The sequence below is a fragment of the Pirellulaceae bacterium genome, assembly GCA_029243025.1.
GTDB lineage: Bacteria > Planctomycetota > Planctomycetia > Pirellulales > Pirellulaceae.
This window is the reverse complement of record JAQWSU010000014.1, coordinates 1-57,671: the sequence shown is the minus strand read 5'-3', so window position 1 is coordinate 57,671 and position 57,671 is coordinate 1. Positions and strand designations below refer to the sequence as shown.

At 52.2% G+C, this 57,671-nt stretch carries 47 protein-coding genes (1 of these 47 running past the window's edge); 25 read left to right on the top strand and 22 right to left on the bottom strand.

Features of this window, described 5'->3' with window-relative positions; translation table 11 throughout:
• Positions 1-284, bottom strand: the beginning of a protein-coding gene (gene proS / locus P8N76_06005; GenBank protein ID MDG2381209.1) for a proline--tRNA ligase. Its footprint begins 1,237 nt before the window's first position; only the first 284 of its 1,521 coding nucleotides appear in the window; it begins with the start codon at positions 282-284; the stop codon falls past the left edge of the window.
• A 316-nt stretch (positions 285-600) separates the two neighbouring features.
• Between proS and P8N76_06000 the strand changes: the two genes are divergently transcribed.
• The 10 genes from P8N76_06000 to P8N76_05955 all read left to right on the top strand — a co-directional run bounded on the left by P8N76_06000 (position 601) and on the right by P8N76_05955 (position 12,198).
• A complete protein-coding gene (locus P8N76_06000) occupies positions 601-1,563 on the top strand; it encodes an HD domain-containing protein (protein MDG2381208.1) in 963 nt (320 codons plus the stop codon).
• A 155-nt stretch (positions 1,564-1,718) separates the two neighbouring features.
• Positions 1,719-4,007, top strand: a complete 2,289-nt coding sequence (gene rnr, locus P8N76_05995) for a ribonuclease R (GenBank protein MDG2381207.1) — start codon at positions 1,719-1,721, stop codon at positions 4,005-4,007.
• Positions 4,008-4,170: 163 nt separating this feature from the next.
• Positions 4,171-5,286 (top strand): glycine cleavage system aminomethyltransferase GcvT, encoded by a 1,116-nt coding sequence (gcvT, locus tag P8N76_05990; GenBank protein MDG2381206.1) that lies wholly within the window; start codon positions 4,171-4,173, stop codon positions 5,284-5,286.
• Positions 5,287-5,301: 15 nt separating this feature from the next.
• On the top strand, positions 5,302-5,697 hold the full coding sequence (gene gcvH / locus P8N76_05985) for a glycine cleavage system protein GcvH (GenBank protein MDG2381205.1): 396 nt from the start codon (positions 5,302-5,304) through the stop codon (positions 5,695-5,697).
• 109 nt (positions 5,698-5,806) lie between these two features.
• The gene (gcvPA, locus tag P8N76_05980) at positions 5,807-7,177 is read left to right on the top strand and encodes an aminomethyl-transferring glycine dehydrogenase subunit GcvPA (GenBank protein ID MDG2381204.1); all 1,371 of its coding nucleotides are present in this window, start codon (positions 5,807-5,809) and stop codon (positions 7,175-7,177) included.
• On the top strand, positions 7,170-8,642 hold the full coding sequence (gene gcvPB / locus P8N76_05975) for an aminomethyl-transferring glycine dehydrogenase subunit GcvPB (protein MDG2381203.1): 1,473 nt from the start codon (positions 7,170-7,172) through the stop codon (positions 8,640-8,642). The genes gcvPA and gcvPB overlap by 8 nt, the downstream gene beginning before the upstream one ends.
• A 10-nt stretch (positions 8,643-8,652) precedes the next feature.
• Positions 8,653-9,384 (top strand): hypothetical protein, encoded by a 732-nt coding sequence (locus P8N76_05970; protein ID MDG2381202.1) that lies wholly within the window; start codon positions 8,653-8,655, stop codon positions 9,382-9,384.
• 945 nt (positions 9,385-10,329) lie between these two features.
• Positions 10,330-10,968 carry an FHA domain-containing protein gene (locus P8N76_05965; GenBank protein ID MDG2381201.1) on the top strand — a complete coding sequence of 213 codons (639 nt, stop codon included), beginning with the start codon at positions 10,330-10,332 and terminating at the stop codon, positions 10,966-10,968.
• Between the two features lie 65 nt (positions 10,969-11,033).
• Positions 11,034-11,585 (top strand): RNA polymerase sigma factor, encoded by a 552-nt coding sequence (locus P8N76_05960; GenBank protein ID MDG2381200.1) that lies wholly within the window; start codon positions 11,034-11,036, stop codon positions 11,583-11,585.
• 4 nt (positions 11,586-11,589) lie between these two features.
• Positions 11,590-12,198 (top strand): hypothetical protein, encoded by a 609-nt coding sequence (locus P8N76_05955; protein ID MDG2381199.1) that lies wholly within the window; start codon positions 11,590-11,592, stop codon positions 12,196-12,198.
• 27 nt (positions 12,199-12,225) lie between these two features.
• Here the strand turns inward: P8N76_05955 and P8N76_05950 are convergent, their stop codons facing one another.
• Positions 12,226-12,378, bottom strand: coding sequence for a hypothetical protein (locus P8N76_05950; protein ID MDG2381198.1), 153 nt, complete (start codon positions 12,376-12,378; stop codon positions 12,226-12,228).
• A gap of 102 nt (positions 12,379-12,480) precedes the next feature.
• Between P8N76_05950 and P8N76_05945 the strand changes: the two genes are divergently transcribed.
• The 5 genes from P8N76_05945 (at position 12,481) to P8N76_05925 (ending at position 17,661) form a co-directional block, all read left to right on the top strand.
• The gene (locus P8N76_05945) at positions 12,481-12,987 is read left to right on the top strand and encodes a hypothetical protein (protein MDG2381197.1); all 507 of its coding nucleotides are present in this window, start codon (positions 12,481-12,483) and stop codon (positions 12,985-12,987) included.
• 366 nt (positions 12,988-13,353) lie between these two features.
• Positions 13,354-14,067 carry a tetratricopeptide repeat protein gene (locus P8N76_05940; GenBank protein MDG2381196.1) on the top strand — a complete coding sequence of 238 codons (714 nt, stop codon included), beginning with the start codon at positions 13,354-13,356 and terminating at the stop codon, positions 14,065-14,067.
• Positions 14,068-14,234: 167 nt separating this feature from the next.
• Positions 14,235-15,353 carry a 3-phosphoserine/phosphohydroxythreonine transaminase gene (gene serC, locus P8N76_05935; GenBank protein MDG2381195.1) on the top strand — a complete coding sequence of 373 codons (1,119 nt, stop codon included), beginning with the start codon at positions 14,235-14,237 and terminating at the stop codon, positions 15,351-15,353.
• 15 nt (positions 15,354-15,368) lie between these two features.
• Complete coding sequence (gene serA, locus P8N76_05930) at positions 15,369-16,985, top strand: phosphoglycerate dehydrogenase (protein ID MDG2381194.1); 1,617 nt, start codon at positions 15,369-15,371, stop codon at positions 16,983-16,985.
• 448 nt (positions 16,986-17,433) lie between these two features.
• Positions 17,434-17,661 (top strand): BON domain-containing protein, encoded by a 228-nt coding sequence (locus P8N76_05925; GenBank protein MDG2381193.1) that lies wholly within the window; start codon positions 17,434-17,436, stop codon positions 17,659-17,661.
• A 61-nt stretch (positions 17,662-17,722) separates the two neighbouring features.
• On the opposite strand, the gene P8N76_05920 is transcribed toward P8N76_05925, so the two are convergent.
• The 10 genes from P8N76_05920 to P8N76_05875 all read right to left on the bottom strand — a co-directional run bounded on the left by P8N76_05920 (position 17,723) and on the right by P8N76_05875 (position 39,580).
• Positions 17,723-19,276, bottom strand: coding sequence for a sulfatase (locus P8N76_05920; GenBank protein ID MDG2381192.1), 1,554 nt, complete (start codon positions 19,274-19,276; stop codon positions 17,723-17,725).
• A 17-nt stretch (positions 19,277-19,293) separates the two neighbouring features.
• Positions 19,294-19,818 carry a thiol peroxidase gene (tpx, locus tag P8N76_05915; GenBank protein MDG2381191.1) on the bottom strand — a complete coding sequence of 175 codons (525 nt, stop codon included), beginning with the start codon at positions 19,816-19,818 and terminating at the stop codon, positions 19,294-19,296.
• A 106-nt stretch (positions 19,819-19,924) separates the two neighbouring features.
• Positions 19,925-22,729 (bottom strand): alanine--tRNA ligase, encoded by a 2,805-nt coding sequence (gene alaS, locus P8N76_05910; GenBank protein MDG2381190.1) that lies wholly within the window; start codon positions 22,727-22,729, stop codon positions 19,925-19,927.
• Between the two features lie 533 nt (positions 22,730-23,262).
• Entirely contained in the window at positions 23,263-24,315 is a 1,053-nt protein-coding gene (gene recA, locus P8N76_05905; GenBank protein MDG2381189.1) for a recombinase RecA, read from the bottom strand.
• 531 nt (positions 24,316-24,846) lie between these two features.
• Positions 24,847-25,416 carry an RNA 2',3'-cyclic phosphodiesterase gene (gene thpR, locus P8N76_05900; protein MDG2381188.1) on the bottom strand — a complete coding sequence of 190 codons (570 nt, stop codon included), beginning with the start codon at positions 25,414-25,416 and terminating at the stop codon, positions 24,847-24,849.
• Positions 25,417-25,541: 125 nt separating this feature from the next.
• Positions 25,542-26,546, bottom strand: a complete 1,005-nt coding sequence (locus P8N76_05895) for an adenosine kinase (GenBank protein ID MDG2381187.1) — start codon at positions 26,544-26,546, stop codon at positions 25,542-25,544.
• A gap of 132 nt (positions 26,547-26,678) precedes the next feature.
• On the bottom strand, positions 26,679-32,867 hold the full coding sequence (locus P8N76_05890) for a lamin tail domain-containing protein (GenBank protein ID MDG2381186.1): 6,189 nt from the start codon (positions 32,865-32,867) through the stop codon (positions 26,679-26,681).
• 390 nt (positions 32,868-33,257) lie between these two features.
• Complete coding sequence (locus P8N76_05885; GenBank protein MDG2381185.1) at positions 33,258-35,699, bottom strand: PEP-CTERM sorting domain-containing protein; 2,442 nt, start codon at positions 35,697-35,699, stop codon at positions 33,258-33,260.
• 155 nt (positions 35,700-35,854) lie between these two features.
• On the bottom strand, positions 35,855-37,852 hold the full coding sequence (locus P8N76_05880) for a tetratricopeptide repeat protein (protein ID MDG2381184.1): 1,998 nt from the start codon (positions 37,850-37,852) through the stop codon (positions 35,855-35,857).
• Between the two features lie 21 nt (positions 37,853-37,873).
• The gene (locus P8N76_05875; protein MDG2381183.1) at positions 37,874-39,580 is read right to left on the bottom strand and encodes a VCBS repeat-containing protein; all 1,707 of its coding nucleotides are present in this window, start codon (positions 39,578-39,580) and stop codon (positions 37,874-37,876) included.
• Positions 39,581-39,879: 299 nt separating this feature from the next.
• On the opposite strand from P8N76_05875, the gene P8N76_05870 reads away from it, so the two are divergent.
• Positions 39,880-40,830, top strand: coding sequence for a hypothetical protein (locus P8N76_05870; GenBank protein MDG2381182.1), 951 nt, complete (start codon positions 39,880-39,882; stop codon positions 40,828-40,830).
• 160 nt (positions 40,831-40,990) lie between these two features.
• Here the strand turns inward: P8N76_05870 and P8N76_05865 are convergent, their stop codons facing one another.
• Both P8N76_05865 and P8N76_05860 read right to left on the bottom strand, forming a co-directional pair.
• Positions 40,991-41,773, bottom strand: coding sequence for an NIPSNAP family protein (locus tag P8N76_05865; GenBank protein ID MDG2381181.1), 783 nt, complete (start codon positions 41,771-41,773; stop codon positions 40,991-40,993).
• Between the two features lie 137 nt (positions 41,774-41,910).
• Positions 41,911-42,558 carry an HNH endonuclease gene (locus P8N76_05860; protein ID MDG2381180.1) on the bottom strand — a complete coding sequence of 216 codons (648 nt, stop codon included), beginning with the start codon at positions 42,556-42,558 and terminating at the stop codon, positions 41,911-41,913.
• A gap of 418 nt (positions 42,559-42,976) precedes the next feature.
• Between P8N76_05860 and P8N76_05855 the strand changes: the two genes are divergently transcribed.
• From P8N76_05855 to leuB, 3 genes are all read left to right on the top strand, one after another.
• A complete protein-coding gene (locus P8N76_05855; protein MDG2381179.1) occupies positions 42,977-43,288 on the top strand; it encodes a hypothetical protein in 312 nt (103 codons plus the stop codon).
• Positions 43,289-43,303: 15 nt separating this feature from the next.
• Positions 43,304-43,819: a thermonuclease family protein gene (locus P8N76_05850; protein ID MDG2381178.1), complete on the top strand. Its 516-nt coding sequence runs from the start codon at positions 43,304-43,306 to the stop codon at positions 43,817-43,819.
• Positions 43,820-43,926: 107 nt separating this feature from the next.
• Complete coding sequence (gene leuB / locus P8N76_05845; GenBank protein ID MDG2381177.1) at positions 43,927-45,003, top strand: 3-isopropylmalate dehydrogenase; 1,077 nt, start codon at positions 43,927-43,929, stop codon at positions 45,001-45,003.
• Positions 45,004-45,007: 4 nt separating this feature from the next.
• Here leuB and P8N76_05840 read toward each other — a convergent pair whose 3' ends face one another.
• The 8 genes from P8N76_05840 to P8N76_05805 all read right to left on the bottom strand — a co-directional run bounded on the left by P8N76_05840 (position 45,008) and on the right by P8N76_05805 (position 51,015).
• Positions 45,008-46,084, bottom strand: a complete 1,077-nt coding sequence (locus tag P8N76_05840) for a hypothetical protein (GenBank protein ID MDG2381176.1) — start codon at positions 46,082-46,084, stop codon at positions 45,008-45,010.
• Positions 46,085-46,253: 169 nt separating this feature from the next.
• Positions 46,254-46,979 carry an acireductone synthase gene (mtnC, locus tag P8N76_05835; protein ID MDG2381175.1) on the bottom strand — a complete coding sequence of 242 codons (726 nt, stop codon included), beginning with the start codon at positions 46,977-46,979 and terminating at the stop codon, positions 46,254-46,256.
• Between the two features lie 23 nt (positions 46,980-47,002).
• Positions 47,003-47,587: a cupin domain-containing protein gene (locus P8N76_05830; protein MDG2381174.1), complete on the bottom strand. Its 585-nt coding sequence runs from the start codon at positions 47,585-47,587 to the stop codon at positions 47,003-47,005.
• Between the two features lie 49 nt (positions 47,588-47,636).
• Positions 47,637-48,347 (bottom strand): methylthioribulose 1-phosphate dehydratase, encoded by a 711-nt coding sequence (gene mtnB, locus P8N76_05825; protein MDG2381173.1) that lies wholly within the window; start codon positions 48,345-48,347, stop codon positions 47,637-47,639.
• 128 nt (positions 48,348-48,475) lie between these two features.
• Complete coding sequence (locus P8N76_05820) at positions 48,476-49,051, bottom strand: tRNA-(ms[2]io[6]A)-hydroxylase (GenBank protein ID MDG2381172.1); 576 nt, start codon at positions 49,049-49,051, stop codon at positions 48,476-48,478.
• Between the two features lie 490 nt (positions 49,052-49,541).
• A complete protein-coding gene (locus P8N76_05815) occupies positions 49,542-49,913 on the bottom strand; it encodes a hypothetical protein (GenBank protein MDG2381171.1) in 372 nt (123 codons plus the stop codon).
• A gap of 378 nt (positions 49,914-50,291) precedes the next feature.
• Positions 50,292-50,747, bottom strand: a complete 456-nt coding sequence (locus P8N76_05810) for an Hsp20/alpha crystallin family protein (GenBank protein ID MDG2381170.1) — start codon at positions 50,745-50,747, stop codon at positions 50,292-50,294.
• Positions 50,748-50,778: 31 nt separating this feature from the next.
• Positions 50,779-51,015: a hypothetical protein gene (locus P8N76_05805; GenBank protein ID MDG2381169.1), complete on the bottom strand. Its 237-nt coding sequence runs from the start codon at positions 51,013-51,015 to the stop codon at positions 50,779-50,781.
• A 307-nt stretch (positions 51,016-51,322) separates the two neighbouring features.
• Here P8N76_05805 and P8N76_05800 point away from each other — a divergent pair, with 307 nt between their 5' ends.
• From P8N76_05800 to P8N76_05775, 6 genes are all read left to right on the top strand, one after another.
• Positions 51,323-51,952 (top strand): hypothetical protein, encoded by a 630-nt coding sequence (locus P8N76_05800; protein ID MDG2381168.1) that lies wholly within the window; start codon positions 51,323-51,325, stop codon positions 51,950-51,952.
• 116 nt (positions 51,953-52,068) lie between these two features.
• Positions 52,069-53,451, top strand: coding sequence for a sulfatase (locus P8N76_05795; protein ID MDG2381167.1), 1,383 nt, complete (start codon positions 52,069-52,071; stop codon positions 53,449-53,451).
• Positions 53,452-53,628: 177 nt separating this feature from the next.
• A complete protein-coding gene (gene eda / locus P8N76_05790) occupies positions 53,629-54,303 on the top strand; it encodes a bifunctional 4-hydroxy-2-oxoglutarate aldolase/2-dehydro-3-deoxy-phosphogluconate aldolase (GenBank protein MDG2381166.1) in 675 nt (224 codons plus the stop codon).
• Positions 54,304-54,336: 33 nt separating this feature from the next.
• Positions 54,337-55,440 (top strand): sugar kinase, encoded by a 1,104-nt coding sequence (locus P8N76_05785; GenBank protein MDG2381165.1) that lies wholly within the window; start codon positions 54,337-54,339, stop codon positions 55,438-55,440.
• A 22-nt stretch (positions 55,441-55,462) separates the two neighbouring features.
• Complete coding sequence (locus tag P8N76_05780) at positions 55,463-56,488, top strand: TauD/TfdA family dioxygenase (protein MDG2381164.1); 1,026 nt, start codon at positions 55,463-55,465, stop codon at positions 56,486-56,488.
• A gap of 40 nt (positions 56,489-56,528) precedes the next feature.
• Positions 56,529-57,521: a VanZ family protein gene (locus tag P8N76_05775; GenBank protein ID MDG2381163.1), complete on the top strand. Its 993-nt coding sequence runs from the start codon at positions 56,529-56,531 to the stop codon at positions 57,519-57,521.
• Positions 57,522-57,671: the final 150 nt, after the last annotated feature.

Below are 57,671 nucleotides of genomic sequence, written 5' to 3'. Positions count from 1 at the left end.
GCACATTCTTTGGCGAAACCCTCCACGTGTTCAGCTTCTTTTTCTAAAAACCGCATCGGGATAAACAAGGGGAAATAGGCATTTTCATGCCCCGTCTCTTTAAACATGCGGTCGAGCACCTGTTGCATATTCTCCCATAAGCTGTAGCCCCAGGGCTTGATGACCATGCAGCCACGCACATCGGAGGCCTCTGCCAAATCAGCCGCCTTGATGACCTCTTGATACCATTGGGGATAATCCGCTTGCCGACTGGGATTAATTGCGTTGGCAGGTTGCTTTGCCATGGATTCTCTCTTACTCCTCGATGCTGCCCATCAGCAGCTGTATCTGAGTTGGTTTTCACGACTGATGAAAGCCGCGATCAACTGGCGGCATTCTAGGTTAGGCGTAGTAAAATCGGCAAGCCGAGCCTTTGTTTAAGCGAAAAAGCGATGACAGGAAGTCGTTTATGGGGCGAATCCGCTCTCCGACCACCTTGTTGGCCCCCCCGACTGCCCTCTAAAATCGCAGCAGTCTGGTGTGGTCGTGCTCCTCTCGCGGCCATCGTGCCGAGCATGTTTCTGCAACTTCGACAAATCCAACAGACCCAAAGGGCAATTAATGGCACGGCGTTATCTCAAAGAACTGGGCGATCGCGAAGACATCGACGACGTCTTCATCGCATCCGAGAAGCAGTTACGACCCAACCGAAATGGGAATCTCTATTTGCAACTTCGCTTGTCTGATCGGAGCGGCAGCGTCAACGCGATGATGTGGAATGCCAGCAACAGCGTGTACCTTGCATTTGACAACGGTGACTATGTGCAGGTGCAAGGAAGCTCGCAAATCTACAACGGCAATCTACAAATCATCGTCAATCAGATCGAGGAAGCGGAACCGGGCAGTATCAACGAAGAAGACTTTGTTAATCTTTCATCCGCACAGCGAGAGGAATTGCAGCGGACCCTGGGCAAAGCACTCCGTGCCCTGGAAGACCTTCATCTCAAGAGCCTCGCGGAATGTTTCTTAATGGATGAAAGCTTCATGAAGAAGTTTTCACGTGCTCCAGCAGGTATCAAACACCACCATGCCTATCCGGGTGGCCTGCTGGAACATGTCGTGCATCTGATTCGAGTCGTGGAATCAGTATGTCCGCATTACCCTCAGGTTGACCATGACCTGTTGGTCATGGGAACGTTTCTTCACGACATTGGAAAGATCGACGAATTAACCTACGACAAAGCGCTCGGATATTCGGATGAGGGCCAAATGGTGGGGCACCTGGTCCAAGGCGTCACAATTCTCGATCGCAAGCTGCAAGAGGTGTCCGAATTGTCCGGTGAAGAATTCCCTGCCGGCTTGGCAATGCAGCTAAAGCATATGATCGTCAGCCATCATGGAAAATTAGAATACGGAAGCCCAAAAGTCCCCATGACAATGGAAGCTTTGGTCCTACACTATCTGGATGACCTTGATGCGAAAGTGCACAACTTCGACCAATTGATGCGAGACGATCCAAACGAAGGCAGTGCTTGGACCACCTATCATCCGCACCTTGGTCGCAAGCTGTTCAAGGCTCCATAAATACCTCCCCCAAGATGGTGACGATCGCCAGCAGTCATTAGGGGGGCCAGTCATCAGGGGGCCAGTCATCAGGGGGCCAGTCATCAGGGGGCCAGTCATCAGAGGGCCAGTCATCAGGGGGCCAGTCATCAGGGAACCCGTCACTAGGAGGCCAAATGAGCGCCCAGGATCTAGAACGTCTCGTCCTACGCCATATCAGTCGTCCCAACTACCGACCGGTAAAACCTCGCGTCATCGCGAAACAAATCGGCATCCACAAGTCGCAACATCAGGACTTGAAGCGAGCGATCAAAAAGTTGGCCAAGCGAGGTGAACTTCGCTACGGCAAGAACCATTTGGTCGAAGGCGCAGGCAGCCAACGCACTGATGAAGTGCTCGGGACCTTTCGACGCAACTATGCCGGTTACGGATTCGTCCGCCCCAAGGGCACGAAGCGTGCCATGGGCCGCGCCGACGACATCTTTATTCCGGCCGTAAAGACCAAAGATGCGGCCACGGGTGACCTTGTCCGTGTGCGCACCAGTCGCCGGCGAACAAGTCAAGGCGGCTCTAAAATCAGCGGCGAAATCCTGCAAGTCGTCGAACGGGGAGTCAAACAGTTCGTCGGCACTTATTTCGAACGTTCTGAGGTTGGGTTGGTGCAAATCGATGGCGGCGAATTCCCTGCACCAATTGCGGTCGGTGATCCGGGGGCCAAGAATGCCCAGCCAGACGATAAAGTGGTCATCGAGTTGATCCGCTACCCGTCCTCGACGCAGCCGGGCGAGGGAGTGATCACCGAGGTTTTGGGAAAACATGGCCAACCGGGGGTCGATACGTTGACCGTCCTCCGCCAGTTCTGCTTACCCGATGGCTTTCCAGAAGAGGTGCTCGAAGTTGCTCGAGGAGAAGCCGAAGCATTCGACCCTGAAACACTCGCAGATCGTACGGATCTCACCGCTACCACCGTGATCACCATCGACCCGGCAGACGCGAGAGACTTTGACGACGCAATCTCACTGGAAAAGCTGGAAAATGGACACTTTCGGCTTGGTGTTCATATCGCCGACGTCTCGCACTTTGTGAAACCCAATACGGCGCTCGACCGCGAAGCTCGCGATCGGGCCACGAGCGTCTACTTGCCCGATCGAGTGATTCCGATGATTCCGGAAATCATCTCGAATCATCTGGCAAGTTTGCAACCGGACCAGGTCCGGTTTACCAAAACCGCCTTCATCGAATTCACAGCCGACGGGGCACGGGTTGCCACCGACTTCTGCTCCGCGGCCATCAAAAGCAAACAAAGATTCAGCTATGAAGAGGTCGACGACTACCTCGAAAATCCGATTAACTGGCATCGCAAACTTGATTCCGATGTATTTAACTTGCTGAAAAACATGTATCAGCTGGCAATGATTTTACGAAAGCGACGGCACGAGCGTGGCAGTATCGAATTGTCACTCCCCGAGATAAAAATCAAGCTGGATAGTGAAGGCAAAGTTAAAGGTGCTCGTAAAATCGAACACACCGAAAGCCACCAGATCATCGAAGAGTTCATGTTGGCGGCCAATGAAGCCGTGGCCGAACGCTTGTCTGATGACCAGCTCCCGTTTCTTCGCCGTGTTCACGAAACGCCGGACCCCAAAAAACTGGCTACGTTGACGGAATTCGTGCGTGAACTGGGAATCCCTTGCGATGATTTACAAAATCGCTTTGAGATCCAACGGGTCCTTCAGGAACTGAATGGCGCCTCAATCGGACAGGCCGTTAATTACGCCGTGTTACGATCCATGCAAAAGGCTGTCTACAGCCCGCAGGATTCAGGGCACTATGCGTTGGCGGCCAAACACTACTGCCACTTCACGTCGCCAATCCGACGCTACCCGGATCTCACGATTCATCGCTTGATGGATTCGATTATCCGTAATAAGAGCCCCCACACCGATGCCGATCACTTGATGAATGAAGGCGAACACTGTTCGCAGCGTGAACAACGGGCGGAAGCTGCCGAGCGAGAATTGATCAAATTAAAGTTGCTCAATTATTTCTCGAAGCGAATTGGTGAAACGATGAAAGTCGTGATCACCGGCGTCGAAGACTTTGGCGTCTTCGCCCAAGGCGTTGAGATCCCGGCCGAAGGCCTGATTCATGTCGATTCGCTACCGCCGGACGACTACTACTTTGACGGATCGATACACGCTCTCATCGGCCACCGCGAGGAAAACAGTTTTCGACTTGGAGACCTCCTCAAGGTCCGCATTGCACGCGTTGATCTGGATCGGCGTGAATTGGACTTTGACGTCATCGAGAAAATAACGGCTTCGCAAACGGGCCCTCAACAAGCAACGAAACAACGGCAATCGGGAGGGTCGAACAGCTTGAAACGTGACAGCAAGAATCGCAAAGCCGCGTCAAAAAATGCCAGCCGGTCACGGGGAAAGGGAAAGCGAAAAAAACGGCGGTAATCGCCTTTCTGATATCGGATGCGGCCCATCGAGCCCCTAGCGATTCATCGCTAATCGGGTACAATCGGGGCCGTCAGGTGAGTCCCCGCAACAGGGCCTCGGCGACAAGCAAACTCACTATCGAACGATGGCCATTTCGGCACTCCGAGCGAACGGAATTGCAATGACTTGCTCTCTGGCTGAGACTCCGTTACACGCGTGGCACGTTGCGCACGGCGGCAAGATGGTTGATTTCGCCGGCTGGTCGATGCCTGTCCAATATGGGTCGATCACAACGGAACATCTGGCCACCCGCCAACACGCCTCCCTGTTTGACGTTTCCCATATGGGCCGATTGCGGTTCGACGGCAAAGACGCGGCAAAATTTCTCGACCGACTAACGACTCGCCGTGTTTCAGATCTCAGCCCCGGTCGAATCCGCTACAGCTTGATGACTCAGGACGATGGCGGAATTCTTGATGACGTACTGGTCTATCACTTGCAACAACCTGACCAAAGCTCGTTCTACGGGCTCGTCGTTAACGCCAGCAATCGCCAAAAAATCACGGATTGGATTCGCCAACATCAGCCACGCGACTTGGATGTGTCCTGGATCGATCAAACACTTCATTCGGCCATGATCGCGATTCAAGGACCACAAGCCTTGGCGATCGCCGAACAGGTGATCAAGACGGACTTGAGGGCGCTGAAATATTTCAGCGGCCAAATGATTTCCGTCAACGGCCAGGGCTGGGTGGTGAGTCGCACCGGCTACACAGGTGAAGACGGAGTTGAGTTGGTGGTGCCATCGGAGGCAGCCGTTGATTTGTGGAGCCAGTTGATGACCGCGGGCAAATCTCTCGGATTGGTCGCAGCCGGCCTGGGCGCTCGAGATACGCTGCGACTGGAAGCCGCCATGCCGTTGTACGGCCACGAATTGACAGACCAAATTAATCCGATCCAAGCGGGATTACCATTCGCAATCAATCTGAAAGGTCGACAATTTCCCGGCCATGATGCGATCCAACGAGAAACCAATGACCCGTCGCTTCCTGTCCGAATCGGTTTGAAATTGGCAGGCAAACGAGTTCCGCGGCAACACTATCCAGTCGTTGATAAATCCAATCATCCGATTGGAGAAGTCACCAGCGGAACTTTTTCCCCTACGCTTCAACACCCCATTGCGATGGCCTACGTCCAACCGGACCACGCGACCGTCGGAACCAAGTTGGCGATCGATATTCGCGGAAGACAAGAATCTGCCGAGGTCGTTGCCTTGCCATTTTACCAACGCTCTTAGGAAAGGTTTGATCACGTGAATCCCAAAGATCTGCTGTATAACAAGACGCACGAGTGGGTTCATCTTGAGGACGTCGAGGGTGGAAAACTGGCCACAATCGGCATCTCGTCGTTCGCAGTCGAACAACTGACCGACTTGGTCTATATCGAATTGCCGGCAGTGGGTCGCCAAGTGACCAGTGGCGAGTCGTTCGGTGAAATCGAGTCCGTGAAGGCTGTCAGCGACCTGTACAGCCCAGTTACGGGAGAGGTCGTTGAAGTCAACACAAGCCTGGCCGACAAGCTAGAAACTTTCAGTGAAGACCCCTACGGCAGCGGATGGGTCATCAAAGTCAAAGTCACCGATGAGTCGGCAGTCGGCCAATTGCTCGACGAGGCGGCCTACACCACGCAATGTGCGGAAGAGTCGTAGGCGCTATAATTCCAACTGTTGCCGGAGGCGCCGCCGAAAACCGAGAACGGCACCAAACGGACTTTATTGTTTGACCCAATTTCACGCCCTGTAAAGGGGATCAATCCCAATGGCATACATGTTCAACACACCAGAAGACCAGCGAGCCATGCTCGAGGCGATCGGTGTCGAATCTATCGAACAATTATTTGAAGCGATCCCCGCAGAAATTCGCTTTCAAGGTGATCTCGAGATTCCAGCCGCCATGGGAGAACTGGAGCTTACACAACACATGTCGGCTTTGGCCGAAAAGAACCTGCCTCCCGGCCAAGCCCCCTGCTTTCTTGGTGGCGGCAGCTACGATCACTTTATTCCTGCGGTTGTTGATGCGATCAGCTCACGCGGCGAAATATTCACCTCCTACACGCCCTACCAACCCGAGGTGAGCCAAGGCAACCTTCAAGCAATGTTTGAGTACCAAACATTGATCTGCCAACTCACAGGGATGGATGTATCGAATGCCAGTCTTTATGACGGTGGTAGCGCGGCCGCCGAAGCGGCCCTCATGAGCATCAGCGTCACGCGACGAGACCAGAAAGTTGTTGTCCCAGAAACGGTCCATCCCGAATACCGGGAAATCCTCTCAACCTACCTAACCAATCTGGGTACAAAGGTGGAAACGGTGCCCTGCCCCGGAGGAGTCGCTTCGATCGAGGCGATTGCAGCAGCCATTGACAGTGAAACGGCCTGCGTGCTCGTCCAGCACCCTAACTTCTTCGGACAACTCGAAGAGGTCGAACAATTGGCCGAGGCAGCACACGCCCAAGGTGCCTTGCTGGTGGTCGCAGTCGACCCGATTAGCCTGGGACTATTGCGTCGGCCTGGAGATCTAGGTGCCGACATCGTTGTGGCCGAAGGCCAGTCGCTCGGCAGTCCAATGTCGTTCGGCGGGCCCTACCTGGGCATTATGGCCTGCCGCGAAAAGTTTGTCCGACGGCTACCCGGACGAATCGCTGGCCAAACGGTCGACCGAAGGGGGAAACGCTGCTGGGTGTTGACGCTACAAACGCGTGAGCAACATATTCGTCGCGACAAGGCTACAAGCAACATCTGTACCAATCAGGGCCTGTTCGCGTTGAGAGCAAGCGTTTACCTGGCAGCGTTAGGACCACACGGACTGCGTGCCGTTTCCGACTTGAGCCTTCGAAAAGCCCACTATGCGGCGGATAAACTCACTGGAAACGATCGGTTTGAGTTGAAGTTTGCGGCCCCATTCTTCAAAGAATTTGTGGTTCGCGATCGACAGGGCCAGGTCGACCAATTGCTCGGAGATGCTGCCTCCGCCGGCCTGCTGGCCGGTATATCTCTGGGCCGATGGTATCCCGAATTGAGCGACTGCTTCCTCGTCGCCGTCACCGAACAACGAACTCGCGCCGAAATCGATTTGTGGTCACGGACGCTGACCAATGCAACCCAACTGGAAACCGCCAGCCATGCGTAACCGCCAAGCCACCCAATTGCTGTTCGAACTATCCAAGTCAGGTCGGGAAGGAGCGAATCTTCCGGTCTGTGATGTTCCGGGTGAAACGGCTGAACAGTTGCTGCCGAAATCCGCCTTGGCCACATCGATGCCAGACCTCCCTGAACTGGCCGAACCTGACGTCGTCAGGCACTTCACGAATCTTTCGACACTGAACATGTCAGTGGACACTCATTTTTATCCGCTCGGTTCGTGCACCATGAAGTACAACCCAAAACGCAACGAGCGGCTAGCCAGTCTGCACGGCTTGGTTGATCTCCACCCCTATCAATCCGATGAAACCGTCCAGGGCATGCTCGAGTTACTCTACGAACTGCAATTGGACCTCGCTGAGATTTCCGGACTGCCAGGCGTGTCACTGCAGCCAGCGGCCGGTGCTCAAGGGGAGTTGTGTGCTCTCATGGTCGCCGCGGCTTACTTCCGCGAACGGGGTCAAAAGAAAACCAAAGTCCTTTCACCCGACAGCGCCCATGGCACGAATCCGGCTAGCGCCCGCATGGCCGGTTTCGAGACGATCACTGTCCGGAGCAACGCCGAAGGCTACGTCGACGTGGAAGATCTCGCGGCAAAAGTTGACGATCAAGTCGCCGTCTTCATGATTACCAACCCCAGCACGCTCGGTTTGTTCGATCGCCAAGTGAAACAGATTGCTGAGAAGATTCACGCGGTCGGTGGATTGATCTATTTGGACGGTGCCAACATGAATGCGATCCTGGGCATCACACGTCCCGGTGATTTTGGTGCAGACATGATGCACTTCAACCCACACAAGACATTTAGCGGGCCACATGGCGGCGGCGGCCCTGGAGCCGGGCCGATCTGTGTCACCGAAAAGCTGGCACCGTTCCTTCCATCGCCGACAATCGAAAAAACGGCAGATGGTTACCATCTCAATCACGACCAACCTCAATCCATTGGCCGCATGCGAAGCTTTTTTGGTAACGTGGGTGTGTTGGTGCGGGCCTACGCCTACATTCGATCGCATGGTCCTGACGGCCTGCGAAATGTCTCGAAGAACGCCGTTTTGAACGCGAACTACCTTCGCAGTCGTGTAAAGCATATTTTGCCGGTACCGCATGGCGAATCCTGCATGCATGAATTTGTCGCCACCGCCTCCGAATTAAAAAAAGATCGCCAAGTCAGCGCCATGGATTTAGCCAAACGATTGCTCGACCATGGTTTTCATGCACCCACCGTTTATTTCCCACTCACTGTCCCTGAGTGCCTGATGATCGAGCCGACGGAAACGGAAAGCAAAGAATCGATGGATGCCTTCGCAGAAACACTGTTCCGAGTCACCGAGGAACCGACAGAGCTTCTCCACCAAGCTCCCCACACAACGGTTGTCAGTCGTCCCGACGAAGTTCGTGCCGCGAGACAACCGATCATGAAATGGTCCCCTGAGTTGACCGATCCCCAAAGCTAATCGGGTAAAAATGACCGACTGTCGATTGGTTCGTGAAGCTCCTGCTGACGGTGGATGGAACATGTCTGTCGACCAAACTTTACTCGAGCAGGCGGCGATCGGAAAAACGACCTTGAGATTTTATCAATGGTCGAAACCCACTCTTTCGCTCGGCTATTTTCAGCCCTTTCAACAACGGGTTGAACACCAGGAAAGCCAAACATGCCCTTGGTTGCGTCGAGCATCGGGGGGCGGAGCAATTCTACACGATCTCGAATTGACCTACAGTTTTGCCACACCCCAAGCCGGTCGTCCCGCGGAACAACAGCAACAGCTCTACGACGGATTTCACAATTCGCTCATCCAAGCACTCGCCACATTCGACATCACTGCCACCCGTTGTTCCACACCGATTCCGACGGGGACTTCCCCCTTCCTCTGTTTCCAACGACAAACTGTCGGAGACGTCTTGCTCAATGATCATAAGGTGATGGGCAGTGCCCAGAGAAAATATCAGCAGGCGATTCTGCAACACGGAAGCATCTTACTGCAGCAGTCCCAGTTTGCTCCCCAATTGCCTGGAATCAACGAACTGGCAAAGTCAGTTCAAGCCGAGGAGCTAATCGAGCAGTGGCAGGAAATGCTTGCAGAGCGGCTTGGCCTGCAGTTACAGTCGCAGCGCCTTTCAAAATCAGAGCATCAGCGAAGCCTCGAGATCGGCCAATCGAAATTCGGCACCCAACGCTGGAATCAGAAACGCTGATCGAACAGACCGATTGGCCGAGCCAAGCGGGCGGATCATCGAACATGGCTCCCTCAACAAATCCGGGGCATTAACGCTCAAGTCAAGGCGCGTCAAAAATCGTGCGCTGATCGACACTGAAGGCGTGCAAACGCTCAATGCGGTCGATCCAACGATCGGCGAAGCCCTCGGGAATTCATCGGGTATACCGAAAAGCATTCAGATCCAAATGCCTTCCCGGCGGGCACCCAACAAGAACGACAACTGACAGAAGAGATCAGTTTTCCTGCATTCTTGAAGAAGTGACTTGATCCTGGCAACCCAATCGGACACTGACTCGACCCAAGAATGAGTTGCGGAAACCGCCCATCTGACCGATCGAATCGGCGACCTAATGTGTGCAATTGTCAAAACGTCTGGTATAGTTACCAACAACGATGGAACGTACACCAGTGCCCAAGATCTTCGTTGCATGTTTCGGGCAAAGATTGGTCCATACTGGTGTTTCGTTGTTTGACGTTCAGATGCTTATGCGTCATGAATCCATACAGACCAACCAAGATCTCTATTTCGAGCTGAATGCTTAGGAGGTTGGCCAAAGCGAAAAGATCAGGCACAGCATGCCTCGAATGCTTTTAATATAGACTCCGCGGGGAAATCTGATATGTTCCCTCTCCTAGACGAAGTTCCTCAATCAAAGCATGGTGGTAGAACAAATAAGCAGGTTGTGATCGCAAACGTATTCGATTTGATTTGGGCGGATTCATATATCTTATCTCATCCCCCCGATTTAGTGTTTTTTTCTAGCGATCAATTGACCGGCCATCTAAGCTAAAGGGCAGTCTGCAAGGGTCAAATTTCCGGTTTGCTCGATGAATGCAGCTTAGCCCGCGCACCGTAGGGAAAGCACGCTATTGATTCGCCATGCGGCGTGATGGGTAGCTGGCTCCTAGAGGAATATCGAATATGAGCGTCAAGTTGAAGGTGCTGCGCGGAGCGAGTTCAGGCAAAGAGGTTGCCGTCCGAGGTCCTCGCTTTTTCATTGGCCGATCCGAAGAATGCAATCTTCGCGCCAACAGCGACGCGATCAGTCGCAAGCATTGCGCCATCACGGTCGAAGAAAATGGAGCGACAATTCGCGATTTGGGAAGTCGCAATGGCACCTTCGTCAACGGAACTCAAATTGAAGGCGTCCATCGGATCCAGATGGGCGATCAGCTACGAGTAGGTCCGCTCGAATTCCTAGTGACCCAAGTCGAGGGAGTTCGTTCAACGCAACCCGAGCCCACCAAAGCGGAAGCGGGTGATTCGACCGAAGATGAGATGGCCGGCATGGTTGGCGATTGGCTGGAAGAAGCCGAAGATGATAATTCATCCGCCAGTCTTGCTGCTCCGGAGACGCGTGAGTACAAGCTTGACGACACGGATTTGAACTTAGATGTAGCGAAAGCGGCGGAAAACGATGATCCGTCCGAAGAAAAGCCCAGCGACAAATCGAGTTCTTCAGACACCGGCAAACTGCCTCGCAAGCCAACAAAAAATGCCCCGAAAGACACGCAGGAAGCTGCCGCACAGATGTTGCGGAAGTTTTTTAATCGCGGCTAAAATGGGAGGCTGAGGCGAAGGATCAAAGCAGAGAAAATTGCGTTTCGATGTGAAGGAGAGGTTTGGTGTCAACAGAAATTCGTCAACTCGTAACTGACTGCTTGGCGGACGACGACCCACTCGCCATGATGCGTCTTGTGGGTCGTTTTCGCGGTCGTGTTTTCGCCTTGTGCTATCGGATGCTGGGGCAATGGCAGGATGCCGAAGATGTCGTCCAGGAAACCTTTGTGCGAGTCTCGCGGAATCTGGCGCGTTGGGATTCAACACGTGAATTTGAACCCTGGCTTCTGACCATCGCCGCCAATCGATGCCGAACTCACCTGGCAAAACGAAAGCTTCGTCCCTGCACTGAACCGATGTACGATGGTTGGGCGACCGATCAGCGAGACACCGAACAACAAAAAGCTGCCCAACTGAATGAAGAACTTGATCGAATCTTGACCAACCTTAGGCCCGATTGGCGAGAGGCTTTTGAATCATTTCATCAACGCCAGCTGAGTTACGAGCAGATTGCTTCGGAAATGAATCGGCCCGTTGGAACCATTAAGACCTGGGTCCACCGTGGTCGGCAAGAAATCATTCGTCAATTACAGCATCGTGACGCGATCCAGGGATAACCCGATGAACTGTGAGCAATTCGACCGACAGCTTAACAGACTGCTTGATGAGCGATGTCGACCAGAACAGGATCCGACCCTGAAAAAGCACGCCGACAAATGCCCCGATTGCGGCTCGTTACTGGAGACTCAGCAACTATTGTTTGGACAGTTGAAACTCCGATCCGATGTGATACAGCCGGCACAAGAATCAACAACTGGGATCCCTTCGTGGGGAATAACTGGAATCGCCGCCGCCCTCCTATTGCTGGCGGTTTTCATTCCACAACTGATAAAACAGGCGTCTACGGCAGCCGTTCCACCTGTTCAAGCCGAACGCCATACCACCCACTCTCCCACGCTTCGCCCTGCGGATCAGCGGGTCGTGAGCTCCCGAACGACGAGTTCGAACTTGGTGTCGGAAATCATGAAAGTCAGACAATATCTGCCGGACGAGCCGCGAATGAGAGAACTGCAGTGGCTGGAAGGGGTAAGCGGAGGCATCCAACCGCTTACTAACTCGATGTCCAGTACGCTCAATGTACTTAGACAGACTTGGCCCGGTAGCAGCCGTCCTCAAGCGAGTTCAGAGCCACAAGCTTCCAACATGTCCCGATCCGGCTTGCTCGGTTAGTCCAATTGGGACCATTGGCCCCCGCTCTCAGCGGTGCGGCTTGGCTGCCTCACGGAGCACCAAAAAGGTCATCCGGCTCCCATCTCGCAGCAGATTCCATGGAATCCCGCCCGGAATATCCGTCAATTCCGTCATCTTTCGCGAAACCACAAGATTTGTTGAACCATTCAGCTTTGTCATATCAGGACAGTCTTCGTAAATAGTGTATTTTTCCAATGGAGAAGACGATTTCCACCTTCACAGAGTTACTGATCCTCCACCTTTGCATGAGGGGTTCCAGCGGTGGCAAAAACCAAAACGACCACAAAGCGACAAACAAAGCCCAAATCAACCAAGAAAGCGACGCCAGATGACGAGGTAAAAGTCTGCCGACGTCGTTCGGCCCGTCGTGACACACCTGCCCAGGACGATACACCTGCCCAGGACGACACACCTGCCCAGGACGATACGGAAGCCATTGAAACCGTATTGGAGTCCGTTTCACTCGAAACAGAGTCCGAGCAACCCGAGAAAAACGAAAGGCGTAAAGTCCAACGAAGACGCCAAATTGATCCGACGACGTGCGAACGGGATTACACAAATGACGAAATCGAATTCATGCACGCACTTGACGAATACAAGCGTGCAAACGGTCGTATGTTTCCCACCTGCAGTGAGATCCTTGAGGTTGTTCGCGACCTTGGGTATCTCAAAATGGCAGACGGCATCCCCGTGATGCTTGAACCAGAAAGCAGCCCATCGGCCGAAGAAGCGGAACTCGTTGCGGCCGAAGAATTCGAAGCAGTGTAAGCAACTCATTGCCAGCATCGCTGGCTTACTTGAATTGGCTCGAGCGCGATGGATCGCGCCGAAACGCCATCTTGACCCCGCTGGTCTCATCGCTCGACTCAATCATTCCTTCTCGATCGTGATAGCTATTGAACTGGTCTGAGTTTCGCGTTATTCTTCCGCGCGACTCCCAATTATTTCAACGTTCGGTGTGCTTGATCTTTAATCGACAGAGAGTGGCAACACCCGCGTTCACAAGTCACAAACAGTTCACACAACGGCAAGAGCAAACCCACAGAAGATTGCTTTTGACGTTTTTCGCTTCATCGACCAGATAAAGGGATTGGATTCGTGAGGAATCAATCGCACCATCGCTTGAGCCATCGCTTGAGAATTACTGTTCTACAGTTTAGCTGGTTGGTTGGCGCATTAACTCTGGCAGGCTGCCACTCGGCAGGAACCAATCAGAACGTGCAGGGAGTTGAACAGTTTCAGCAAGGGCAACCACAAGCCGCCATTCAGAATTTCGAAAAAGCACTTTCAGACAATCCATCAAATCCTGATTCGTTTTACAACTTAGGCGCGGCCTACCACTACATGGGGAAACAAAAACAGGATCCCCGCATGCTGCAAGAATCCGAAGCACTTTACAATCGCTGCTTGGACCTTGATCCTAATCATGTGGCTTGCCATCGCGCACTGGCCGTTTTACTTGTTGACACAAATCGCCCCCAAAGCGCCTTCACACTGCTGGAGCGTTGGTCGGCTCGCAATCCGCAAATGGCCGATGCGCGGATAGAAATGGCTCGATTATCGGAAGAATTTGGTGAGACGGAGCGTGCCAAGCAGTATCTGACAGACGCGATTGACGTCGATCCCACCAATGCACGAGCCTGGTCAGCTCTGGCACGACTTCGTGAGCAGGATGGACAACTGGCCCAAGCCTTGAACAACTATCAACAGGCTTACCATCTCAATAATTACCAACCGGGCGTGGCACAGCGAATGGCATCCGTCCAACAGCAAATCAGCACCGGCGCGGTAACTCCGCCGGGTGGAACTCGAACCGTTCAGAACCAGCAAGGTTGGACGACGCGTTAGCGTAGAAATCGACCGATTCCAACCAGCCTCAGCCTGGACCAACAATCAGTTTGTCGGTCCTTCTATTCCTGTCGATCAGCGAATAGAATCAGCGGTTTTGCTGCAATGACTCGAGATCAAGCCCCGAGATCGCATCAGCCCTCCCCCCCTTCTCAGGTACTCGCCCTATGGCAACTGTCAGCGACCCGTCGAAAACACGTGTCTTCAACTTTTCCGCTGGCCCGGCAACTCTCCCGGTTCCGGTCCTCCAGCAGGCTCAGCAGGAAATGCTCTGTTTTCCGGGTGCTGGGGCTTCAGTGTTGGAGATCAGCCACCGTAGCCGAGAATTCGTGCAGATACTCGAGTCCACGACTCACCATCTCACAAAACTGCTCGACATTCCGAAAAATTATAAGGTGCTCTACCTCCAAGGTGGATCACGGCTGCAGTTTTCGATGGTCCCCATGAATTTCCTGCGTGGCTCAAAAACTCCAGCCGATTATGTTGTCACAGGCTCCTGGGGCAAAAAAGCATTGGCAGAGGCTCAAAAAGAAGGAACGGTCCACGTGGCATGGGATGGGAAAGCCGATGGCTATCAGCGTGTCCCTGACGAAAAAGAGTTGCAATTAACCGCAGGTTCTCCTTACACCTACATCACTTCCAATGAAACGATCGAGGGTGTCCAGTTTTCCTCTGAACCGACAACTGGCGACAGTCCACTGGTATGCGATGCATCTTCGGACTTCCTACATCGCCCTCTTCCGATCGACAAATACGGCTTGATTTATGCCTGTGCGCAAAAAAATGCGGGCCCCGCTGGTGTCACGATTGTTATTATTCGTGACGACTTATTAGATCGTGGAGCTGATTCTCTGCCCGGCTATTTGAACTATCGGCTGCACTCCGAAAATGACTCGATGTACAACACTCCGCCCACTTTTTCGATCTACCTCGTGAATCTGGTCGCTCGGTGGTTACTGGAGGAGATTGGCGGTTTGGCGATAATGCACGAATTAAATCAGAAAAAGGCAGCGATGCTTTACGAAGTGATTGACCAAAGTAATGGTTTTTACCAAGGCCATGCGGCTTCCGGCAGTCGTTCGCTGATGAATGTAACCTTTCGCTTGCCGTCGGATGAAATCCAGAATCAATTCATTGCAGAAGCCGCTCTTCGAAAGTTGGTCAGCCTCAAAGGACATCGGAGTGTTGGCGGTATTCGCGCTTCGATCTACAACGCGATGCCGTTGGATGGCATAATTGCATTGCGTGATTTCATGCAAGATTTCAGGACCCAAACCTCAAGCTAAGGTGAAATATTTCAGATGGCCAGTATCATCGTGCTCGACAATCTCGCGCAAGAAGGTTTGGACCTGCTTGCCGCTTCCGAAGGGATAGAACACGAAGTCCAAACAGGACTCAAGGGTGACGACCTGCGCGCTGCGCTAACGAAGCACGATGGAGCAATCTGTCGAAGTGGCGTCAAACTCACTGCCGATATACTCGATCACAATACGAATCTCAAAGCGATCGTTCGAGCTGGCGTAGGGACTGACAACATTGACAAGACGGCTGCCACGCGTCAGGGCATCATCGTCATGAACACCCCCACGGGAAATACCGTCAGCACGGCCGAACACGCGTTCGCTCTGATGCTTGGCATGTCTCGCAGTCTAGCACCGGCCAACCAAAGCTTGGTGGAAGGCAGATGGGATCGAAAAGCCTACATGGGAAGCCAACTTGCTGACAAAACACTCGGCATTGTTGGTCTCGGACGCATCGGCCAGGAAGTGGCTGCACGTGGCATTGCATTTGGCATGCGAGTGATCGGCTTTGACCCTTTCCTGTCAGCTGATCGCGCGACCGAACTTGGCATCGAACCGATTCCAACCGTTGATGAAATGCTACCGCGTATTGACTACCTCACCGTGCATACACCGTTGACACCCGAAACAGAAAACTTAATTGATGAAGCTCAGATCGAGATGATGAAGCCAACCGTACGTTTGGTGAATTGCGCTCGAGGCGGCATCTATAACGAAGAGGCATTGGCTTCGGCCATTAAGGCGGGCCGTATTGCGGGCGTCGCACTCGATGTGTATCGTAACGAGCCTTGCACCGATCATCCCCTCTTTGGACTTCCGGGCGTCCTTTGCACGCCCCACTTGGGAGCGAGCACGGAAGAGGCCCAGACACAAGTCGCGATCGAAGCCGTCGACTTGCTGGTAAATTTTTTAAAGAATGGCGAAATACGACATGCGGTCAACATGGCAGCCGTCGACCCGAAGACACTCGAGTCGCTCCGAGGTTTTCTCGACGTCAGCTACCGTCTGGGAAAATTCCTCTCGCAATCTCACGACGGAAAAATCCAAGCGTGTCGACTCAATTTTCGTGGTGAAGTGGCTACCAAGGACATTAATCTGTTGACGTCCGCTTTTTGTGCGGGTTTAGTCGAAACCGCCATGGACGAACCGGTCAATATTGTTAACGCCAAAGTGCTGCTTCAAGATCGCGGCATCGATATCGTCGCCGAATCTCGACCGGACCGAGGTGCATTCAATGCGTCGATCACCGCAGAAATTGAAACGGAGAATGCCACCTTTCAGGCCGGTGGCACCCTCTTCGGACACGATATGCCGCGCCTCATCCTCCTCGATGAATATCGTTTAGAAGCTTATCTGGATGGCGTGATGTTTGTCTTCAACCATCATGATGTACCGGGCATCATTGGCAAAGTTGGCAGCGTCTTTGGTGAACATGGCGTCAACATTGGCCAAATGGCGGTAGGCCGAGCCGGCCCGGGCGAAAACGCTGTAGGTATCCTGAATTTGGATAGCCCACCACCTCAAGCCGCCATCGACTCACTCCTTTCCGACCCACATATCGAGCGTTGCCGAGTCGTGGCACTACCCAAAGCAGGCACATCACCGTCCTGGCTTTAATTCAACCGCATCCACGTCTGCCAGGCTCAGAGCTCTTTTCGCAACGAACATGAAAGACTCGAAAGCCAATCGGTCGGCCTCTCTCCCTTTGTGACAACCTCTCGACACTCTGATTTCCTGATTCTTTTGCAGCGCCGCTCCATTTCAGAGTGTCAAATGATTACCGTGCGCAACCCGTACAAACGGCGTTTTAGTACGAATTGTCGTATCTAACAAGCCGTTCAACGAACCCAAATCGGTCAGACCATGAGCCATTTCACAAGCTCACTCCAGTACAAACACAGGAACAATCGTCACGACTCAATTCAGCCCATCGCTTTCGCAAGCTATCCGCGACTGAGTAGGAGTAAAGGTTTACCAGACACCTACGAAAGGTCGATATCGCGAGAGACAAGGTGGCTGCCACCTTTCTGACAAAACATCACCCTTAATGAGGCGAAGTGAGTCCATGACGATTCGAGAAGACAGAGTTGGTTTGGAGGACAAAGTCGAAAAAGCACTCCAACTAAATCCCTACCTGACTCGAAATGGACTTCGCTGCGAAACAAACCAAGGACGAGTGATACTTCGCGGGGAAGTCAACAGTTACTTCCAAAAACAAATGGCGACTGAAACCCTGAGGAAATTGCGTGGCATCGAGGAAATTGACAACCAACTGGAAGTCAATTCGGAATGATCGCAACCAGCCATCGAAACCCCGCCGGAAAAGAACTTCCGGTGGGTTTTTTTATGCGCTCTCACCGCACAGGGCGAGGAAGCGCTGCGTTGACAGAAGTTCGCCAAGTGGCGAGTTCACGTTGGAGCTGCTGAGCAAGCTCGGGCCGTGCAGTTGCCAGATTATTGGTCTCACCAAGGTCATCACTCAGGTCATACAACTCGCATGAACCGTCGTGAAAGTTTTCCACCAATTTGTACCGACCCTTCCTGATCGCCGATCCCAAGCGATTCGATCGATGAAAGGCGTAGTTTGGATAATGAAAATAAAGAGCTTCGCGCTCCAATTCCGATCCGCCTTTCAACAAACTCATGATACTTACACCATCCAGCGGCTGATTCTCGGTGAGCTCTTCCCCTGCCGCTTCTAATAAAGTCGGAAAAAAATCCATGCTGATCACGGGTGTATCGCATCGAGTATCAGCGGGAACCATCTTGGGCCAACGCACAATTAAGGGCACGCGAATGCCACCTTCGTATAAATGACCTTTGGCGGCGCGCAGGGGGCGATTGTCAGCCACACCATCAAAGCCTCCGTTGTCAGAGGTAAAGACAATCACCGTGTTGTCAGCGATTCCTGCTTGATCAATCGCCTGTAAGACCCGCCCCACCGCCAAATCCATAGCTTCTATCATCGCTCCGTAACGAGTGTCATTGAGTCCTGGCCCCTTCCGATTGGCATACTTCTCCAGTAAAGGCTGCGGAGCCTCCATCGGCCAGTGGACAGTATAATTCCAGAGGAACAACAGAAACGGACGCCCGTCTTCCGAACCGATGAAGTCGATCGCCTCGTCAGCTAAGCGGTGGGGCAGATACTCGCCCGGCTTTTGATCGGCAATCGTCGGGATGCGATAGGGATCAAAGAATGTTGGGGGGCCACCGTATCCACAACCGCCAACGTTCAAATCAAAACCTTGCTGTTCAGGCCCCCATTTCGCCTCGCCGCGCCCCGGTCCGGAAAGGTGCCATTTACCGAGAAACGCCGTACGGTACCCGCTCGCCTTTAACCGTTCGGCAAGTGTGGTGTGCGTTAACGGGAGATGGTCGAGCATCGTGGCCGGCAGTAACGTGGGATTGTCGGGGAGAAACCTTTTCTGATCAGGTATATGGTTGGTTATTCTCAACCGTGCGGGTGACTGTCCCGTGAGTACGGCAGCTCGCGTCGGCGAACAAACAGGGGCCGCTGCGTAGGCAGATGTAAAACGCATTCCTTGACTTGCGAGGCGATCAATATTCGGTGTCTCGACCAGTTTGTTGCCTTGGCAAGCCAAGTCCATCCAACCCAAATCGTCAATCATGACAAAAACGATGTTTGGTTTTTGCTGGGCAACAACTGGATTCCAACTACAGAGCAAGATCATAGCCACCCAGTTGACTCGCATCATCATCTCGTTACCTCGGTTAGGTGGAGGCTTACCCGGAGAGGCAGCCGTAGCATCTGCAAAGGAAGCATCATGACACTCGAAACGATATTCACCTTCTTGATTAGGTGAATATCGTCTGCTTCCGATTGTACTACGTTTGCAGCCTCGCGGGCGATGAATATCGAGGCGTTGTCGACTTGAGAGCCATCTCAAGAAGGGCTCTCTGAGTTCTACGCGACAAGCTCATTAACAACCTGCAGCGCAGCGTCATAGTTGGGCTCATCGGTCACTTCGCTAACCACTTCCGCGTAGGCGACATTTCCATCTGCATCGAGCACGTAGACGCCACGAGCCAGGATTTTCAGCTCCTCGATCAACATTCCCCAATTGTTACCAAATGTGCGGTCTTGATAATCACTCGCACTGCGAATACTGCTGATGCCTTCCGCACCGCAAAACCGATTTTGAGCAAAGGGCAGATCCAGGCTAATGGTCAATGCATTGACCTGATCGCCAAGAGTTCCTAAACGCTCATTGAAATTCTTCGTTTGCGTCTGACAAACAGGGGTATCCAACGACGGCACGACACTGATGATGGTGGGCTTACCGGCCACATCCGCTTTCGTGATCGTATTCATTTGACCATTTTCGAACGCATGCACGGTGAAGTCAGGCGCTGGTTGACCCGCTGCAACAGCTTCTCCAACCAGCGTCATCGGATTTCCCTTAAAAGTAATTGCTCCTTGGCGAGACATGCTCGACGTACCTCCTATAACAGGACTGGACTAATCAAATCAATTACGCAAATGAAACGGCAGTGTCGCCTGCCGTTTTAAATAGATTATAAAAGGCGTTGAATCTCTACGCCTCCCGGTTCAATCGATCCCGGATGTGCTTCTGGGCAGCTTCGAGCGCTTGGGGCAGGCTAGTTGGATCTTTTCCACCCGCTTGTGCCATGTCTGGTTTACCACCGCCGCCACCGCCAACGATTGGTGCCACCTGTTTGACTAAATTACCAGCGTGAAGTTGGTCAACCAAGTCTCGACTCACGCCGGCAACCAAAATAACCTTTGAATCACCATCCGATGTCGCGAGAAATACGACACATGGCGCTACCGCTTTTCTCAATTGATCAATCAATTGCCGTAACACATTCGAGTTAGCATGGAGCACCTCGGCGACCACGACGGTCACATCACCGACTTTCTCCGCACGATCGATCAAGTCGGCGGCCGAAATAATATCTTCTTCTTTTCGAGTCGACAACTGCTTCAACAAAGAATCTCGTTCAGCAATCGCAGCGTGAATCCGATCAACCACTTCTGACATTTTCACATTCAGCACTTTGGCCGCCTCTCGCAATGTGAGATGCACTTGAATTGGCTTTTCTTCCTGCTTGGAAGTGGATGTCGCTTGAAAAGCTTTTGGATCGACGCCTTTGCCCGAGCCGCTGAGCTCTTTCTTCAGGTCCCGCACCTGAAGAGCGAGATGCTTCACGGCCGCTGGCAAATCAACCGCAGATACATCTAACGCTGCGGAGGACTTTTGCACCGCCGCCTCTGTACTCTGAATGTACTCAGTGGCTTTTGCCCCCGTGAGGGCAACAATACGACGAGTACCAGCCGAAACCCCCTCCTCAGTGATAATCTCAAAGGCCCCCACATCAGCCGTGTTATCAAGATGGGTTCCACCGCATAGCTCACGACTAAAATCGCCCATCGAAACCATCCGCACTGGATCCGGATATTTCTCGCCGAAAAGCATCATAGCGCCGGCCTCACGTGCATCGGCTAAGGAAACGACTTCCCAAACGATAGGCTGCTTGCTTTGGATCTTACAACGCACATCGTCGATTACGGCTTCAAGCTCCGCCGTTGCAATGGGAGCCATATTCGTAAAATCAAATCGCAACCAATCATCCGTAACCTTTGAACCTTGCTGCTGCGCGTGACTGCCCAAGGTTTTCTGTAGCGCGTGATGCAGTATATGTGTCGCCGAATGGGCCCGTCGAATAGCATCCCGCCTTTCCAAATCGACCGTTGCGCCGACTTTTGCCCCAGGCGCTAACACGCCCTCCGACAACTCACAATAATGCAGGACGAGATCACCGTCTTTCTGAGTGTCGTTGACAATCAGCTTGCATGTTTCACCTGTGATCTCGCCGGCATCCCCAACCTGACCACCCGATTCACCGTAAAAAGGCGTCTGATCCAAGACAACAATCACCTGTTCTCCCAGCTTCGAAATCTGATCAGCGACTTGATCACCCTGAATGATGCCCTTCACCTCCGCATCCGCGGACGTCACTTCGTAGCCAAGAAACCGTGTCTCTTTCACGGCCTTCTTAATCGAATCGATCGGGCCCATCACACCCATCACCGTTTGAGCCAGCTTACCGGAAGCTTCTCCATGAGCCGCCATTGCTTGCTGAAAGCCTTTCCAATCAAAGGTGAATTCATGATCGGAAGCCAGCGATTCAAAAAGCTCTGCGGGAACCCCATAAGTTTGATAGAGGTCCGCCGCTTCCGCTCCGTCAATCACGGAACGGTCTGCTCGCTGCATGGAAGCAAAAATCCGCTCAATGCGCTGCAAACCATCGTCGATGGTACCGAAGAAAGCCTTCTCTTCTTGTTCAATAACATTTGCCACACGCTCGCGCGTCTCCGTTAATTCTGGATACGGAACCCTCATCATTTCAGCGACGATCGGGACCAACTCGTAAAGAAACGGGTCGCGTCGACCGATTTGATGGCCATCCAAAACGGCTCGTCTCAGTAGACGCCGAATGACATACTTCTCTTTGTGCGGCCCGGGATAAACATTTTCGTGAATCGAAAATGTACAGGCGCGAACATGATCGGTAATTCGCCGGAGTCTCCGTCCATTTTCGCTCTCTGGTTCGTAAGCAATTCCACAAACTTCCGCTGCCGCCTCAACGATCGGACGCAAAATATCAATGTGATAGTTTGTTTCCACTCCCTGCAATACGGCGGCCGTTCGCTCAAGCCCCATTCCAGTATCGATATTTTTGCTCGGTAATGGACGTAAGTTGTCAGGTGGACTGCCGACGCGATTAAATTGTGTGAAAACAAGATTCCAGATTTCAACCAGTTGTCCACGATCATTCTTATAGAAGATCTCACTACACGGCCCACAAACGCCATCCGGTCCCTGACTCGGCGAACTGGCAGGCCAGAAGTTGTCCTCCTCGTCCATTCGTTCAATACGGTCTCCGGACAAACCAATATCGTTTTGCCAGATTTTAGCCGCCTCATGATCATCCACATAGACGGTCACACTCAGTCGGCTGGAATCAATCGCCAACCAATCTTTGCTCGTCAGAAACTCCCAGGCCCAGTGGATCGCATCACGTTTGAAATAATCGCCAAAACTAAAGTTACCCAGCATCTCAAAAAAGGTGTGGTGATAGGCAGTGCGCCCTACATTGTCGATATCGCCGGTCCGGAGACATTTTTGGCAAGTGGTTGCACGGGTGAAGTCCAGCTTCACCTTCCCGAGGAAATGCGGTTTGAACTGATTCATCCCCGCGGGCGTGAACAATACCGATGGATCCCAAGCGGGAACGAGAACATCGCTTTGGCGTCGCGAATGTCCCTTGCTTTCGAAGAACTCTAAGTACTTCGAGCGGAGTTCATTAGTATGCATGGCGGCCTTGGATCCTCGCATCAACACCTGGGCAAAACCGAACATGATAGCCATTTCGCCCGGACTGTACTAGGGAATGGGGCTACTGATCAAAACGGCCAATGGTCATATGCCCTGGCCACCGAAAACGGCAAAAAAGAGGCTGGAAACGAACAAGGGCGCGAGTAGAACAGAGCGGAGATCACTCGATTCCTGGTGAGAAACCGATCCTCTCCCGTTAAAGACCGAAAATCAGGCAGGCGGCCCGCCTGATCCTTGTTCAGCCAAGCTAAAACAATCGGCTAATCGCCGTAAGCAAGCGGCGACGCAGCATGATAGATTCCCAATCGATTTGCCAAGGTCCACGACCGGCGCGTCGACCACCGCGTGACCAATGGCCGAGAAATTGACCTTGTCGAGCTCCGGAAACCGCGCGGAACATTTCCGTCGAGGACAACGCTTAAGATTCCGTAAGAGATGGTCGCTCGGTTTAGGCCGCTGGTCTGCACATTATGCTGCCATCCAGCGGCAAATCGCGGCCGATCAGGCTCCGATTACTTTTCCGAATTCGATTCGGCATCTCCAGCATCTCCAGCATCGTCTCCCACTTCATTCTCATCACTGAGAACTCCGTAAGCCTTCAGCACCTTGAGGCGGATTTCTTCGGTCAGTGCGATGTTTTCTTGTAAAAATTTTCGCGACTTTTCTTTTCCTTGCCCCAACTGAACATCGCCGTATCGGAACCAAGCTCCACTTCGCACAACAATCTTCTTTTCAGCTGCCAAATCGAGCACGTCACCTTCAAAGCTGATGCCGTTGGTGTGCATCATGTCAAATTCAGCTATTCGGAACGGGGGAGCAACTTTATTTTTGACGACCTTGGTTCTCACTCTTTGACCAACCACTTCTTCGCCATCCTTAAGTTGTCCGATTCTGCGAACATCGATTCGGCACGAACTGTAGAATTTGAGGGCACGTCCACCTGGCGTCGTCTCAGGACTGCCGAACATCACACCAATCTTCTCTCGAATCTGATTAATAAAGATGACGGATGTCTTCGACTTGGCAATCGCTCCTGTCAATTTCCGCATGGACTGACTCATCAAACGTGCTTGCAATCCGACGTGGGTATCACCAATATCGCCATCCAATTCTTGCTTGGGAATCAAGGCGGCCACGGAATCGATCACAATAACGTCGACCGCATTGGACTTGATCAACATCTCGGTGATGTGCATCGCTTCTTCACCGCTCGCCGGTTGACTCACCAAGAGCGTCTCAAGCTGCACTCCCAGCTTTTTGGCCCAACTGGGATCCAGAGCGTGTTCGGCATCGATAAAGGCAGCAATCCCACCTTCCTTTTGGGATTCAGCAATCACATGCAGTGCCAGCGTCGTCTTACCACTCGATTCCGGACCATAGATTTCAATAATGCGTCCCTCGGGAATCCCCTGCCCCCCGAGCGCCATATCGAGCGACAAACTTCCCGTGGGAATGCCCTTAATGCGTTGCAGCTTTTCTTTGCCCAACGGCATGATGGCTCCTTCGCCAAACTGCCGTTCAATTTGCTGCAAAGTCGTTTTCAAAACGGTGTTTTGCTCAGCCATGGCTTTATTTGCTGACGAGCTCTTCTTGCTAGCTGATGCCCTCTTTTTGCCGCCCTTCGCCGTGGTTTCAGAGGTGGCAGCCTTCGACTTTAAACCACTTTTCGCATCTGCATCCTGGGCAATTCGGGGAGCTTTTACTGCCGCTGCGGTGCTCTTCTTGGCCATCCGATTATTTACCTTTTCAGCCGTTACCATCGTGTTAACTCCTTTGTTATCTTCCGGATAGGTGGCGGTTGCAAGCGGACTCACGAGGCACAAATCGCCGCATACTGAACATTTGAACATCTTATCGTCATCATCGGCAGGCGACAACCGCTTCTTTGATGCCTCTGATCATTATTCGCGACACGCCGGACACGTTCGGTCATCGGGACTAAAAGAATTTCCTCACCGGCAATCCGAGCAGCCGGTGACCGACGACGAATCGAGGCCCGAGTCGCGAAGTTCTCCGCATGCATCGCAGGCACTTCACGTCGTTTCTTGTTCGAGAGCGAATCAGACAGACGCGACGAGCATTGGCAGATGCTCCCGTCATTCGCACAACGGCGCGCGTCCCAGAACGGTGTAATTTGGTCCGTTGGAACCGAGTTCACTCGCATAGATGACGAGTTGATCGATATCAACAGGTCCGGCCTCAACCTCGAAGGTGCTCAACCGATCCTCAAGCTCTTGCATATCCCGTCGACCATACCGGGCTCTTCCGAGTGTGACATGCGGTTGAAAGCGACGTTGCTCCCGCGGAAAGCCAAGAGATAAGAGTCCTTGCTCGATTCGTTGGTGCAGTTCAACCAGGCAATCCGTTGGATCATCGATTCCTAACCAAATGGTGCGTGGTCGCTCAATCGACGGAAAGGCACCGATACCGCGGCAATTAACCTGGGTAGAGGGAACGTCACGCACCGCATCCGCGGTCAGGCGACAGACCTGATAGATATCAGTTTCGTTAACATCTCCGAGGAACTTCATCGTGATGTGCACATTCTTTGCCGAAACCCAACGGATCGATTCCGTCGTCGGCTCCAGCTCAGAAATTGTGGCCGCAGCCGCACGTCGAACCCGTTCGGAAACATCAATTGCGACAAAAGTACGAATACGTGCCAAAGGATTGTGTCCTTGTTGAGCCTTGCCGGCAACAAAACGAAGCCATCCCCGTGCGTGTCAGGTCATGGGGACTCGTGATGCCATCGAAATCGATGAAACGACTGCTGAAACGACTGCTGAAACGACTAAGAATCCAAAATCTTGGAGATTTGATTTGCCAGTGATTCTGGATAGCGGGCGCCGTGAATGGTTACCACTCGCGAGGCAAGATAATTACCCCAGCGGGCTGCTCGCTGCGGCTCATAGCCATTCGCCAAACCAAATAAAGCTCCTCCGGCGAAAGCGTCTCCAGCACCAACGGTATCAATCGCATCAACCTTAAAGCCGTCGACCCGTTTTACTTCCCCTTGATAACTCACCAGGCAACCGTTAGCCCCATCGGTGACAAACACCAATTCGGCTCGATGCCCGAGAAGCTCCGTCGCTTTTTCTACGGATTCAATTTCCATCAGCTGTTTTGCTTCATCCGCATTGCAAAAGAGGATGTCACAGTACTCATGGACGACGCGCCGAAAATCTTCAGGAAACCGATCGACAAGAAACGGGTCGGAAAAAGTAAAAGCTGTTTTCACTCCAAGACGATTGGCCTGTTCCATCGCTTTAATACAAGCCTGCCTCGGGCCAGGCGCATCCCACAAATAGCCTTCGACATAAGCTAATTTGCAACGGCCCAATTGTTCTAAATCAATGTCGCTATCCGCCAATTCGATTGAGACGCCCAAATGCGTGCACATGGTACGCTCGGCATCCGGCGTCGTCAGCACGAGACAAGATCCGGTAGGCCGACTTTCTTCGGGAGCCGGACTCACATCGAAATGAATTCCGGCAGCGATCATATCTTGCCGATAGAATTCGCCGTTCGGATCTCGAGCCACCTTGCCCGTATAAAATCCCGTTCCTCCGCTGAGTGCCACCGAGATAATTGTATTGGCCGCCGAGCCTCCCGACTGCATTTCGAGGGACGCTTGCTCCAATTCTCGCAGCAGTCGACTCTGCTTTTCCGAGTCGACAAGTAACATTCCGCCACGGGGCAAATCATGCTCGCGAATGAAATCATCGTCGACCATCGCCAAAATGTCGACCATCGCATTCCCAACCCCAAAGACATCTAGCTCAGCTGACTGATTCATACTGTTCCTTCTTTTTCATCCCAACCGTCTGACAGAATAGAGACCAGCTTACGTTGGCCGCTTGGGATGCATTATGGAGCTTCGCCCGAAGCTTTCAAGGACAGGAATTTGTGCTTTTCCGCAAGAGAGCCCTTAGTCTCCAAGCGAATCAACAAGCTTCTCGTCAGCAAACAGCTGATCATGTGCCTGGATTGCGGAGGCAAGATCCGCCAATCCGCCTGAATCGAGATCAACCGGCTTGGAGTCGGAGGCATACCCACCGGCCGCGAAGGCAACAACTAAATCGGACGAATCAAAATCGCCATCAAGATTCCAATCCCCTTCGCTCCAAGTCGAGTTACCCTCAATTCCATCTTCATACTCACCCACGGAAAAAATTTGTACTAAATCCGACGAGTTGAACAACCGGTTTAAATCCGCGTCGCCGTAAGTTGTCTCAAGCAGGTCACCGATCAAATAATCTCGATCAGCATCATTGACCCGTTGATCTCCCGTCAGGTCGAGCGTCAAATCGGGAGGCGTCAGCCGAAATCGCAGCGAAAACAGGTCAATGTCCGCCACACCGAGCGTACCGTCCGCATTGAAATCACCGGGAATAGCTCCCCAGTCAACGCTCGCCGGGGTTGGCGACGCGGCACGCCATGAGGCGACAATCAGCCCCAACGCATTCGCTGGCGTTCGATGCAACGAATCCCCTTGACCATCGGCGGAGGGAGACCAGGGTGCTACATCATCAAAACGCACTTCGTCCACCCACAAGCGAGGAACCGTCTCGGGATCCTGCAACGATGGCGTACCCGGACGTTGGAGAGTAATGCGATGCCCATCATTGTCTAAATTCCCCTGAAATCCACCCAATAACCGAGTGGAGTTGGGGAGTCCGTAGTGAGCCAAGAAAGCAGCCTTGCGAGATTCATTTCCTTCCCGATCCGGGTTAAATGGCACTAATAAAATCGTCTCGCCGATATCGAGGGCTGTGCCCTGGGCAAAATCGAAATCCACATCGCCGCGAATACGCCAACCCGTCAAACCGTTTGCCGCGACTCCCGCGTTGTGAATTTCGATAAATTCCAAGTCTTTCGAACTGAGCTGGGGATCCAATTTCAACGCGGCAGCAGAGGGTTGCGTCGGATGGTATTGAAACTCGCTAATCAGAATCGGGCCGACTCGATAGCCTGAATTGGCACGGCCCAAGCTGATCGATTGCAGCGGACCGAGCGGCCCCATTTCGACGCGACCGAACGATTCACCCAGGTCGGCTGCGGGAAATTGAACGCTGTCCACGAAATGCGTGGGACCCTCGCTCGTGCCCACCGACAAATGCAACTCATCTCCGCGGGAACCATTCAAGGCAAATCCACGAGGATCATTCAATGGATTGAATTCATTTTCGCCAAAAACCAGAAATTCGCCAGCTCCGAGTTGTCCGTCCGGAAGAGCAAATCGACCGAACGAGTCGCTATTCGTCGGTGTGTCGCTGAGGTAATAATGCGAAACATGGATGCTTTGATCACTCACATTACGTAACTCGATGTGGTCGACTTCAGGCAAATCCGAACGCGATACGATTTCGTTGATTTGCAAATCCAAAGCAACATCTTCGGGATGACTCCCCGGCGTGCCATGGATGCGGTTACTCGGCTTCCAATTTCCGGCTTGACCGTTGTCAGACGCCCCATCTAGCTTGACCAAAGAGCTTCCCTTACCGTCCGCACGAACTGGCCAACCTCGATCCTGATCATCACTGTATTCGAACTCAAAAATGGTGGAACTTGTTTCATCTTCCAATTTGATCGTCTCCCCACCGTCTCGCAAGCCACTCGCAAGCGAAAACTCACCTGCCACTCGATCTAACGCCCCGGTCCCATATCGTGCTTTAAAAGCGGCCAGGTTTGACACCACAACCACCCGTTTTTGAGGACCTAATTTCGTCATCTGACCATTCGCAAAGTCAAATTCGACACCATTCGTAAAACGCACACCGGTCAAGTCAAGTTCCAGCTCAGTGGAGGAATTTTTCAATTCAATAAATTCAAAATCACTCTCGGTCCAAGACGAGTCTCGCGCGAGTTCTGCCGACGACGGCGCGAGCGGATGATACATCAATTCAGAAACATGGAGGTGTGCCTGCCATCCGGTCGGCTCTCCCTTGTACTGAAAAGAACTCACAAGCTCACCATCTGCACCGAGCAAGCTGATCGATTCTCCGAAGTTTGACAAATGCCCTTGATAATTGCCTTGTACAAACAGCTGTTGACCACCGGAAGGGCCTGATTCTCGAGCCCGAAATGCAAACGCATTCGGCGTGGCATAGAGAGACCAACCAGCCGGCAGTACAGTTCCCGGCTTGAATGTCAATTCGACCCCGTCGGTCAACTCCCAGCCCGATAGATCAACAGCGAAATCATTATTATTTGTCAGCTGCAAATACTCTTCATCCTGATTACCGCTCACGGGATTGAAATCAACCGCGGTGACATCAATGCGAGGATTGCCAATTTGAGCAGCAGGAATTTCACCATTCGAGGCTACAATTTTCCCCTCGACTAGCTCGGGTACCATCAACATATCGCTACTGTTTGTTGAAGAATTCACAGCCTGAATAGCCAAGACGTTTTCACCCACGCGCAACTGATTCACAAAGGCGCTAATCTCAATGTTTTCAAATTCTACGGCTTGAGAATCCGCATGACCTTGCGAGGTCATATCGTATCTAGCAGCTCCGTTACCGACGCCTTTCCGGGTGACCTCCGTACCATTTAGGTAAGCGATGAAACCATCGTCATATTTCATTCGCAAAGTCAGGTCGTTGAGGTCTTCCAGCGACTCCAACTGGAAAGGGATCCTCACAAAAACCGAGGTTCGGTCGCTCATTTCATCAACGATGTCAGTCGCAATCAGCGGATCGTAAGTTCCGCTAGCCGATTTTTCAAAACCAATTCCCGTTGGCCCTTGCTGCCAACTTGAGTCATTAAACTCCAATCGAGTCCAATTATTGCCAAGCGAGTTGTTTCTCGGCACCCAGTAACGCAAATTGGTTTCTTGACGATTGCTGGAGACGATCACACGCACCTTAGCGTCATCGGCCATGACTTGCGTTTGATAGAGAAATTCACGACGAGGCTGAGCGTAATCCATCTTGAGAATATCAGTCGCCTCCTCGAACGACTGGAAGTCAGTCTGTCCCCAAGTCGCCCGATGGTTTTGATTATCAAGTACCGCATCGGCTCCAAGATACTGCACCAACTCGTCAACACGCGTCTCTAATGGGAGCTGATCAGCAGGGGTTCCCAGTGGTTTGACATAAGCGTCGATGACACTTCTCACGCGTCGCAAATACATCTCGCGAAATCCGGGCGTGGCATAGAGCGCACTGATCAAACGATTGTTTTGCCCCATAAACAAATCATTGTCAGGATACATCGTGTCGTCAAAATACGATCGACCAAAACCGCCCCAATTGCGACCTTGGCTAAGGTCCACATCCCAAGGCATATAGCGCCATTCGCCCGTATTATTCGTGTCACGATACGCATAATAATTCTTGTGACAGCAATCTCGGTTTGACGTCAGTACAAACCCGGCCAAATAATTCGCCATCGAAGCCAAGTCGATATTGTCAAAAACAAACCGATGCCGTGCCTGCCCGTTTAACGCAACTCCATTGACGAGATCTCGCAAGTCGCTGCTCCCTTCGTCCTTGCGAGTTTTCTTTTCACCAGAGGCCGAATCCATGCGATTGTACATTTTGTACAACGCACCCTCGGGATCGAAGCCAAGCCTTTCCAGCCAACGATTGTCCCCATCTTCGACAAAATCATAGACTGCAAAGAATTCACCGTTATGTTGAACTCGCACCGGAAACGCTAGATGATAAGCATCACCAATGAAAGCTCGTTGCTCGTATCCAAGCGTGTTGCGCAACTTTGATTTATCGGCGAAATTCGTCAAGAAGTTGAAATCCTTCATTTTTGGAATATCGTCGTTGAGCCGAAAGCGATGATCCGCCGGTAAATCAACATTCATGCTTTTCTTAGTCGTGGGAAATCCAGACGAAGATTGACCATGCAGGTCAAATCCCACATTGTCGTAAAACTCACCGTCGTAGTAGAGTGAACCTTGCGTGCCGTTCCCGCGAAAGACGCGACTACGGGACGAGACAAACCAATGAAAGATTGGCAGGTTACTGGATAATGTCGGATCGATGATCACCGTGCCATAATATTCTTCTGAGTCTCGAGCGAGCTCAAAACGCGGAGAACGTGACGCGTGCTGCCGACTGTCGTTTGCCGTCACAAACCAGCGGACCATCTCGCCAGGCTCGGCAATGCCGCCGGGGATCGTCGCGGTGTAAATTCCATCCCCCGCTGCGACATCGTTTCCAATACCATTGTCACGCATCGCAATTTCCCGCGATCCACCGTACATCACCCGGTAAGTCAAATTCACGGTTGATACGGCATGAAAAGAGTCGGCCACCCTTGCAGTGATCACAATTGGATCCGCAGCAGTGGGACTTTCAGGTGAAAAGCTCGGACGAACAATCACGGGGCCCGCGTTGACATCACCGAATCCATTACCCGCACCCGGTGTTGGCGAGACAAAATATCGACGTTCCAGTGGATTGATTTCCAAAGTTGTCCCGACCAATTTCGGCACCATCAATAAATCTTTGTTATCGATCGCCCGATTAATTGCATGAATCATCAACACGTTTTCCTTACCAACGCTCAAATGATCAATTGCGTTCGAGACATTAAAGCTGGTGGAATGCAATGCTTCCTCAACCGTCCGATCGCTGGTTGCCGTCGAATCCCAGGCTGCCTGCCACGCTGCGGGGCCACCCGCCGATGCGATCGGCTGTCCATTCAAATAGGCGACCAAGGCATCGTCGTACTGGACATGAAGGGTTAATGAATCAAAGTCCGCCGTCGATGGCACAAAAGGAATACGAATGTAGGCCGTACTGCCAACCCCTTCCATGACCGAACCGATGTCGCTGGCAATGTGATCTGCGAGAGTCGGCGCACCGCCAGCCTCTCCAACTAACTCGGTCACATCTTCAATCATCGCCGTGAAAATTGTTTGATCACCCACATCGTCTTTCAAGCTCCCTGGATCAATCACAAAATCCACTCGATCACCATCGCTGACTGGCACAACGAATCGATAGTCGATTCCAAATCCGTTGACTTGTCGCGAATAAACTTCGCTCCCATCGACAAAAACTCGAGCGACGACACCATCCCCATCGGGCGTCGGGTTCTCCAATCGACCATGAATTAGGATTGACCCCGCTACTTCGCTGGTCCATCGCCGCACCGCATATTGCAATCCGTCCGAATTCTCTCCGCTCGGATGCCCTCCCTCAGAACTCAATTCAATCTGAGACGCATTCGGTGTAGTCGCCAGATCCCACTTGGTACCATCCCAATGATTCCGTGTTGTGATGGTGGTCAGTCCTGACCAAACAAAGCTGCGAAATTCGTCGTCGTGATACAAACCATCTTCGTCAGTTGCACCGTCCCAATAGCCGTATCGCCAACCGTCACGGTTTTGAAAAGAACTAAATTGTGATTTTGAAGATGCAACCTCAAGACCTTCACCAGGTTGGGGAGTTGAGTCGTCGGCTGCGTCATGAAACCCAATGCCTGTTGTCGCTAAAAACCAAGGATCCGTCGTAGTCTCCAACTGCGGATCGAGCCAACTTCCCTGAAATTGACCATTCGCTAAATCGACCGGATCCCAGCGATCGTCAACTGGAATTAGGACCTGTGCCGCCGCCCCTTCATTCACCAACATGGTTTGTGAAATTTGATTTGGTATGCCATAGGACACATCTTCGACTTGCGCCGGATAATCCGGTGCAAATTCAAATTCAATCGTTTCGTCCGGACGAGTCAGAGCAAGATACTCGCCATCCCCCTCGAGTTTAAAATCCGCATGGAGCGGACGGAAAGGATTGTCTCGATCTTTTCCCGAGGCAAAAACGATCAAGTGCTCCCCCGGATTCAGCCGCATGGGCGGGAACTGCCAGTTGTTGAGATCCTCGACATCATCGGTCAAATGCCAACCATGGAGGTCAACCGTTTCACGACCCATATTCAGCAGTTCAATCCAATCAGGACGATCCCCATCTTCATCCTGTAATCCCTCATCGTTTCGCGCCATCACCTCGCTGATGATCACCGTCGCATCCAACATTGCACGTGGTTCCAAGCATTCGAGAGCCCGAACCGACATTGGGCTCCGTTGTCGCGTCCCAACAACTCGCTGTCGAGTCGCAATTTCCCGCCATTGTTTTCGTAAAGAATTCAGCATGTCTGCTCCAGCAAATCCCAAGCTAGATGGACCCCAACGATACCTGTTCGCACTCGCACATCACTCCCATTAATGAGCGATCACACCGGATTCCATACTATCCCAAAACCAACAAAAAAGGGTCGATAAAGGGAGAAGGGGCTCGAAGCTTCCAAAGAACACAGTCGTTCCCTCCCCTTCCCATAGGTCGATACCGTCAAAATATGTTTCAAACCTCATTCGCCTCGACTGCAAAGTTGCATATGGACATCCCAATCCCTGTGCGCGGCGGCCCCTGTGCGCGGCGGCCCCTGTCAAAAACTTAAAACGATCGGCGTTCAGGCACGACCAATAAAAAAAGCCTTCCGAACAGAAAAGTTCAGGAAGGCTTTTGAGTTTTGTAAATCCGACCTATTTGTTTCGACGACGCAGGGCGCCGGCAATTCCAAATAGGCTAATCACCGCGAGCACGAGGCTGGATGGCTCCGGCACGGCGGCGGTCGCTGGATTGGGACCACCAGGTCGGATGCCAGCATCGTAACCGGCATTACTAAAGGCGGCCACTAGGTCACTCGAGCTGAAGGTCGAGTTGCCGTCCCAGTCTCCCTGTGCCCAACTGGCAGCTTCACCCGTTTCGTACTTGGCGGCAGCAAAAACGGCAACCAGATCAGAACTGTCGAAGGCGCCGTTCAAATCAGCGTCGCCCATCCAGGTATTCTTCAGATCGTTGACCCAAAGAACTCGATCCGCAACATTCACAACACCGTCTTTGTTTTCATCATATCTCAGATCCTGATTGGCAATGCCTTCAGAAGTCTGCAAATCAAGGTCACCCGCATCCAACAGACCGTTGCCGTTGTAATCACCTTGAGTTCCCCCAGGGGTAAACAGGAATCGCTGACCGATCGTAACCGAAAAGGTCGTTCCATCGCTTCCGTCGTTGACATCAGCAATTGTAAAGGGATCATCGGAATCAAAATTGCCGGCCCCATCCGAATCGATCACAAAGTCCAAAATCGATCCTTCCGACAGCGCGACGGTGAGGTCCACATCGACGATGTCACCGTCGGTGACTTCTGCCCAGATTTCTTCACCATCCAACAGAATACGGCCGACGGTTCCATCACCGTTCGCACTGGTATTGTTGAGCATGCCGAGAATGCTGTATTCGCCTTCCACATCGCTCACCCATCGACGGATGGCCCAGTGAACTTCTGGATCTTCTTGAGCGTTGGCTGCGGGATGTCCATTGGCGGCACCAATCTGAGTCCAAGGTCCGGTTGCAATCACACCTTGATCAACAACATCCCAGATATTTCCGTTCCACTGATTTTCACTTTCGCGCCAAGTTTCAGGATCGTCCCAGATAAACTCAGATCCATCATTCAAGAACGCCTCGAATTCATCAACGCTGTACTCGCCGTCACCTTCTTCGACATCGAGACGTTGGTCGTAAAGACCATAGAACCATCCATCCTGTCCTTGCTCACCCGAGAAATCGGCAATGGAATCAGCAACCGTATCACCGGGATTATAGAGCGGTCCATCCGGCAGTTCTGTATTGATTATCAACTGGTTACTCGAACCGTCAGAACCATCAACCTCACTCGTCAGCCCAATGGGCGTCAAAGCTAGGTCAATCACATCACCAGGATTTGCATTCACATAGAACTTACGGTCGACGCCTGCTCCATCGCCACCGGCGATCGTCACAGCATCCACTTTTTCACCATTGACGAACAAAGCACCGGTAACCCCATCACCATTGAGATTCGTTTTTGCCATCTTCCAATTCAACTCAACTGGCGTGGTGCCCGCCAAATCGGAGGCGACAAAGCGACGAATCGTCCAGTGCTCTGCATCCGGGGCACTGTTGGTCCCATTGGGGTGAGTTCCCGTTGCACCTAAGTAAGTCCACGGACCAGGAGCACCTTGGGAATCGAGATCCCAACTCGTTCCCGTCCAATGATTTCCATCGGGCTCCACATCACCGCCATCCGGTCCCTCTGAATTGGTAAAGGGCATGAAGTCCTCTTGCTGGTAATTTCCATCTGCGTCATCCGTGTGATTGTAGTAGCCGTTGAACCAGTTGTTCTCGCCTTGCGTTCCGGTGGCCGACCAATCCCGCGCTGAATCCGCAAAGGCGGGAGCGGGAGGTTCGGGACCGGGTTCGTTAGTCACGGCCAAGTTAAAAGCGGAACCGTCACAACCATCAGCTCCCAAACCGTCAATCCCGACGGGTGAGAGGGCAAAGTCGATCACATCACCAATAGCCAGATTAACGCCTATTATTTCACTCACTGGAGTCGGACCGGCAGTGGCCAACGAGGAGCCGATTGCCACTCCATTTTGGAACAAATGAACCGAAGTTCCATTTCCACAATTCGTATTGGTTGCTGCCAACGTCGCGATCAGTGAGCCCTCGCCTTCGTAGCTGGAAACCCAGCGACGCACCGACCAGTGCTCTTCCTGCATCGAGTCATCCACCGACGGAGGGGCAGCGCTGTTCAATCCGTTTGGATGACCGCCATTTTGATTAATCGAAGTCCAAGGCCCCGTATTGGGATCGGTGTCTCGGAAGAGTCGCCACGAATTACCATTCCAATGATTCTCACCATCTTCGTAGATCTCACCCGAATCATCATTTAAAAATGCGGTGAAGTCCGACGCCTGATAGATTCCATCGCCGTCATCTTGATCGAGGGTGAGATTGTAATAACCATTAAACCAATTATTTTCGCCTTGTATCCCTTCAAACGACCAATCCTCGACAGAATCAGCAATGATTTCTGCACGGATTGAGGTACCTACAAGGAGTAAACAACAGCCGATCAAAACTCCCATTTTCGCCATGGAATTCCCTCCAAACGATGTCCGAAAAATGCCCACACGGACGCTTATCTTAACCAGTGCCACTACTCTGTACACCTAGTAAATCCTGTTTGTTGCTTTCGGGCTGACGAATTGATATCCGCTTGCCGATTCTTCCAGACGGGACGAGCTTGCAATCACGGGTCCCGATAAACTTGGCCGCTGCGATAAAGCTGCAGCCGGCTTTCAATCCGTTGGGCCAGTTCCTGACGTTTCATTTTCTTAGCGAGTCCGAGAGCGCGTGCGGCCGTCTCAATCGCCTGTTCGAAGTCACCGTTAGCCGCATAGGCTGCGGCCAACGTGTCCAGAACGTCGGGACGTTCCCCATTGTGCCGCACTGATTGCTCCGCCACGTCCACGGCCCGACCAGCATCTCGATGCTGTTCGTCCGGGTGGGTCGCCCACAGCCACGCCAGATTATTCGCGGCTGGCAACCATTTCGGATCCAAGCTAAGTGCTTTTTCAAAGCTTGCCACCGCGGCCGGGATATCACCGGCCCCAAGCAGTGCCAATCCCAACTGATTTTGCGAGTTGGGATCATCCCGACGAATCTTCACCGCTCGTTTCAGCGCTTTCACGGCCAAATCGGATCGCTGAGCTCGCATCATCGCCTGGCCTAAGTCGACGTGAGCATCGAAATGGAAGGGATCCAATCGCAGCGCCTGCTTCAATGCATCGAGAGCCGCTTGGGTTGATTGCTGATCCAATGCGATACGCCCTAACAAACGATGGACGTCGGCCAGCCTGCGTCGGGTTTGTCGGGCAGAGACCGTCTGATCGGTCTCATCGGGTACCTTTTCTTTTGCCAAATATTGTTGCAAGTAGGCAACCGCATCTTCCAACTGACGCTCTTCACGATAGATCGTAGCGATGGCAATCGGATTCGTGACAAATAAAGCATCCGACCAACGTCCTGCAAAGGGAATCGCCCGATCTCGCGATTCCTGTTTATCAACCTGAAGATGTTGAAGGTCGTCAAGCAGCGATTCGAGCTCTACGACACCGGTGTAGACAACACGGAGACGTCCCTGTTCATCAAGCAAGAACCCGGTCGGGAGCGGCATCGGCTCGTCACGATATATCGTTTGCTTTCGCAGCGAATCGAGTTGCTGAAGCAGATCGACATTGGCAAGACCGTTAAAAAAAGGATATTCCATTTCCTTGAGCACTTGCGAGATCTGGTGCTTGCTTTTCGAGCTGGACGTCTGTTCCAGCAGCTCAACATTCAACGCCAGAACGGTCGCACCATGCTCGACAATCGATGTTTGATGCTTCGTCAATACCTTCAATTCTTCCACACAGGGAAGACACCAGGTCGCCCAGAGAGTGATGAACAACGGTCCGCGATGAAGTGTCGAAACTTCGCAAGATTCTCCCGTCAACGACTCATAGCGAAGTGACGGCACGGGCAGAGGACTTGATCGCCAAACCCGTGTCTTGCCTGATGCGGGCGGCGTGGCGGAATCAATCGAATAAGTACGCGTATCGGTAAATTCAGCAAGCTTACCTCGAGCCGACAGTCGTGCGGCGATGCCGGTTCCTTGTTCAAGACAAAAATGCTGATTGAGCGACAGACCATCAAAACGCTCAACCTCATTACTCCCTGGCCAGCGCACCACCACCTGCTCGGGCTTAGCTCCCTTTTCAATACCGAAAAACAAACGTTTCGACGATTGACTCAAGAAGCCGTCACCGGCTGCCAATGTCTGAATCCGTTCGCTCAAATTGCCGTCAGCATCGCGAACGGTGAGAATCACACGTGCCCCGATGGCATCACGAGGGCACCGAGCTCGCGGATCTCCGATCAAACGAAACGAAACCGAATGATTTTCGTTTTTGACATCGTTGCGCAGAAAACGTATTCGCGGCGCGGTACGACTGGCCACCCACAAATCCAAGTCACCATCTTGATCCCAATCGGTGACCGCGACGGCACGGCTATCGTCCAAGTAATCTAGCCCCATCACGGCTGAGACATCTGCAAATCGGGGACCACGCGTATTCAGAAAAACACAGTTACGTTCACGTCCACTAAACGACTGTCCCTGTGAAATCCGCTTTGCCAAGTCCTGCCAGGCGGAAAGATAGGCCTGCTGAGGATCTTGTTGCTGATTCCCGGTGGGTGAACGCGACACGACCTGCCGCCAATAAAAGCTTCACAAATCGCCTGAATCTTCTTGCGTAATAAATCCGTTGGTCACAATCAAATCTTGCCAACCATCGTGATTCAAGTCGGCAAATTTTGACCCCCAGGCCCAACGCCCTAAAACCACTCCGGCAGGCACGGCAACATCTTCGAATCGACCATCTCCCAAATTGGAAAACAACGAGTTGCCCCGTGCATGTCGACGAAAGGCCGACCGAGTTGCAGCATCGGCCTGCTGCTGAAACTGCTGTTGCTGGGTGATGCGATTCCCAGCCGAAGAAAACATATTGCTCACATATAGATCAACGAAGCCGTCATTATTGTAGTCTCCCCAACAAGTCGACATGCCGGGCCCAATATCCTCCACACCCGCATCTGCGGCCACATCTTGAAAGTGACCGGCTTGATTTTGATAGAGATTATTTCGGCCAAAGTCATTGGCTACGTAAAGATCCAGATCACCATCATTATCGTAATCCTCCCAGGCCGCCGCATAGCTGAACTTTCGATTGTTCTCGTCAAGCCCCAAGCGGCCTGTTCCATAGCCGAACCTCCAGGCACCGGTCACCGGGGTGGCCAAATTGAGCAGTAAAACATTGCGTCCCCCATTGTCAGCATCATGGTAGGGAACCGGTCGCGCGAACAACAAATGACGGTTAATACCTTGCCGCCGATTGTAACAGCACACGTAAGCGTCCAAATCTCCGTCAACGTCAACGTCAGCCGCGGCCAGTGAATAAGGAAGCGCAGCGGGCAAGACCATCGATGTTCGCGGCTTAAAGTTGCCACGACCATCATTACTGAGGATCAAGACCCCACTTTCGACACCTACCAACAAATCCTGATCCGAATCGTTATCCAAGTCGACAAACAGAGCCGCGTGGGAAGACTCGATCCAATCCACTCCCGCAACCTGCGACACTTCGGTGGCGGTACCGTCTGCATTCTGAACATACAATCGATTCGGCAAACCACCTGGTTGACAAACATAAAGATCGTCGAGACCATCTTGGTTCACATCCGCAATGGCTAGCCCTTGCCATCCCCCAATATCGATGCCACGCGCTAATTCAACTCGGTCCAACCAATGGTCTACCCCGTACTGCAATTGTTGCTGAAACACGGGACCATCAAGCACCGCATAGGTACGATCGGCAAAGAGCGGGCTCGCGTCTCCCGATGTGACGACTTCTTCGTAGGCCAAAGGTTCAATCGACTGTAACTCCAACTGCTTACCGGTCGACCAAACACAGCGCCAAGTCGTATTCACTTGCAGCTTGCCAGAGGCATGCTCGCCAAACAATTGAAAGTACAGATCGGTGGAAGCTTCTCCTTGTTGCAGCTCAACCCCAAAAACTTTCGTCTTCGTACGTACATTCTGAAGATCACCCACATGTGCGACCAGCTTGCGCAGGGCAGGCAGAAATGCTTCCGATCGTTCCGCCTCGACGCGACCGTCGTCGGCAGGATGCCATCGTCTTACGGAAATTGCGTCGGTTTCAAACACCGTCTCCAAACTTTTCGGCCGTAACAGTGGACTGGTAAAGGAATCGGAAACAAATTCGGGCAGGGACTTGGGAGAAGTTTCAATCAACTCACTGAGTTGCTTTAGCTGTTTGTCGACCTGACTGCTGACTACCTCGGTTTCCCACCCCTGCTGAGCCGGATCGTCAACCGGGCTGACGGCTTCGACAACGACCAACGAATCTTTTGCCACCAGCTTGTCCGCTTGAGACGAAGTCTCAGAACTTACCGGCTCATTTGCCGACGACGACAGCGATGACCGATCGGCTCCACAACCCAACCCTCCTGCAAGCATCCCTGCGATCCAGACGAGGCAAGTAATACGAAGACAATCCACAGACGACCTGTGAGACATATAGCAAAATCCTGTCGAGAAAGGAGTCGACGCCAGCGGCGCCCAAGTCTCTATGATACTATGCTAGGCGAATCGAGATGCAGGCTCATTCTAGAATTGTCGACGCTTACAAGCCAAGACGAAAGGGAGGACATTCAATGAAGTCGATAACATTTCTTTTCCTCGTAATTTTGACACTCACGACCAACCTTTCCGTCGGGGATGAGCCGCCAAACACACGCCGCCCTTCGACCGACGCCGAGCTCGAAAGCTGGCTCCAAAACATGGTTTGGTACCATCGTTTCAGCCCCGATGAAATCCGGGCCGCAACAGGCCTTTCGAATGAGGAAATCAAAGCGGCTTTGAAAAGATTTCAGATTAGATCAGCAACCCGCCCCAAGCGTTCGGCAACAGCGCCCTTGTTGATGTTGCCCTATCCGGGCGGGCGGCACCCACGAATCGGATTTTTGGATGGCGCGATAAACCCGCAACGAGAAACCAAGCTGAGTGTCTTCACTCCGTGGGATGAATCAAGTTATGTCGTTCTCGATGTCCCCGAAGCCATTTGGTCAAATCTCGGCCTGACTTATTTGGCCCACACCCATATCCCAACCGTTTGGGACCAACGTGGCGAAAAGCTTGAGAAGCTTGAATGGCAAGTGAACGACGATGGCGCGATGTCAGGGACTCGTAGCCTTCCCAACGGAATCAAATTTCGCACCCGAGTCTGGCCCGACAGTGGGGCGATCCGCATGAAAATGTGGTTAACCAACGGCAGCAAACAAGCGTTGTCAGATTTACGAGTTCAAAACTGTGTCATGCTGAAAGCTGCTGCCGGATTCGAACAACAAACCAACGACAACAAGTTTTTCCGTAACGAATACGCCGTCTGCCATTCGAAAAACGAGAGACAATGGATTATTACAGCCTGGTCGCCTCTCCATCGAACATGGGCCAACGCACCCTGCCCTTGCCTTCATTCAGACCCCCGCTTCCCCGATTGCAAACCGGGCGAAACCCAACAGCTTTCCGGTTGGCTGTCATTTTATGAAGGTGACGATATCGAAGCGGAATTAAAACGCATCGACCAACTTAACTGGCAAGACTAGCGAATTAGTTACGCGTTCAACCGCCCATCATCATGGTCAACGGGATCCGCAAGGAAGCCAAGACTACCACAAGAGACGAGTTTTAACCGAAAACAATCGTCGACGTCGGCTTCCTGGAACATTCCACGTTGGAAGTCCGGACTTCCCCGTCCAACAGAGCTCAAATTTGCGAAAAGTCGGTAGGTCGCAAGAATCGATTGCGAATTTTGGAAACGGTATCCTTGTAGCGTTCGTTTGCTTTCAAAACTTTCCAATCGGGATGATCTAAGAAAGCCTTCCAAGCTGCACCATGCTCCTCCATGTCCTTGTAGCCCAACATGTAAGTCAAATTCGGGAGATCAGGACCAAAAAGCGACTGTCCAAAGAAGACCGCATCCAACCCCACCTTGCGAAAAATATCTAACTCGGCTTCGTTAAACATTTCGACCTTGAGCGCCGCCTTCAGTTCGTTATGGCTTTCATAGATTCGCAACTCAAAAATCCGCTCACCCGTTCTAGGAATTTCGACGCGGGGCATTCCGGAAAACGAAATCATCAAACTGCTTTCGATGCGTTCGTACGCGGGGCTTGATTTTTCGGTGGTCAAATAGGGTTGTGCTGCTTGAGCGAAGCTCGAGCGAGCCATCAACTGTTCGGGAAGCTCCAGGTACTGCTGCAGCGAATCAAAAGGCATCAGCGTGTAAATCGCCAAATCTTTCGACGCATCAACGTCAACAAAGGCACCAACAGGTTTCGCTGCACTTTTTTCCAAGGCAGGAAAGAGAGCCTTCGACAAAAAGCTCAACACAAGATCATGCTGCCGTTGGTCTTTGCAAACGTAACGCCGCCACTCGAGAAACTGTCGCGGTTCACGATCGCCTTCCGCGGCGAGCAACGGGCTTCTCGTGAGGAAAGGTAAACAGCCGGCGGTCAACGTCGATTGCAGAAATGTTCGTCGCTTCATCAAATTCGTTCCTTTGTCAATCCACGAGCGGGCAGCAAAGACCCTACGATATCGACTGCGCCGACGGACTGCAATCAAGCTAAACAATCTCCGTCTATCTGACGGGATGTTTCCCCGCGAGCCAGGGAACTGTCGAACTAAGCAACTTCTGCAGATTCACCCAGGTTGCCGAGAAAAGCACGCCAAGTTGAATACTTGGGATTCTTGAGCTTATGAAGCAACATCGGACTATGATTCGGCTTGCGAGGTTTTCGCAAGAGTTTCATGTGGGCTTCCTGAGGGGTCCGACCGCCCTTTCGCGTGTTGCAACGAACGCAGCAACAAACAATGTTTTCCCAAGTTGTCTTCCCCCCGCGGCTGCGTGGCACCACATGATCAAGACTCAACTGCTGAGAAGGCGGAGTCCGTCCGCAATACTGGCACCGATTCCCATCGCGGGCGAATAGATTACGACGATTGAAGCGTAGAGTATGCTTTGGAACCCGATCGTAACTCAGCAGGCGAATGACACGAGGCACCTGCACCTCATAATTCACACTACGAATCCAATCGTCTTCAGGGGTTCGTTCTTCGGACTTCAACTCGCTAATTTCGAGCCAAGTTGGAAAATCATAGTTGGCATACTGCCCATCTTCGATGTCCAACACTTCGGCAAGATCTCGATAAAGAAGTCCGAAGGCACGCCGCACATTAACGATGTGTACGGCGAGGTAAACACGATTCAGAACGAGCACACTCGCCGTGAGTGCGGTCGATGTTTCTTGCTGTGTGTCGTACGCTATCATCGCTCAAAGTCTCGAAATCAGGGGGTGACCTCGGTCGTTTGGGGCGTCAGGCATCAGATATCCCGTGGGCGGCAAAGCTTGCATGGCAACCTTGATCTGAATGGCGCTCGTGACCTTGAACATTGTAGTCAGAAAAGTCGGAACAGAAAACCAAAAAGGTAAATCTTCACAGGAAAGCCAAATTCGCTACGACTTGACTCCTATCCCCAACGTTTCGTATCGGCAACACCTTCAAGGACCTCTTGATGCGCGAATGCGAACGAATCCAAGGATGATTCTGCAACTATCTTCCACTTAGGACTCACGTCGACTTGCTTAGGAGGTAGATCAGCGATTACGATGGAGTGTTGATGTGACGAAAAGGGTGAGACGGAGCGATCAGAATTTTTCCTCAGTCAGTCCAAAGGAAAGGACAATCATGATTCACTACTCCTGTGATCGATGTGGTCGGCCTGTCGACCCCAATGACGAACTTAGATACGTCGTACGAGTCGAAATCGAAGCGGTGATGGAACCGATCGACGGTGAAGTTATCGAAGATGACGATCGTGATCATCTGATGGAGTTACACGAAATCATGGAGCACGCGGAAGACGCGGAAAATCCGTTGATTGGCGAGGGCGTCTATCAACGAAAGCGATATGATCTTTGCAGTGACTGCCACCGACAATTCCTCAGGAACCCTGTAGGGCGTGAAACGGCAAAACTGATGGACTTTAGCGAGAACTAACGAGTCACTCTGACCGTGCCTCGAATAGCGTTCCCGACACAAATCCGCAGGCGATCGATGATTGCCTGGGCGTCTGTGCTGTTCGCACTCCTCATCTTTCGCTGGACGTGTTGGGCTCGGACGCCCTTGTGGCCGGAGTTGGTCGCCCCCTTGCCTCCAGGCGTCTATCGAGTTGTCAGCATCGACGCCGATCGCATTCGTCTTAGCAATCGCGAGCTAACTGGTTCTATAAAACTGCTCGGTATCGAGTTTGTCCGAACCGACATGGAAATCTATCTTCAGCGACGCCTACTCGGCCAAATTGTCCGGATCAGGTTCGATCGACGTCGCGTCGATCCGCAGCAGATCCAATTGGCTTACGTTTATCTGGATCACACGTTGATCAACGGCGAACTGGTTCGACAGGGCTATGCTCGAGCGGCGACTCGGCGGGAAGATTACCCACCTATTCGGCGCGAAATCGAAGCTTCAGAACGCCATGTCCGATCGAGAAGCCAGGGAATCGAGCGGTCAGAATTGGAAAAACGATAGCTCAACGCGATAGTTCGCACCTTGAATCCACTCGCCGTTCGCCCTATCTTCACAAGACATCGTTCCAAATTTTGCTTCATTTCATTGAGATAGAAAGAGAAGAATTCGTGCAAGCCAAAATCGTTTTGCTACCCGGCGACGGCATCGGCCCGGAAATCGTCCAACAATCGAAACTCGCTCTCGATGCGATTGCCTCACGGTTTGGTCATGAATTTGACTTCGAATCGCATTTGATTGGAGGTTGCGCCATCGATCAATGCGGGGACCCGCTGCCAACCGAATCCCTCGAGGCTTGTCGCGGAGCTGACGCTGTATTGCTTGGAGCAGTTGGCGGCCCCAAATGGGACGATCCTCGTGCTGCGACCCGTCCCGAGGTTGGCTTGCTGAAAATCCGTAAGGAACTGGGACTCTTCGCAAACTTGCGACCGATCTGCCCCCACGCGGACCTACTCGATGCATCTCCTCTTAAACGCGAGATTATCGACGGTGTCGACATTCTATTTGTACGTGAACTGACCGGCGGCATTTATTTTGGCGACTCGGGTCGTCGGACCGTCGAGAACGAGGAGTCCGCGTTCAACGAAATGACGTACCGTGTCTCGGAGGTGGAGCGCGTTGTACGACTCGCTGGCGAATCAGCCATGCAACGTAGTCAACGAGTCACTTCCGTTGACAAAGCCAACGTACTTGAGGTTTCTCGTTTATGGCGTGAAGTCGCGGAGCGTGTTATTCGGGAGGAGTTTCCCGAAATCAAATATGAAGTCGTACTCGTCGATGCCATGGCGATGCACTTGATCTCACGTCCTGCCGACTTTGATGTGGTAGTCACAGGCAACATGTTTGGTGACATTCTTACCGACGAGGCATCGATGTTACCCGGATCACTCGGCCTACTACCATCCGCTTCTCTGGGTGAACCGGGTCCCGGCCTGTACGAACCGATCCACGGATCGGCACCTGACCTTGCTGGTAAAGGAATTGCAAACCCGCTCGCCACGCTCTTAGCCTGCGGCATGCTTTTGCGCCACTCTCTTGGGCTAGAACTCGAAGCAAAAGCGATCGAATCAGCGGTTGCCACTGTGCTTGACGCCGGGCACCGCACGGCAGATATTGCCGCTGGACGCGAGTCGATTAGCACCGAAGCGATGGGCCGATTGGTGATCCAAGCGATTGAAAACGCCTAACAAATCACGAGGCGAGAGCAGTCAAATCATCGACCGAATCATCGACATCGACCGGCTTGCTTAAGGTGCGAACCCGCACACGAGCTTTGCGATATCGACGCACGGACTCCCGTAACTCGTCGGGCAAATGCCGCTCGAAAGATTGCATTCGCCCCGCATCACTTCGGATCACTCGACGAAACCAATCCTCTGGAATCTTGGGCTCAGAGACATTGAACAGCGAGCCCAATTTGTCCGTCATCGAGGGAAATCGTTGCCGATCGATCAAGTCACGACTCTGCTGAGCCAAGCCGCGTAATTCCAGGTCTGACTTTGTCAATTCAATGACCGTTGCCTTGGCCACATCATCACCGACAAGGTACAAGCCCACCAGAAATTCGGATGATCCACAAATCGGTTGCTGTTTGCCTGATCCGGATCGCTGGTAGGCGGCACATCGCAACCGAACATAGTCGCCTCGCCAGCAGCTAGGAACACGGAACACAACACCAAACTGCTTCACGCCATCCATTGAGGTTTGCTGCGAAGATCGAAGCTTGTAATAGACGGCCGTCCCGCGAGCAACCGTGCCACTCGCAAACAACAGCTGTTTCGGCGGAAGCAATTCGTAGTTAAATTTAGCGCCATTCGAATTGTCTTTCGAGGCTGACGCTTGAACCGAAGCCCGCGCATCGGGTGACAAAGAACCACTGATTCCCAAATTCGATGATGCCTCAGAGTGCCGCTGGACTCCCACATTACCGGAAACAGGAGAAATCATTTTTGTCTTCGGCGAGTAATCCGCGACCCGCAAGCTCCGATCGGGGCTTTCCACAACGTACAAGTATTGACTTAAATCAGACTCACGCCCGACACGGACCAAAGACGACACGTCGAAGGTTGCTTCGACCAACATCTCGCCCGCATTGTCAGCTTGAAAGGCATCATCAATGCGCACGCGACAGGAAACGACTTCCGGCACATCAAAGTGCACACAAGGGTTTTGAGCGACGACAACAGGGACTGCAACCAGTGTGAGCACTCCGACCGCGCTCTGATAGCCTGACCGCACCCGCAAATGAAACGACCGAACCGTAAACATACGGACCTCCGTGTGCATCCAAATTGGCCGAGCACGAACTGCACCGTGCAGTTCATTGGAATGATACACCGAGGTAAAGCATGGTCAAGAATTTACATCAAAGAGTGGCGAATCAACGCTTGATGCAATGCTAGCGCCCATTATAGGGTTTGCAGAATCCCGGCAAAGATTAACGGCTTGACGGCCGTCCAACCGACCATTGAACTTCGCTGAAACCATCGATCACATCATGTCCGTGATCCGAATTAACTGCTGCATTCCCAGGGCGTCGGCAGAGCGCCGTCTGTAATCCGGCCTCCAGAGCCGCATCAAGTTCAGCGGGAATATCACTGAGAAATAAGATCTGCTGTGGCGGAATTTGATAGTCACTAGCGATAGCACAATAACTGGACGCTTCGCGTTTTGCTCCGATCGTAGTGTCATAGTGTCCACGAAATAACGACAGCAGGTCACCATCGATCGTATGACCGAAAAACAACTTTTGTGCCTGAACACTCCCGGAAGAATAGATGCGAATATCGATTCCCGCAGCATGCCAACGGCGCAAATTCTCCGCCACCTCGCCAAAGAGATGTGCTTGCAATTCCCCCGACTCAAAGCCCCTTTTCCAGATCAGCCCCTGCAATTGCTTTAATCCGGTGGCTTTGACATCACCATCCATCAGACGAACCACTTCATCACGCACAAGTTTGATTTGTCGAGCCGACACTCGTTCGCCACACCATGCAGACAGAGAGGTGTGTCCCGCATCCTGGGCGATCCAATCAGCGGCCTGTTGAACTTCCGAATCCTGCCAATTCAGCTCCAGGAACGCTTCCAGCTCTCGCCTCGCAAAGGGAAACATTTGGTCATAGACAAAGGACACCGAAGAAGTTGTACCTTCGATGTCCAACAATACGGCTTGTCCATTAAAACAAATCACAATTTGACGACGGAATCAACGTCGTCCTCATCGGTGGTGAGGTAGTTGGGCCCCCAGCAAACGGCCGCGTAATTCTCATCCACGCCTTCCGCCACGTAATGCGGTGCCCAACCGGCCGGGTCTTGGAACAAACGAATACAGCGAATCGTCTTGTCGGAGCAGAGATCAAACCAGTGCTGCGTGCCAGCGGGCACGTTGATCAAATCACCCGACTCAACCTGCACAGCAAAGACGGGCCCCTCTTGAGGATGAATATGGAAAACGCCCGCCCCTTTCACGGTAAAACGGACTTCATCTTCGGTGTGGGTATGCTCTTTGCTAAACTTAGCCAGCATTCCATCAAGTCCAGGCGTGTCTGGATTAACGTTGATCACATCGGCGGTGACGAACTGCCCCGCCTCCTTCAACCGTTCGATTTCCGGTGCGTAGGCCGCCAAAATCTCGTCGTTCTCAGCATTCGGTCCGATCCGTCCCTCAACGTCCCACTTTTCGTACCAAATCCCGAACGGCTCGAGAAAACGGCGGATCTCCTCAACGTCTTCAATCCGACGATCTTCCTCAGAAACAGTGATACGGGCCATTTATTTTCTCCCTTGTTCTCACAAGTTGGCAAGCAACCAGGACATCGGTTCAGGACAGCGACGCCCTGAACGCCGGTAAGCTATTTTGCAGGATCATTTTTTGAGCTACGCACTCGAATAAAAATTCAAAAATCTCAATATGTCGACGCGCGGCAAAAAGGTCGCGGCCCCAAGTATAGAGGCCGTGCTGTCGAATCAAGAAGCCATGAGGCACCGGGCTGTTGCCGGCCAATGATCGCTCCTCGATATCCGCGGCGAGTGAGGGAATGTCCTGGGTGTTATCAAAAATGGGCACCCAAATTCGCTGCTGATGAGTTTGTATTCCTTCCAACCCTTTCAGCATCTCAAAACCTTCGACTTCTAAGCCACCATCTTCGAAGAAAATCCCGGACAGCACAGTGCTCCACACCGAATGCGTGTGCAGCACCGCACCCACATCGGGCTGTTTCGCCAAGATGCAATGTAGGAGCGTCTCGGCGGAAGACTTCGGCTGACCCTCGACAACCGGCTTGCCATCTGCATCCACTCGTACAAAGTGGCTCGGTAGCAGATTGCCCTTGTCCATCCCGCTCGCCGTCACGAGTAGCTCCAGTGGATTTCGCCGTACCACGAGACTGTAATTGCTGCTCGTCCCCACCGACCATCCTCGAGCATGCAACATTTGTCCCGTTGCACGCAACGAATCGATAGCTGCTTCGTGTCCCCGCAGATGGTCAGGCAGCAAACTTTCACCGACCGCGCGATCTTGTGATGATTTCAAAGGCAAAGACTCCATTAACCCATCAACCTCCTCGAAAAACCTGGACCCCCAATTTAGCAAATCGGTTGACGGTTACAACGATCGATCGACGCACACTCAACAATTGAGCAACGACGAGGCGAACTACGTCAACTATGCATGCGAGGTAAATCATGCCCTGCGGCAATTATCTCGGCTTCCGCCCCAGCAAGTTCCGTGAGGCGTTGATCCACAACGTCGTCGCTGGCAAAAGTACGAGCTAATCGCACATATGTGGCATGATGACGTGCTTCCGATTCAAATAAACTGCCGTAAAAATCCGACAGCTGTCGATCATCAAGATGCTTTCGCAACAAATCAAAACGCTCACAGGATCGTGCTTCGATCAAACCGGCGACTAACAAACGATCAACGGCTTTTTGGGGCTCTTGCTTGTTCACCAGATCATTCAATTCGCGACCGTAATGGCAGGCCCGCATCCGCTGAAAGCGAATCCCGCGAGTTTTGAGTAATTCCAATACCAGCTCAAAATGCTCAAGTTCCTCACTGACAATCTTCACCATCTCACTCGTGAGCTCTTCGTGCTCCACATAGGCAGAGAGCAGATTCATGGCGGTTCCAGCCGCTTTTTTTTCACAATGAGCATGATCGATCAAAATCTGATCCAAATGTTGATCAACTTGCTTAAGCCAACGCTCAGAGGTCTCGGATTGCAAACTCAACATGGCAGATCCATTCGGCAGCAAACAGTCATTTCGACGGGTTCGAGCTGGGAAACCACGCATGATACGCTCGCGCCAGCAGGCGTGACAAGCGGCCCATGCTCGATCAAAAGCTGGCTTTTCCCATCATTCCGAAATCCTTTGAAAAACGAAACGGAGCTGCAGCGATTTTCTGTATCGGGGGCAACATCACCCCATCCAAAACGAAATCAGAGCGATTCCTGGTGACGGGTCGAAAGAATCAACCAAACAAGATTTGAGCTGGAGACTCAACGGGATGAAACCAGATTTGACGGCAGATCTCAACAACAAGAGCCCCAGATCTCGATAATTGCCCACGGGAGATCGTGGGGATAGGAACCATCTAACACCAGTTGGCTCCCGAACGAAAGCAAATCCCCAGTCGTGGCAAGAGCGATCTTTCCCAACGGAAGCGACCTCCCCCAGCCGCCCCAAGCCAGCCACATCTCGGGGCGCTGAGTTTTCAAATCACCTAGAAGCCAAAATAGATTCCAAAGCTGGATCCACAGCCTGGCGCTGAATAAGGCACAAAGTGATCTCGATGATGGTGGCGGGGTCGATAGTTGGGTCGCACCGCTGGTCCATAGCCGCGGTAGCCGCGGTAATCACGGTAACGATGGTGCCCTCGGTCATGCCGATGGACATGATGTGGCGAAGCATAGTAACCGTCCCGGCGATAACGTCCCACTAATTGGAGAGGTAACTTTCTGGGAGAATTTACCATTGCCAAATCTACGTTTCGATTTAAAGCGGATTTCACCGGGGAAGCCTCGCCGGTTCCGACCCCAATGGTCATCCCCATCGTTACACCAACGATCAGACAGAATCCTACGCATCGCTTCATGATCTCGCTCCTTACCAGATTACGAAGGTTGTCCGGCAGTTAAATCAGGAACGACAATCGACCTGTTGACCCCGGACTTCGGAGTTAGAGGACACACGCAGACAACGTGCCAAACTTTGACTGGCCGTCAAAAGGGCAGCAATAGCTGAAAAAAAAAGCGTAAACGATCTCGCCCTGTTGTTAAATCGACAACAAATCCATCCAAATGACGACAGTCAACAACTGTTCCTTTCCAACACCCATTCATGGGTCGCTGAATCTCGAGATCGGCCCATTATCGATCAGGCGAAAAATCAGTCGCGTGGCCTGATAGGTATCAACGAAAAAAGCGGAGCCCCGCAAGGATCCGCTTCCATAGGTTCCCACAACCCGTTTGGCCTATTCGGCCGAACGGCTTGTAACTTCAATGCGAGTAGGCTTGGGCTTCTCGCTCTTTGGCAATTGGATAGTCAACACCCCATTTTCGAACATGGCAGTGATATCCTGCTCGTTTACATTTTCGGGTAGCGAGACTTGCCGTTCAAATTTCCCAAACCGCCGTTCAACACGGTGGAAAGTCATCTCTGAGTTTTCAGTACTGTCGGCAATCTCACCGGAAATCAAGAGTTGTCCTTCGTGGATTTCAACATTCACATTTTCCTGAGAGACTCCCGGCAAATCGGCCGAAACTTCATACCGCTCATTCGATTCCGCGACATTAAGTCGTGGCACGATCAGTTCAGAGTTTGGTTTCGACTCAGCGCTCGTAAGCCCATTTAAAAAGCTGTCCATCTCCCGATAAAGATCAACAGGACGAAATGAAGTTTGTCGACGATTGGTAGCACAACGATTCATGTTTACCTCCATTTGCGTGTTCCGACGCAATCTAGTTAGAGACCAAAAGTTTTTGCTTGTGGGCGACCACCATCGAGAGCCCTGTGCATTGACACAAGGTTGTCACCCACAGCAGTTTCGCGAGTGACAGCAGTCGTGTCGAATGTTGGCCTGTCGTTCTGACAGTTCTGGCAATCGCATGCACTCCAAGAAAGGCAAAGACTGTGCCAAAGGGGCCGTGAAGTCGAGTTCTCTGCCGTAACAGGCTTGCGGTAGAGGACTTAGTCATCGTCCTTTTTCCTCAGGTCATCACATGTGATGAATTCCGCAATCGTCACGGCTTGCCAGATTCGGCAGGCACGATCTGCCGAATTGGCGGATTGTGAGTTAATTCCCCAAAACAGGAACAGGAGCCGCCTAAAAACCGACCGATATTAATGACATCTACCGTGCCATCGGCAAACTGTTTTGAATCATGCTTCGAGCAGGCTTAAGTTCCCTACGAGAGCTAGACTTAAAGTAGGACGACGAAGCCCAACGTAGCTCGTCATGTTCCAATTAATCGTTAGGTTCCTTCCGCAAAAGGAATGGTCGCCATGTACACCACAGTTTCCCCGATCTTGTCTGCAATTGTCACAGGCTCGCTTATCATTGGAAGTTTGAGTGCAGCCGAAAAAGCGAGCCCCTCCCAGCGGCCCCATCCTGAAGAAGTCAGGGCGTTTGTTGTCAACTTTTTTTCGACACTCTCGGATTACCAACCGGGTGATCTGATCACCAAACCACAAGTCGACAAATTACTAACGGCGATGCTGAAAGACGCATGGATTGTCACCGACAAGGACCGCCAACAGCTGATGAATCGCATTTTAGGTAACGATGCATTTCTTGCGAAAGAGCTCAACGCGACGAAACGGGGTCGCTCTTTTCTGAAGAAAATCAAAAGCTACCCAGGGGGTATCGATCGACTCGACAAGATCGCGCAGATGCCGAGAGGAAAACGAGACGTACATGCGATGATCTACAAGATCCCGAACGGCGATGATTGGATCAAGGGCATGACAACCACCGCTTACGGTAAACGCATGGGGAACAGCATCTCCCGCTGGCAGGGAGACGACTTCAACAAGAAGACAGGGAAACTTTACACGGTCGGCATGCTCGCTCCCGAAATGGTGCGCATGGTTCATCTTGCTCAGAAAACGACTCCGGACAAAGCCATTCGTTAGAGTCTGCCTTGGGAAGCCAAGTTGCGTTCTATTGAGATCGGCGAGCAAAAGTCGCCAATCCTTCATCATTCATTTATGATGTCCTTCATCGATTCGATCTCTAGGGAGGACACGGTTTGATTCGACCTTTTTACTGGCTGACGTTCGTAATCGCCATCGGCTTCTGCCTGGAAGTCCAGGCGAGCAACAGCAACGCGCCGAACGTTCTTTTGTTAATCGCTGATGACATGGCCTGTCGCGATTGCGGTCCCTATGGCAACGCTGAAATCCGCACACCACATCTCGATCGATTAGCTCGGGAGGGGATGACGTTCGATCGCGCATTTACCGCAACGGCGATGTGTGCCCCCACGCGACAACAGCTATACACGGGCCTCTTCCCAGTTCGCAATGGGGCTTACCCAAACCACAGTAAGGTCAAACCGGGAACGCATAGCATCGTTCACCACTTACGAGATTTGGGCTATCGAGTGGGATTAATTGGTAAAAAACATTTTGGACCGAAGGAATCTTTCCCTTTTGAACTGTTGAACGCCAAGACAGGTCCGGCATTTTTAACCCGTGACAAGAGCCAGCCTTTCTGTCTTGTCGTGGCATCCAAGAGCCCTCATGTCCCCTGGACGGAAGGACCGAATGATTACGACCCCGATCGCCTCACGTTGCCTTCCTGGTTGGTCGACACCGCTGAGATGCGCACTGCATTTTCGGCTTACGCAAGCGAAATCACGGCCTTCGATCAGGAGGTTGGCAACTGGTTAGATTTATTGGACGAACACCAACTGGCAAAAAACACTCTAGTCGTTGCGACAAGCGAACAAGGTCCGCAAATGCCGGGTGGCAAATGGACCTGTTACGAATACGGATTGCAGGTCGCTTTTCTCGCCCGTTGGCCAACAACGATTGCAGCGGGAACTCGATCTTCGGCGATGGTCCAGTACGTCGACTTCGTGCCAACGATTGTGGAAGCTGCCGGTGGCGATCCGCTGCAAATCGACACCGGACAGGCAGGATCTGACTCAGGAGGTCGCGACTGTGATGGGCGAAGTTTCCTGAAGGTCCTGAAAGGCGAAGCCGATGACCACCATGCCTGGGTCTACGGAATACACACGACCCAGGGAATAAAGGCTGGAACGCCATTTCCGATCCGATCGATACGCGGAACTCGTTACAAATACATTCAAAATTTGTTATCCGATTCTCGATTCCACAACACGGTCATTGAGCACGATGCCGCGAACTACTGGAAATCGTGGGTTCGAGAAGCGGCTTCAAATCCCCACGCGATGAAGCTCGTCCAACGCTATCTCAAACGTCCCGCGGAGGAATTCTACGATCTCGAAGACGATCCGTACGAATTGACGAACTTAGCAACCGTGCCTGCACACCAAACACGAATCCAAGAGATGAAAAAACGCCTGCGAGAATGGATGCAGCAGCAAAATGACATGGGCGTGGAAACCGAAAATGCAGCTCAAGTTCATCGGACCCAGCGACGTTAATCACCTTTGATTAATCGCAAAGATTCGCGAATCGTGACGTAGAAAACGATTTCGCTCAGATGACGAGTTCGGCATTCCAATTCAGGTACACTCGGTTCAACCGGCTGTTCGATTCAGTTCCACAAGAATAAGATAGATCCTTTCGTCGTTCGTCAACACCTTTTTGTTGAGGCAATCATGATGGAATCCCAATTTCCAGAATCCCTTTTGTCGCGTATTGAAAACTGCGGCGTAATCTCCGTTCTAATCATTGAGGAGTTACAGCAAGCGGTTCCGATCGCAAAGGCTTTGCTGGCGGGCGGAGTTGACGCCATGGAACTCACGCTAAGAACTCCTGTCGCATTGGATGCATTACGAGCTATACGCAGCGAAGTCCCCGAAATGCTGGCAGGAATTGGCACGATTCTTCGACCTCAACAAATTCATGAAGTCATCGAAGCGGGTGCAGCGTTTGGTGTCGCACCTGGCATGAATCCCACTGTGGTCAGAGAAGCGCAACAAGCAGACCTCCCTTTCGCTCCAGGAATCGCTACGCCCTCCGATATCGAAATCGCCCTGTCTTACGGCTGTAAAGAGTTGAAGTTTTTTCCCGCCGAACCAAGTGGTGGTTTGCCCTATTTAAAGAGCATGGCTGCTCCCTATCAGCACTTGGGCGTGCGTTTTGTTCCGCTCGGCGGGGTCAATGCAGAAAACTTTGGCATCTACCTGAGAGATCCCAGCATCTTGGCGGTGGGTGGATCCTGGCTGGCACCGGCAGCAGCCATCTCAGAAAAACGATGGGACATCATTACGGACGTGGCAAAAGCAGCCACTGCTCAGGCAGGTAGCGTCCGTCAAGGAACAAACTGCTAGAGCCAGTTTCTTCGGGAAGGAAGTATTCAGCAAATGAAGATCGTCACTTTCGGCGAAATCATGGGACGTTTAACGCCCCCGGGATTTCTCAGGCTCAGGCAGACACTGCCGGGTAGTTTAGACGTGACCTTTGCGGGAGCCGAAGCCAATGTGGCTGCCTCTCTCGCAATGCTATTTTCTTCGAACGACAAAATCACAAGCACCTTCGTCAGCGCGTTACCTGCCAATCCTTTGGGAGACGCGTGCGTTGCTTCACTACGAGCTTTGGGCGTCGACACACAACACATTGTCCAACGAGAGAGCGGTCGCCTTGGACTCTATTTTGTGGAAACTGGCGCGAACCAACGTCCCAGTCAAGTGCTTTACGATCGCGAGGGATCGACGATCAGCCAAACCGGATCAGAGCATTACGACTGGAATCAGATTTTCGCCGATGCAAGCTGGTTACACATTACCGGCATTACTCCAGCCATTTCGGCGGCCGCTGCGGAAAGCACTCTGGCCGCAGCATCGGAAGCCAAACAAAGGGGCCTCTCGGTCTCTTGCGACTTGAACTTCCGCAAAAAGCTTTGGAACTGGCAACCCGAGATACCAGCGCAAGCGTTGGCTCAACAAACAATGCGTAAGATTTTACCTAACGTCGATCTCGTGATCGCCAACGAAGAAGATTGCAGCGATGTGCTGGAAATCCAAGCGACAAACACAGATGTGCAGGCTGGTAAACTTGCCATTGATCGTTACCCAGATGTCGCTCGTCAATTGATTGAACAGTTTCCGAATGTGAATCGCGTCGGCATTACGTTGCGGGAAAGTCAATCGGCTTCTCATAACAATTGGGGAGCTATGCTGTTTGAGGCCGAACACAATCAAGCCTGCTTTGCTCCGCTCGAAGATGGTCAATATGCCCCCTACCCAATTCGAAACATTGTTGATCGAGTTGGCGGAGGAGACGCCTTCGCAGCCGGTCTGATTTATTCGCTTGTCACAGAAGATCAAGCATCCGGTTCAGCCGCAATTCGTTTCGCAGCAGCCGCTTCTTGCTTGGCCCATTCCATCGTTGGCGATTTCAACTTCAGCACATTGAACGACATTCAAACCCTTATGGCCGGTTCAACCAGCGGCCGTGTCGTGCGATAACCCTAGTCTCCCCTCTGATCTGATGAACACCATCCCGTCCAAACCTCATCCCATCGAGTCTGCCGCGAATTGGCAGGGGACCGAACTGTTGCAACATCCCGATTGGGAGGCTCGTTTATCTACCGATGAGCTGACGCAAATCGATCAGGCCTTACGGGGAGTCGCGAACAGTCCGCTTTCGGAAATCAACGCCGCGACGTTCCAGTTGGGCTCCTTGGGCGACCGACTCGTAGCAATCCAGGGCAATCTCGAACATGGATCCGGCGTCCTTTTGCTCAAGAGTATTTCCGTCGATCGTTATTCGCCCGCTGAGCTCCAACGTTTATTCTTGGGACTGCTCTCCCACCTTGGCACCCCTGTCTCGCAATCAGCGGAAGGAACCACGGTTTTCAGCGTTCGCAACGAAGGCTTGGGGACCCAAGACCCCAAAACACGCGGACCTAACACGAACAAAAAACTTAGTTTTCATACCGATCGCTGCGACGTCATCGGCTTCCTCTGTATTCAACCGGCCATGACTGGAGGGGAAAACCAAATTGTCAGTTCGGTGGCGGTATACAACAAGATTCTGTCAACCCGCCCCGACTTGCTCAGCATTTTATTGCAACCTTTCTACTACCAACGCCACAACGTCGACCTGGGAAACGAAACCCCTTTTACCAAACAGCCGATTTTCTCGATCTACCAAGGTCATTTTGCGGCCAATTTCTTACGAGTCCTGATCGAACGCGCCTATGCAGATGAATCAACTCCTGAAATGACACCCCAACAACGTGAAGCACTCGATTTCCTGGAAACGACCGCTGCTGATCCATCCTTGTCGATTACTTTTCGGCAAGAGGTAGGAGACCTTCTGCTACTCAATAATTTTGTCACGTTGCATCGCAGAACGGAATTCAAAGACAACGTCGACCATCCACGACACTTGCTACGAATCTGGTTGTCGATGCCCAACAGTCGCCCTCTTGATCCGATGTTTGCTGGAAATTACGGTTCGGTCAAAGCCGGTGCCATTCGAGGTGGAATGCGTCCCCAACACGCCCCATAGATCAATGACGCCAGCTTCCAATCCGTCGCGCGAGCCCCCGATGAATTCGCCTTCTCAACTTGCAACCCCGAATCCTCGCACCCGCTGGCTTTTCGGAGCCACCGCGATGGTCTTATGCCTGCTCATCCCCATCTTAGGTTTGCGGTCGAGCCATCAAGAAACGATTCTCAAGTCATCAATTCAAACCAGTGGCCATTTTGTCTTTTTCGCGGCTCTAGCATTCTGCTCGGCAATTGCATCCCCGGCATGGATACCCTGGCTGAAGTCGCGCCGTTGGCCACAGTACCTCGTCGGGTTCACCATCTCAGCGACAGTTGGTGGCTTACTCGAACTGGCTCAGAAGTTCATTCCAAGCCGAGACGCGAGTTTTCAGGATTTTGTGTTCGACGTGACCGGAGCAACCTTCGCCGTCAGTCTGCTCGTCTTACTTCAGCCGCTGCGCCAACAAAATCGCCCGTCCCTACTGGCCCAGTTGAGTGCTGCTCTTATCTTCCTGGCAACGCTGACCTTTGGTATGCAACCCGTCGTCTCCTGTGCATCCGATTACTGGGAACGACAACAAGCACTACCGCTCTTACTCAACTTTCAAAAACCGTGGAGCTTACGGTTCCTCACAATCAATCAAGGCGCAAGCGTCATCAAAACAAGCCCGCCCCCTCAATGGCCTGGAGGCGACACGGGAGCATGGGTACGCATCCAGTCCGGTACACGTTATCCGGGTGTGGGCATGAATGAACCTAATCCCGACTGGCAAGCCTACGAGCATCTCGCAGTCGACATTTACTCTCAAACCGATCAAGTCGCTCAGATTCGAATTCAAGACCTTGCACACAACGACGAATATTACGACCGCTTCAATCAATCGATACCAATCAAGCAAGGCTTTCAAACCGTTCGCATCCCTCTCGATCAGATCAAACAGGGCCCACGCCAGCGTCAGCTTGACTTGAGCCGCATTGGTGGCTTCAAACTATTCTTCCTTGATCCGCCCAAAGATTTCGACATCTATCTCGGTAATCTTCGCCTCGAATAACTACCTGGCTAACTACCTGGCTAACTACCTGGCTAACTACTTGGCTAACTACTTGGCTAACTACTTGGCTAACTACTTGGCTAACTACTTGGCTAACTACTTGGCTAACTACTTGGCTAACTACTTGGCTAACTACTTGGCTAACTACTT

What these genes read in the sequence shown, in the direction of transcription:
- P8N76_06000 (MDG2381208.1), top strand. Translation starts at nt 601, where the DNA reads ATGGCACGGCGTTATCTCAAAGAACTGGGCGATCGCGAAGACATCGAC.
- rnr (MDG2381207.1), top strand. Translation starts at nt 1,719, where the DNA reads ATGAGCGCCCAGGATCTAGAACGTCTCGTCCTACGCCATATCAGTCGT.
- gcvT (MDG2381206.1), top strand. Translation starts at nt 4,171, where the DNA reads ATGACTTGCTCTCTGGCTGAGACTCCGTTACACGCGTGGCACGTTGCG.
- gcvPA (MDG2381204.1), top strand. Translation starts at nt 5,807, where the DNA reads ATGGCATACATGTTCAACACACCAGAAGACCAGCGAGCCATGCTCGAG.
- gcvPB (MDG2381203.1), top strand. Translation starts at nt 7,170, where the DNA reads ATGCGTAACCGCCAAGCCACCCAATTGCTGTTCGAACTATCCAAGTCA.
- P8N76_05970 (MDG2381202.1), top strand. Translation starts at nt 8,653, where the DNA reads ATGACCGACTGTCGATTGGTTCGTGAAGCTCCTGCTGACGGTGGATGG.
- P8N76_05965 (MDG2381201.1), top strand. Translation starts at nt 10,330, where the DNA reads ATGAGCGTCAAGTTGAAGGTGCTGCGCGGAGCGAGTTCAGGCAAAGAG.
- P8N76_05955 (MDG2381199.1), top strand. Translation starts at nt 11,590, where the DNA reads ATGAACTGTGAGCAATTCGACCGACAGCTTAACAGACTGCTTGATGAG.
- P8N76_05950 (MDG2381198.1), bottom strand. Translation starts at nt 12,378, where the DNA reads ATGACAAAGCTGAATGGTTCAACAAATCTTGTGGTTTCGCGAAAGATG.
- serC (MDG2381195.1), top strand. Translation starts at nt 14,235, where the DNA reads ATGGCAACTGTCAGCGACCCGTCGAAAACACGTGTCTTCAACTTTTCC.
- serA (MDG2381194.1), top strand. Translation starts at nt 15,369, where the DNA reads ATGGCCAGTATCATCGTGCTCGACAATCTCGCGCAAGAAGGTTTGGAC.
- P8N76_05925 (MDG2381193.1), top strand. Translation starts at nt 17,434, where the DNA reads ATGACGATTCGAGAAGACAGAGTTGGTTTGGAGGACAAAGTCGAAAAA.
- tpx (MDG2381191.1), bottom strand. Translation starts at nt 19,818, where the DNA reads ATGTCTCGCCAAGGAGCAATTACTTTTAAGGGAAATCCGATGACGCTG.
- alaS (MDG2381190.1), bottom strand. Translation starts at nt 22,729, where the DNA reads ATGCATACTAATGAACTCCGCTCGAAGTACTTAGAGTTCTTCGAAAGC.
- recA (MDG2381189.1), bottom strand. Translation starts at nt 24,315, where the DNA reads ATGGCTGAGCAAAACACCGTTTTGAAAACGACTTTGCAGCAAATTGAA.
- P8N76_05895 (MDG2381187.1), bottom strand. Translation starts at nt 26,546, where the DNA reads ATGAATCAGTCAGCTGAGCTAGATGTCTTTGGGGTTGGGAATGCGATG.
- P8N76_05890 (MDG2381186.1), bottom strand. Translation starts at nt 32,867, where the DNA reads ATGCTGAATTCTTTACGAAAACAATGGCGGGAAATTGCGACTCGACAG.
- P8N76_05885 (MDG2381185.1), bottom strand. Translation starts at nt 35,699, where the DNA reads ATGGCGAAAATGGGAGTTTTGATCGGCTGTTGTTTACTCCTTGTAGGT.
- P8N76_05870 (MDG2381182.1), top strand. Translation starts at nt 39,880, where the DNA reads ATGAAGTCGATAACATTTCTTTTCCTCGTAATTTTGACACTCACGACC.
- P8N76_05865 (MDG2381181.1), bottom strand. Translation starts at nt 41,773, where the DNA reads ATGAAGCGACGAACATTTCTGCAATCGACGTTGACCGCCGGCTGTTTA.
- P8N76_05860 (MDG2381180.1), bottom strand. Translation starts at nt 42,558, where the DNA reads ATGATAGCGTACGACACACAGCAAGAAACATCGACCGCACTCACGGCG.
- P8N76_05855 (MDG2381179.1), top strand. Translation starts at nt 42,977, where the DNA reads ATGATTCACTACTCCTGTGATCGATGTGGTCGGCCTGTCGACCCCAAT.
- P8N76_05840 (MDG2381176.1), bottom strand. Translation starts at nt 46,084, where the DNA reads ATGTTTACGGTTCGGTCGTTTCATTTGCGGGTGCGGTCAGGCTATCAG.
- P8N76_05830 (MDG2381174.1), bottom strand. Translation starts at nt 47,587, where the DNA reads ATGGCCCGTATCACTGTTTCTGAGGAAGATCGTCGGATTGAAGACGTT.
- P8N76_05820 (MDG2381172.1), bottom strand. Translation starts at nt 49,051, where the DNA reads ATGTTGAGTTTGCAATCCGAGACCTCTGAGCGTTGGCTTAAGCAAGTT.
- P8N76_05815 (MDG2381171.1), bottom strand. Translation starts at nt 49,913, where the DNA reads ATGAAGCGATGCGTAGGATTCTGTCTGATCGTTGGTGTAACGATGGGG.
- P8N76_05810 (MDG2381170.1), bottom strand. Translation starts at nt 50,747, where the DNA reads ATGAATCGTTGTGCTACCAATCGTCGACAAACTTCATTTCGTCCTGTT.
- P8N76_05805 (MDG2381169.1), bottom strand. Translation starts at nt 51,015, where the DNA reads ATGACTAAGTCCTCTACCGCAAGCCTGTTACGGCAGAGAACTCGACTT.
- P8N76_05800 (MDG2381168.1), top strand. Translation starts at nt 51,323, where the DNA reads ATGTACACCACAGTTTCCCCGATCTTGTCTGCAATTGTCACAGGCTCG.
- eda (MDG2381166.1), top strand. Translation starts at nt 53,629, where the DNA reads ATGATGGAATCCCAATTTCCAGAATCCCTTTTGTCGCGTATTGAAAAC.
- P8N76_05785 (MDG2381165.1), top strand. Translation starts at nt 54,337, where the DNA reads ATGAAGATCGTCACTTTCGGCGAAATCATGGGACGTTTAACGCCCCCG.
- P8N76_05780 (MDG2381164.1), top strand. Translation starts at nt 55,463, where the DNA reads ATGAACACCATCCCGTCCAAACCTCATCCCATCGAGTCTGCCGCGAAT.
- P8N76_05775 (MDG2381163.1), top strand. Translation starts at nt 56,529, where the DNA reads ATGAATTCGCCTTCTCAACTTGCAACCCCGAATCCTCGCACCCGCTGG.